The organism is Pseudomonas sp. NPDC090755 (genome assembly GCF_044769005.1).
In the GTDB taxonomy this organism is placed as follows: Bacteria; Pseudomonadota; Gammaproteobacteria; order Pseudomonadales; family Pseudomonadaceae; genus Aquipseudomonas.
The window spans coordinates 125,781-181,562 of record NZ_JBIVXC010000007.1 but is presented as its reverse complement, the minus strand read 5'-3'; the positions used below and the strand labels follow the sequence as shown (position 1 = coordinate 181,562).

The 55,782-nt window shown below is 63.2% G+C and carries 54 protein-coding genes and 1 pseudogene (2 of these 55 running past the window's edge); 25 read left to right on the top strand and 30 right to left on the bottom strand.

Annotation, left to right across the window (positions count from 1 at the left end):
• Positions 1–978 carry the 5' portion of a helicase HerA-like domain-containing protein gene (locus ACIQUS_RS13410; RefSeq protein ID WP_403047657.1) on the bottom strand. Its footprint begins 501 nt before the window's first position, so the window shows 978 of its 1,479 coding nt (coding positions 1–978); its start codon is at positions 976–978; the stop codon falls past the left edge of the window.
• On the opposite strand from ACIQUS_RS13410, the pseudogene ACIQUS_RS13405 reads away from it, so the two are divergent.
• The 5 genes and pseudogenes from ACIQUS_RS13405 to ACIQUS_RS13385 all read left to right on the top strand — a co-directional run.
• Positions 914–2,170: pseudogene (locus tag ACIQUS_RS13405) on the top strand (cache domain-containing protein); the annotation flags it as partial. The gene ACIQUS_RS13410 and the pseudogene ACIQUS_RS13405 overlap by 65 nt on opposite strands.
• A gap of 93 nt (positions 2,171–2,263) precedes the next feature.
• Positions 2,264–3,028, top strand: a complete 765-nt coding sequence (locus tag ACIQUS_RS13400) for a methyl-accepting chemotaxis protein (protein ID WP_403047771.1) — start codon at positions 2,264–2,266, stop codon at positions 3,026–3,028.
• A gap of 141 nt (positions 3,029–3,169) precedes the next feature.
• Entirely contained in the window at positions 3,170–4,291 is a 1,122-nt protein-coding gene (locus tag ACIQUS_RS13395; protein ID WP_403047769.1) for a glycosyltransferase family 4 protein, read from the top strand.
• The gene (locus ACIQUS_RS13390; RefSeq protein ID WP_403047655.1) at positions 4,284–5,045 is read left to right on the top strand and encodes a DUF2334 domain-containing protein; all 762 of its coding nucleotides are present in this window, start codon (positions 4,284–4,286) and stop codon (positions 5,043–5,045) included. The genes ACIQUS_RS13395 and ACIQUS_RS13390 overlap by 8 nt, the downstream gene beginning before the upstream one ends.
• Positions 5,042–6,046, top strand: coding sequence for a lysylphosphatidylglycerol synthase transmembrane domain-containing protein (locus ACIQUS_RS13385; RefSeq protein WP_403047654.1), 1,005 nt, complete (start codon positions 5,042–5,044; stop codon positions 6,044–6,046). The genes ACIQUS_RS13390 and ACIQUS_RS13385 overlap by 4 nt, the downstream gene beginning before the upstream one ends.
• On the opposite strand, the gene ACIQUS_RS13380 is transcribed toward ACIQUS_RS13385, so the two are convergent.
• Together ACIQUS_RS13380 and purU are read right to left on the bottom strand one after the other, a co-directional pair.
• Positions 6,021–6,194 carry a hypothetical protein gene (locus ACIQUS_RS13380; RefSeq protein WP_403047652.1) on the bottom strand — a complete coding sequence of 58 codons (174 nt, stop codon included), beginning with the start codon at positions 6,192–6,194 and terminating at the stop codon, positions 6,021–6,023. The genes ACIQUS_RS13385 and ACIQUS_RS13380 overlap by 26 nt on opposite strands.
• 23 nt (positions 6,195–6,217) lie before the next feature.
• Positions 6,218–7,069 carry a formyltetrahydrofolate deformylase gene (gene purU / locus ACIQUS_RS13375; protein WP_285862713.1) on the bottom strand — a complete coding sequence of 284 codons (852 nt, stop codon included), beginning with the start codon at positions 7,067–7,069 and terminating at the stop codon, positions 6,218–6,220.
• Positions 7,070–7,382: 313 nt separating this feature from the next.
• On the opposite strand from purU, the gene mvaT reads away from it, so the two are divergent.
• A complete protein-coding gene (gene mvaT, locus ACIQUS_RS13370; RefSeq protein WP_403047649.1) occupies positions 7,383–7,760 on the top strand; it encodes a histone-like nucleoid-structuring protein MvaT in 378 nt (125 codons plus the stop codon).
• Between the two features lie 76 nt (positions 7,761–7,836).
• Here the strand turns inward: mvaT and sbcB are convergent, their stop codons facing one another.
• The 3 genes from sbcB to ACIQUS_RS13355 form a co-directional block, all read right to left on the bottom strand.
• The gene (sbcB, locus tag ACIQUS_RS13365; protein WP_403047648.1) at positions 7,837–9,267 is read right to left on the bottom strand and encodes an exodeoxyribonuclease I; all 1,431 of its coding nucleotides are present in this window, start codon (positions 9,265–9,267) and stop codon (positions 7,837–7,839) included.
• A gap of 64 nt (positions 9,268–9,331) precedes the next feature.
• On the bottom strand, positions 9,332–9,691 hold the full coding sequence (locus ACIQUS_RS13360; RefSeq protein WP_403047646.1) for a PilZ domain-containing protein: 360 nt from the start codon (positions 9,689–9,691) through the stop codon (positions 9,332–9,334).
• Positions 9,692–9,816: 125 nt separating this feature from the next.
• Positions 9,817–10,203 carry a tol-pal system YbgF family protein gene (locus tag ACIQUS_RS13355; RefSeq protein WP_403047645.1) on the bottom strand — a complete coding sequence of 129 codons (387 nt, stop codon included), beginning with the start codon at positions 10,201–10,203 and terminating at the stop codon, positions 9,817–9,819.
• 246 nt (positions 10,204–10,449) lie between these two features.
• On the opposite strand from ACIQUS_RS13355, the gene pyk reads away from it, so the two are divergent.
• Complete coding sequence (gene pyk, locus ACIQUS_RS13350; RefSeq protein ID WP_403047643.1) at positions 10,450–11,901, top strand: pyruvate kinase; 1,452 nt, start codon at positions 10,450–10,452, stop codon at positions 11,899–11,901.
• Between the two features lie 44 nt (positions 11,902–11,945).
• Here pyk and ACIQUS_RS13345 read toward each other — a convergent pair whose 3' ends face one another.
• Positions 11,946–12,884 (bottom strand): iron-sulfur-binding ferredoxin reductase, encoded by a 939-nt coding sequence (locus ACIQUS_RS13345; RefSeq protein ID WP_403047642.1) that lies wholly within the window; start codon positions 12,882–12,884, stop codon positions 11,946–11,948.
• 250 nt (positions 12,885–13,134) lie between these two features.
• Between ACIQUS_RS13345 and ACIQUS_RS13340 the strand changes: the two genes are divergently transcribed.
• On the top strand, positions 13,135–14,658 hold the full coding sequence (locus ACIQUS_RS13340) for a fumarate hydratase (RefSeq protein ID WP_403047641.1): 1,524 nt from the start codon (positions 13,135–13,137) through the stop codon (positions 14,656–14,658).
• A gap of 85 nt (positions 14,659–14,743) precedes the next feature.
• On the opposite strand, the gene ACIQUS_RS13335 is transcribed toward ACIQUS_RS13340, so the two are convergent.
• The 6 genes from ACIQUS_RS13335 to ACIQUS_RS13310 form a co-directional block, all read right to left on the bottom strand.
• A complete protein-coding gene (locus ACIQUS_RS13335; protein WP_403047640.1) occupies positions 14,744–15,325 on the bottom strand; it encodes a DJ-1/PfpI family protein in 582 nt (193 codons plus the stop codon).
• A gap of 143 nt (positions 15,326–15,468) precedes the next feature.
• Positions 15,469–16,626, bottom strand: a complete 1,158-nt coding sequence (locus ACIQUS_RS13330) for a phosphatidylserine/phosphatidylglycerophosphate/cardiolipin synthase family protein (RefSeq protein ID WP_403047638.1) — start codon at positions 16,624–16,626, stop codon at positions 15,469–15,471.
• A gap of 1 nt (position 16,627) precedes the next feature.
• Positions 16,628–17,209 (bottom strand): YceI family protein, encoded by a 582-nt coding sequence (locus ACIQUS_RS13325; protein ID WP_403047637.1) that lies wholly within the window; start codon positions 17,207–17,209, stop codon positions 16,628–16,630.
• 45 nt (positions 17,210–17,254) lie between these two features.
• On the bottom strand, positions 17,255–17,551 hold the full coding sequence (locus ACIQUS_RS13320; protein ID WP_403047635.1) for an amidase: 297 nt from the start codon (positions 17,549–17,551) through the stop codon (positions 17,255–17,257).
• Positions 17,548–18,633 (bottom strand): serine hydrolase domain-containing protein, encoded by a 1,086-nt coding sequence (locus tag ACIQUS_RS13315; RefSeq protein ID WP_403047767.1) that lies wholly within the window; start codon positions 18,631–18,633, stop codon positions 17,548–17,550. The genes ACIQUS_RS13320 and ACIQUS_RS13315 overlap by 4 nt, the downstream gene beginning before the upstream one ends.
• Positions 18,634–18,690: 57 nt before the next feature.
• Entirely contained in the window at positions 18,691–19,578 is an 888-nt protein-coding gene (locus ACIQUS_RS13310) for an acyl-CoA dehydrogenase (protein ID WP_403047633.1), read from the bottom strand.
• A gap of 133 nt (positions 19,579–19,711) precedes the next feature.
• On the opposite strand from ACIQUS_RS13310, the gene olsB reads away from it, so the two are divergent.
• Together olsB and ACIQUS_RS13300 are read left to right on the top strand one after the other, a co-directional pair.
• Positions 19,712–20,467 carry an L-ornithine N(alpha)-acyltransferase gene (gene olsB / locus ACIQUS_RS13305; protein ID WP_403047631.1) on the top strand — a complete coding sequence of 252 codons (756 nt, stop codon included), beginning with the start codon at positions 19,712–19,714 and terminating at the stop codon, positions 20,465–20,467.
• Positions 20,467–21,255 (top strand): lysophospholipid acyltransferase family protein, encoded by a 789-nt coding sequence (locus ACIQUS_RS13300; protein WP_403047629.1) that lies wholly within the window; start codon positions 20,467–20,469, stop codon positions 21,253–21,255. Before olsB ends, ACIQUS_RS13300 begins: the two co-directional genes overlap by 1 nt.
• A gap of 1 nt (position 21,256) precedes the next feature.
• Here the strand turns inward: ACIQUS_RS13300 and ACIQUS_RS13295 are convergent, their stop codons facing one another.
• The gene (locus ACIQUS_RS13295; protein WP_403047628.1) at positions 21,257–21,838 is read right to left on the bottom strand and encodes an ACP phosphodiesterase; all 582 of its coding nucleotides are present in this window, start codon (positions 21,836–21,838) and stop codon (positions 21,257–21,259) included.
• A gap of 154 nt (positions 21,839–21,992) precedes the next feature.
• Between ACIQUS_RS13295 and ACIQUS_RS13290 the strand changes: the two genes are divergently transcribed.
• From ACIQUS_RS13290 to ACIQUS_RS13280, 3 genes are read left to right on the top strand one after another with little or no spacing between them, the layout of a single operon-like run.
• On the top strand, positions 21,993–22,295 hold the full coding sequence (locus ACIQUS_RS13290; RefSeq protein WP_038607345.1) for a helix-turn-helix transcriptional regulator: 303 nt from the start codon (positions 21,993–21,995) through the stop codon (positions 22,293–22,295).
• A gap of 13 nt (positions 22,296–22,308) precedes the next feature.
• A complete protein-coding gene (locus ACIQUS_RS13285; protein WP_403047627.1) occupies positions 22,309–23,478 on the top strand; it encodes an MFS transporter in 1,170 nt (389 codons plus the stop codon).
• Between the two features lie 15 nt (positions 23,479–23,493).
• Entirely contained in the window at positions 23,494–24,543 is a 1,050-nt protein-coding gene (locus ACIQUS_RS13280) for an alkene reductase (protein ID WP_403047625.1), read from the top strand.
• Between the two features lie 12 nt (positions 24,544–24,555).
• Here the strand turns inward: ACIQUS_RS13280 and ACIQUS_RS13275 are convergent, their stop codons facing one another.
• From ACIQUS_RS13275 to ACIQUS_RS13265, 3 genes are all read right to left on the bottom strand, one after another.
• Positions 24,556–25,398 (bottom strand): ATPase, encoded by an 843-nt coding sequence (locus ACIQUS_RS13275; protein ID WP_403047623.1) that lies wholly within the window; start codon positions 25,396–25,398, stop codon positions 24,556–24,558.
• 88 nt (positions 25,399–25,486) lie between these two features.
• Entirely contained in the window at positions 25,487–26,482 is a 996-nt protein-coding gene (locus tag ACIQUS_RS13270) for an NAD-dependent epimerase/dehydratase family protein (RefSeq protein ID WP_403047621.1), read from the bottom strand.
• Between the two features lie 49 nt (positions 26,483–26,531).
• Positions 26,532–27,422 carry a LysR family transcriptional regulator ArgP gene (locus ACIQUS_RS13265; protein WP_403047619.1) on the bottom strand — a complete coding sequence of 297 codons (891 nt, stop codon included), beginning with the start codon at positions 27,420–27,422 and terminating at the stop codon, positions 26,532–26,534.
• A gap of 119 nt (positions 27,423–27,541) precedes the next feature.
• On the opposite strand from ACIQUS_RS13265, the gene ACIQUS_RS13260 reads away from it, so the two are divergent.
• The 9 genes from ACIQUS_RS13260 (at position 27,542) to ACIQUS_RS13220 (ending at position 41,676) form a co-directional block, all read left to right on the top strand.
• The gene (locus tag ACIQUS_RS13260; protein WP_403047617.1) at positions 27,542–28,141 is read left to right on the top strand and encodes a LysE/ArgO family amino acid transporter; all 600 of its coding nucleotides are present in this window, start codon (positions 27,542–27,544) and stop codon (positions 28,139–28,141) included.
• A gap of 186 nt (positions 28,142–28,327) precedes the next feature.
• Positions 28,328–28,924, top strand: a complete 597-nt coding sequence (locus ACIQUS_RS13255; protein ID WP_403047615.1) for a superoxide dismutase — start codon at positions 28,328–28,330, stop codon at positions 28,922–28,924.
• 1,094 nt (positions 28,925–30,018) lie between these two features.
• A complete protein-coding gene (locus tag ACIQUS_RS13250) occupies positions 30,019–32,070 on the top strand; it encodes a putative bifunctional diguanylate cyclase/phosphodiesterase (protein ID WP_403047613.1) in 2,052 nt (683 codons plus the stop codon).
• Between the two features lie 147 nt (positions 32,071–32,217).
• Positions 32,218–33,552: an imelysin family protein gene (locus tag ACIQUS_RS13245; RefSeq protein WP_403047611.1), complete on the top strand. Its 1,335-nt coding sequence runs from the start codon at positions 32,218–32,220 to the stop codon at positions 33,550–33,552.
• A gap of 177 nt (positions 33,553–33,729) precedes the next feature.
• Positions 33,730–35,157: a di-heme oxidoredictase family protein gene (locus tag ACIQUS_RS13240; RefSeq protein ID WP_403047609.1), complete on the top strand. Its 1,428-nt coding sequence runs from the start codon at positions 33,730–33,732 to the stop codon at positions 35,155–35,157.
• A 16-nt stretch (positions 35,158–35,173) separates the two neighbouring features.
• A complete protein-coding gene (locus ACIQUS_RS13235; protein ID WP_403047607.1) occupies positions 35,174–36,238 on the top strand; it encodes an imelysin family protein in 1,065 nt (354 codons plus the stop codon).
• A 2-nt stretch (positions 36,239–36,240) separates the two neighbouring features.
• A complete protein-coding gene (locus ACIQUS_RS13230) occupies positions 36,241–37,338 on the top strand; it encodes a DUF1513 domain-containing protein (RefSeq protein ID WP_403047605.1) in 1,098 nt (365 codons plus the stop codon).
• A 125-nt stretch (positions 37,339–37,463) separates the two neighbouring features.
• Positions 37,464–38,615, top strand: a complete 1,152-nt coding sequence (locus tag ACIQUS_RS13225) for an efflux RND transporter periplasmic adaptor subunit (RefSeq protein ID WP_403047604.1) — start codon at positions 37,464–37,466, stop codon at positions 38,613–38,615.
• A 13-nt stretch (positions 38,616–38,628) separates the two neighbouring features.
• Entirely contained in the window at positions 38,629–41,676 is a 3,048-nt protein-coding gene (locus tag ACIQUS_RS13220; RefSeq protein WP_403047602.1) for a multidrug efflux RND transporter permease subunit, read from the top strand.
• Between the two features lie 55 nt (positions 41,677–41,731).
• Here the strand turns inward: ACIQUS_RS13220 and ACIQUS_RS13215 are convergent, their stop codons facing one another.
• From ACIQUS_RS13215 to colR, 5 genes are all read right to left on the bottom strand, one after another.
• A complete protein-coding gene (locus ACIQUS_RS13215; RefSeq protein ID WP_403047601.1) occupies positions 41,732–41,959 on the bottom strand; it encodes a hypothetical protein in 228 nt (75 codons plus the stop codon).
• Positions 41,959–42,669, bottom strand: coding sequence for a lipopolysaccharide kinase InaA family protein (locus ACIQUS_RS13210; protein WP_403047600.1), 711 nt, complete (start codon positions 42,667–42,669; stop codon positions 41,959–41,961). The genes ACIQUS_RS13215 and ACIQUS_RS13210 overlap by 1 nt, the downstream gene beginning before the upstream one ends.
• A 6-nt stretch (positions 42,670–42,675) precedes the next feature.
• A complete protein-coding gene (locus ACIQUS_RS13205; protein WP_403047599.1) occupies positions 42,676–43,356 on the bottom strand; it encodes a class I SAM-dependent methyltransferase in 681 nt (226 codons plus the stop codon).
• Positions 43,357–43,491: 135 nt separating this feature from the next.
• Complete coding sequence (locus tag ACIQUS_RS13200) at positions 43,492–44,790, bottom strand: sensor histidine kinase (protein WP_403047598.1); 1,299 nt, start codon at positions 44,788–44,790, stop codon at positions 43,492–43,494.
• On the bottom strand, positions 44,780–45,463 hold the full coding sequence (gene colR, locus ACIQUS_RS13195; RefSeq protein ID WP_403047597.1) for a two-component system response regulator ColR: 684 nt from the start codon (positions 45,461–45,463) through the stop codon (positions 44,780–44,782). Before colR ends, ACIQUS_RS13200 begins: the two co-directional genes overlap by 11 nt.
• 186 nt (positions 45,464–45,649) lie before the next feature.
• On the opposite strand from colR, the gene ACIQUS_RS13190 reads away from it, so the two are divergent.
• Positions 45,650–46,402: a phosphatase PAP2 family protein gene (locus tag ACIQUS_RS13190; RefSeq protein ID WP_403047596.1), complete on the top strand. Its 753-nt coding sequence runs from the start codon at positions 45,650–45,652 to the stop codon at positions 46,400–46,402.
• A 128-nt stretch (positions 46,403–46,530) separates the two neighbouring features.
• Here the strand turns inward: ACIQUS_RS13190 and groL are convergent, their stop codons facing one another.
• The 5 genes from groL to ACIQUS_RS13165 form a co-directional block, all read right to left on the bottom strand.
• On the bottom strand, positions 46,531–48,174 hold the full coding sequence (gene groL / locus ACIQUS_RS13185; RefSeq protein WP_403047595.1) for a chaperonin GroEL: 1,644 nt from the start codon (positions 48,172–48,174) through the stop codon (positions 46,531–46,533).
• 47 nt (positions 48,175–48,221) lie between these two features.
• A complete protein-coding gene (locus tag ACIQUS_RS13180) occupies positions 48,222–48,515 on the bottom strand; it encodes a co-chaperone GroES (RefSeq protein ID WP_009050540.1) in 294 nt (97 codons plus the stop codon).
• Between the two features lie 258 nt (positions 48,516–48,773).
• A complete protein-coding gene (locus ACIQUS_RS13175) occupies positions 48,774–49,271 on the bottom strand; it encodes an FxsA family protein (RefSeq protein ID WP_403047594.1) in 498 nt (165 codons plus the stop codon).
• A gap of 64 nt (positions 49,272–49,335) precedes the next feature.
• The gene (locus ACIQUS_RS13170) at positions 49,336–50,067 is read right to left on the bottom strand and encodes a HugZ family protein (protein WP_403047593.1); all 732 of its coding nucleotides are present in this window, start codon (positions 50,065–50,067) and stop codon (positions 49,336–49,338) included.
• A gap of 104 nt (positions 50,068–50,171) precedes the next feature.
• The gene (locus ACIQUS_RS13165; RefSeq protein WP_403047592.1) at positions 50,172–51,179 is read right to left on the bottom strand and encodes a DUF481 domain-containing protein; all 1,008 of its coding nucleotides are present in this window, start codon (positions 51,177–51,179) and stop codon (positions 50,172–50,174) included.
• 152 nt (positions 51,180–51,331) lie between these two features.
• Here ACIQUS_RS13165 and ACIQUS_RS13160 point away from each other — a divergent pair, with 152 nt between their 5' ends.
• Both ACIQUS_RS13160 and ACIQUS_RS13155 read left to right on the top strand, forming a co-directional pair.
• Positions 51,332–51,685 carry an MGMT family protein gene (locus tag ACIQUS_RS13160; protein WP_403047590.1) on the top strand — a complete coding sequence of 118 codons (354 nt, stop codon included), beginning with the start codon at positions 51,332–51,334 and terminating at the stop codon, positions 51,683–51,685.
• 43 nt (positions 51,686–51,728) lie between these two features.
• Positions 51,729–53,279 carry an AmpG family muropeptide MFS transporter gene (locus tag ACIQUS_RS13155; RefSeq protein WP_403047589.1) on the top strand — a complete coding sequence of 517 codons (1,551 nt, stop codon included), beginning with the start codon at positions 51,729–51,731 and terminating at the stop codon, positions 53,277–53,279.
• A gap of 24 nt (positions 53,280–53,303) precedes the next feature.
• Here the strand turns inward: ACIQUS_RS13155 and ACIQUS_RS13150 are convergent, their stop codons facing one another.
• From ACIQUS_RS13150 to ACIQUS_RS13140, 3 genes are all read right to left on the bottom strand, one after another.
• The gene (locus ACIQUS_RS13150; protein WP_403047587.1) at positions 53,304–54,554 is read right to left on the bottom strand and encodes an MFS transporter; all 1,251 of its coding nucleotides are present in this window, start codon (positions 54,552–54,554) and stop codon (positions 53,304–53,306) included.
• 160 nt (positions 54,555–54,714) lie between these two features.
• Positions 54,715–55,557 (bottom strand): mechanosensitive ion channel family protein, encoded by an 843-nt coding sequence (locus tag ACIQUS_RS13145; protein ID WP_403047586.1) that lies wholly within the window; start codon positions 55,555–55,557, stop codon positions 54,715–54,717.
• Between the two features lie 114 nt (positions 55,558–55,671).
• A protein-coding gene (locus tag ACIQUS_RS13140; protein ID WP_285862757.1) for a YajQ family cyclic di-GMP-binding protein crosses the window boundary here: on the bottom strand, positions 55,672–55,782 show its 3' portion. The gene runs 375 nt beyond the window's last position; the window shows 111 of its 486 coding nt (coding positions 376–486); its start codon lies beyond the right edge, outside the window — the gene reads right to left on this strand; it ends in the stop codon at positions 55,672–55,674.

Here is a 55,782-nt window from a genome sequence, read left to right as displayed (position 1 = left end):
GCCATGCTGGATACGCAGGCCCAGTTGTGCCAGGACATCGTCGGGCAGGTCGCCGGGCGACTGGGTGACGAAGTACACCCCCACCCCTTTGGAACGGATCAGCCGGACCACCTGCTCCAGCCGGTCCTGCAATGCCTTGGGCGTACCGTTGAACAGCAGGTGCGCTTCATCGAAGAACAACGCCAGCAGCGGCTTGTCGGCATCGCCTCGCTCGGGCAGTTGCTCGAACAGCTCGGCCAGCAGCCAGAGCAGGAAGGTGGCGTAGACCTTGGGCGCCTCATGTACCAGGCGGCTGGCATCGAGCAGGTGAATGCGACCACGGCCATCGACGTCAGGGCGCAGGATATCTTCCAGCTGCAGGGCCGGCTCACCGAACAACGCCTCGGCGCCTTGCTGCTCCAGGGTCGCCAGGCGTCGCAACAGGGCCTGGCTGGAGCCGCTGGTCATCAGCGCACTGTCTTCGCCGAGCAGTTGCGGGTTGTCCTTGAGGTGCGCAAGCAGGGCCTTGAGGTCCTTGATATCGAGCAATAGCAGGCCTTCACGGTCGGCCACCTTGAACGCGGCATAGAGCGCGGCCTGTTGACTGTCGGTCAGTTCCAGCAGGTTGCCCAGCAACAGTGGGCCCATTTCGCTCAAGGTGGTACGCAATGGATGACCGGACTGCCCGTTTACATCCCACAAGCTGACCGGATACGCCTTTGGCCGGTGCCCAAGCCAGGGCATGCCGGCAATACGTTCGGCCACCTTGCCCTGAGGGTTGCCCTGCGCGCCCAGGCCACAGAGGTCGCCCTTGACGTCGGCGGCGAACACCGCCACACCGGCATCGCTGAAGGCTTCGGCCATGTGCTGCAGGGTCACGGTCTTGCCGGTGCCGGTGGCGCCAGCGACCAGGCCATGACGGTTGGCCAGGCGCATGGCCTGGCCGACCGGCTGTCCACTGAGGTCCGCACCGAGCATGAACTGCAAAGAATCAGGCATGTTTTTTCACCCTCTGTTTAAGCTTTGGCTCGAATCGGCCGATATCACATTAGCGATAGACCACCAGAAAGACAGGAAAAGCCCGACAAGGACAGGGGACCTGCACTGCTTTCAAACTGCTCTTTGTGCGAAAGACCCGGATAATAAGACCTTAGCGGACCGACACGTTATGAACAAAAGCCTCCGATTCAGCCACAAGATCCTGCTGGCCGCTTCCCTGATCGTCATGATCGCATTCACCCTTTTCACTTTGTACAACGACTTCCTGCAACGCAATGCAATTCGCGAAGACCTGGAAAGTTACCTTGCACAAATGGGTGATACCACGTCGACCAACATCAAGAACCTGTTTGATGGCCGCATCATGCTGGTGCAGAACGTGGCCCAGAACATTGCCGCATTCCCGGACAAAGAACAGATCGGCACGCTGCTGGGACAACAAGCCCTGGTGTCGAGTTTTCTGACTATTTACCTGGGTGATGTCGACGGTGGCTTCACCATTCGTCCACAAACCAAGATGCCCGATGGCTACGACCCGCGCGTACGCCCCTGGTACAAGGACGGAATGGCCGCCAACGGCCCGATCCTGACCGAGCCGTATGTCGACGTCAGCACCGGCAAGATGGTGATATCGGTGGTGGCCACCGCGGCCCGCAACGTCGGCGTGGTCGGCGGCGACCTGGCGCTGGACGGCCTGGCCGAGATCATCAATTCGTTGAACTTCGGCGGCATGGGCTATGCCTTCCTGGTCAACGACCAGGGCAAGATCCTGGTGCACCCGGACAAGAACCTGGTGATGAAGTCGCTGTCGGACCTGTTCCCGCAGAACACCCCGCGCCTGAGCAAGGACCTGAGCGAGGTTGAACTCAATGGTGAAACCCGCCTGCTGACCTTCGCCCCGGTCAAGGGCCTGCCTTCGGCCAACTGGTACATCGGCCTGTCCGTGGACAAGGACAAGGCCTACGCGATGCTCAGCACCTTCCGCACCTCGGCAGTGATCGCCACCCTGGTCGCCGTGGTCATCATCATCGCCCTGCTCGGCCTGCTGATCCGCGTCCTGCTGCAGCCGCTGCATACCATGACCCGGGCCATGGAAGACATCGCCGAAGGCGAAGGCGACCTGACCAAGCGCCTGACCCTGCACAGCCAGGACGAATTCGGCATCCTCGGCACGGCGTTCAACCGCTTCGTCGAGCGTATCCACGGCTCGATCCGCGAAGTGTCCTCGGCCACCGAACAGGTCAACGAAGTCGCCCTGCGGGTGGTCAGCGCCTCCAACTCGTCGATGGTCAACTCCGACGAGCAGGCCAACCGCACCAACAGCGTCGCCGCCGCCATCAACCAGCTCGGCGCCGCCGCCCAGGAGATCGCCCACAACGCCGCCCTGGCCTCGCAACAGGCAAGCTCGGCGCGCCACCTGGCCGAAGAAGGCCAGCAGGTGGTCGATCGCAGCATCCAGGCCATGAACCGTCTGTCGGACCTGATCTGCACTTCCAGCTCGCACATCGAGACCCTCAACAGCAAGACCGTGAACATCGGCCAGATCCTTGAGGTGATCACCAGCATTTCCCAGCAGACCAACCTTCTGGCCCTCAACGCGGCCATCGAGGCGGCGCGGGCCGGTGAGGCAGGTCGTGGTTTTGCCGTGGTTGCCGATGAAGTACGCAACCTGGCGCACCGCACCCAGGAGTCGGCGCAGCAAGTGCAGAACATGATCGAAGAGCTGCAGGTCGGCGCCCGCGAGTCGGTCGACACCATGAGCCAGAGCCAGCGCCACAGCCAGGACAGCGTGGAAATCGCCAACCAGGCCGGTGAGCGCCTGGGCAGCGTGACCCTGCGCATCGGCGAGATCGACGGCATGAACCAGTCGGTGGCCACTGCCACCGAAGAGCAGACCGCCGTGGTCGACTCGATCAACATGGATATCAACGAAATCAACATGCTCAACCAGGAAGGGGTCGAGAACCTGCAGTCGACCCTGCGCGCCTGCGCCGACCTTGAGCAGCAGGCCAGCCGCCTGAAACACCTGGTCGGCAGCTTCCGCATCTGAGCCCTCGGGCAGCGGCGCCCGCCGCTGCCCCTCCCCTGCATCGCGATCGAACAAACTATCCTTAATAGAGGTCAACCTTAGGGCGCGTCATTCCGTGCACGGCTGTGACGGATGACGCACCCTGAAGACGATCTCGGAGGGATGCTGATCGTGCACATCGCTGACATCACCATGTTCTACGCCCCTGCCAGTGGCGGTGTGCGTACCTATCTTGATGCCAAACATCGCCGCCTGGGACAGACGCCCGGTGTGCGCCACAGCCTGTTGATCCCCGGCGCCAGCGCCCGCCACGCCAATGGCATCTACCAGGTGCCGGCCCCGGCCCTGCCGTTCGGCAACGGCTATCGCTTTCCGCTGCGCCTGGCGCCCTGGCGCAATGTCCTGCATGACCTGCAACCGGACCTTATCGAAGTCGGCGATCCCTACCTGACTGCCTGGGCCGCCTTGGATGCACGGCGCCAGCTCGACGTGCCGGTGATCGGTTTCTACCATTCCGACTTGCCGCTGTTGGTCAGCAACCGCATGGGCAACTGGTTCACACCCAATGTCGAGGCTTACGTCAGCAAACTGTATGGCAATTTCGACCGTGTCCTGGCCCCAAGCCAGGTCATGGCCAGCAAGCTTCGCAGGTTGGGCATCGGCAATGTGCATGTGCAACGCCTGGGGGTGGACCTGGCCACTTTTCATCCTCAGCATCGCGACGATGCCTTGCGCCAGCAGTTGAAACTTGCCGACAACACCCACCTGCTGGTGTTTGCCGGCCGCGGCTCGCGGGAGAAGAACCTACCGGTCCTGCTCGACTGCATGAAGCACCTGGGCAAGCACTATCACTTGCTGCTGGTCGGTTCGCACATGCCGACCAGCGTCCCGGCCAATGTCACCGTCATCGACCACTTCTGCCCGGCCCGCGAGGTCGCCCGGCTGCTGGCCAGCGCAGACGCCCTGGTGCATGCGGGCGACCAGGAAACCTTCGGCCTGGTCATCCTCGAAGCCATGGCCAGCGCGATTCCAGTGATTGCCGTCGCCGCCGGCGCGTTCGAAGAGATTATCGACCCGCGTTTCGGTCGCCTGTGCCAGCCCAACAACGGCCAGGCCATGGCCTGCGCTGTACGCGATGTGTTCGATCAGGGCGCCGCGCAGCTCGGACTGCAGGCGCGTCATCACGCCGAACAGCACTACGCCTGGGACACTGTGGTCAACGGCCTGCTTGCCCATTACCGGGCCGTGCTCGGCCACGGTCTGCCGGTACGTGTCCATGCCTGACCCGGCCGCTGGGCGCAGCCTGTTGCTGGTGCTGCATGACGTGGCGCCGCAGACCTGGCCGGACTACCAGCCCTTTGTCGAGACGCTCGATACCCTGGGCGATATACCCATGACCTGGCTGGTGGTGCCGGACTTTCACCGGCATGACCCGCTGGCGCTGGCGGCAGGCTTTCGGCAGATGCTCGACCGACGCCTGCAACGCGGTGACGAACTGGTCCTGCATGGCTACCACCATGCCGACGACAGCCCGCCGCCGCGCTCGCCGCGCGACTATTTCATGCGCCGCGTCTATACCCACGAAGGCGAGTTCTACAGCCTCGACCGCGCTATCGCCCTGGAGCGCCTGCAGGCCGGAATGGACCTGTTCCAGCGCTTTGGCTGGCCGCTGGCCGGCTTCGTCGCCCCGGCCTGGCTGATGAGCGAAGGCACCCGCCAGGCCCTGCGGACCTTGCCCTTGCAGTACACCAGCGATCCGGGCCATCTCTACCGACTGCCGGATTTCACCCCGATCACCGCCCCCGGACTGGTCTGGAGCGCCCGCAGTGCCTGGCGCCGGGGTATGTCACGGATGGTCTGCGACTGGCAGCTGGCCCGCTTCGACCTGGCGCCGGTGATACGCCTGGGCCTGCACCCGGTGGACATGCGCCATGAATACTCCCGCCGCTACTGGATGCGCACCTTGCAGCACTTGATGCAGCAGGGCCGCACACCCCTGACCAAGTCCGCCTGGTTGGCCAGCAGGCAGGCGGGATGAGGCGTTCGCTCTGGCTGCTGCTGGCGTTGTTGATGGCGCTGCTGGTGCCTGCCTTGCTCGGCGGCACGGATCTACTGACACGCTTGCGCGCCTTCGCCCCCGGTCTGCTGTTGGGGCTGCTGGGCATGATCCTGCTGTGCTGGATCATCAATGCCATTCGCCTGCGCCTGCTGTTGGGCAGCCAGGGCAGCAACCTGGGCCGAATCAGAAGCCTGGGGGTGATCATGGCCACCGAGTTCGCCATCTGCACCACGCCCGCAGGCAGTGGTGGGCCACTGACCCTGATGGCCTTGCTGGCCCGCGACCGCATCGCCCCGGCACGCAGTAGCGCGGTGTTCGCCGCCGACCAGATCAACGACTTGCTGTTCTTCCTCTGTGCCCTGCTGGGGATTGCCGGCTACGCACTGTTCCACACCCTCAACCACAGCCTGCAAGCCTTGCTGGCAGGCAGTGCCCTGCTGATGGCCGGCGTACTGGCGGGTACCGTGGCGCTGGTGGGTTATCGACGGCCAATGCTGCGCCTCAATGGCCGATTGCTGCGCAAACTGAAGGTATCGCCAGCCCGACGTCGCCGCTGGACACGAAAAGTGCTGCATTTTTTCCGTGCCCTGGCCGACACCTGGCGCTTGCCCAAGCGCACACTGGCCCTGGTGTTCGCCCTCACCTGCGTGCACTGGGGGTTGCGTTACAGCGTGCTGTACCTGGCCCTTCGCGGGCTGGGCGTGGACCTGCAGTGGATCGTGAGCTTCCTGGTGCAGATGCTCGCCCTCAGCGCCGGACAGTTCAGCCTGTTACCCGGCGGTGCAGGCGCCGCCGAACTCACCTCTGCCAGCCTGCTGACGCCACTGGTGGGCAAGTCGACGGCCGCCGCGGCCATCGTGATCTGGCGGGCGGTGACCTACTATTTCTATCTGTTTGCCGGGGGTCCGGTTTTTCTCTGCCTGCTGGGCCGCCCCGTGCTGGAACGCCTGGGTATCACTCAGGCACGGACGCGTCGCTAGTACCCTGCAACTGCTCCCACAGCTCGGCGGCCCCGGGAAAATCAGTGCCGTCGTCATGACCCAGCGCAGCCGGGTCGTAACGGCTCAGGCAGCCCTCGCCGAGGGTCGGCGGGGCCTTGGAGGCTGCCCTGTCGAAGGGATCGGCCATGCTGCAACCTCCTGCCACGGCGCTTAGTTGAAAACCACCGTCTTGTTGCCGTGAACCAGCACGCGGTCTTCCAGGTGGTAGCGCAGGCCACGGGCCAGGACCATCTTCTCGACATCGCGGCCGAAACGGACCATGTCCTCGATGCTGTCGCTGTGGCTGACGCGTACCACGTCCTGCTCGATGATGGGACCGGCGTCCAGCTCTTCGGTTACGTAGTGGCAGGTAGCACCGATCAGCTTGACCCCACGCAGGGAGGCCTGGTGATACGGCTTGGCGCCGACGAAGGACGGCAGGAAGCTGTGGTGGATATTGATCACCTGCTGGGCGTACTCCTGGCACAGCTGCGGCGGCAGGATCTGCATGTAACGGGCCAGCACCACGACATCGGCTCCGTGCTCCTTGACCAGGCGCGAGACCTCGGCGAAGGCCGGTTGTTTGTCCTGTGGGTCGACCGGAACATGGAAGAACGGAATACCATGCCACTCGACCATGCTGCGCAGGTCATTGTGGTTGGAGATCACGCATGGGATGTCGCACTCCAGTTCCTTGGCGTGCCAGCGGTGCAAGAGGTCGGCCAGGCAGTGGGATTCACGGCTGGCCATCAGCACCACGCGTTTTTTCTGGTCGGTATCGGTAATGCGCCAGACCATGGAAAACTCTTCGGCAATCGGCGCGAACGCCTCGCGAAACGCCTCGATACCGAAGGGCAGACTCTCGGCGCGAATCTCGTGGCGCATGAAGAACCAACCGCTCTGCTCATCGGAGTGATGGCTCGCTTCGTTGATCCAGCCGTTATAGGACGCCAGAAAATTACTGACTTTGGCGACGATGCCAACGCGGTCGGGGCAAGCAATCACCAGCCGGTAGGTGCGCATGAAAGAGACTCCAGAAACTTCGCAAAGGCGCACATTCTAGCGAGTGCCCGGAAAAACTGCAGTAGGCAATGCAGGCGTCCTGTCGCCCTCGCCTGCAGCGCGTGATTGACAGGCCAAGGCCACGGACCGTACCGCGTGGCGGCCAAGTTGGGTGTTATCGGATCGCGTTAGTTTGTAAATTTTTCTTAATGTTTTCTATCGAAGCGATTAACTCACGACCGGTTAATTGCCAAGTTTGATGTTTACTTGGCACTACGCCCTGACTATTATTGCCCCACTGTCTACCTGACACCTCATTCCCAAGGAATAGCCAATGTCCCTGATCAACGAATATCGCGCTACAGAAGAAGCCATCAAAGAACTGCAAGCCCGCCTGGCCAACCTGTCGAATGACGACAAGCTGAAGAAAGAGCTGGAGTTCGAAGGCAAACTGCGCAACCTGATGGGCGAATATCAGAAGTCGCTGCGCGATATCATTGCTCTGCTCGACCCAGAAGCCAAATCGGTGAAAGCACCGCGTGGCGCTGTTAAAACTGCCGGCACCAAGCGTGCACGCAAGGTCAAACAGTACAAGAACCCGCACAACGGTGAAGTCATCGAGACCAAAGGTGGCAACCACAAAACCCTGAAAGAGTGGAAAGCCAAGTGGGGTGGCGATGTGGTTGAAGGCTGGGCAACCCTGCTGGGTTAATCACCTGCCAGCGCAACCTGATGTTGCACTGATAAAAACGCCAGCTTGCTGGCGTTTTTTTATTGTCACTTGTCGCTCACAGTCCAAACTGCGATTTCAGCCCCTGGACATGAGCCCGCCATTGTCCGAGCAATTCCCGCTGCGCGGCATCGGCGCTGTCCCAGCAGCCTTGCAGGGCCTGCTCGAAATCCCCCACGGTGTTCGGCGCGCCCATCTGCGGGTCGCAGAGGCGCTGCTGGCAGAACAGCTGCCAGCGTTGCAGCTCCTGTTCATTCAAGGTCTCGATGAAATTGCGCGCACGGTAGCGAAACAGCAGCTCGGGCAATCGTTCATCATCGAACATCCAGTGCCCCTGGCCCAATTGATGCGGATCTACACTGCGCACTTGTTCGCACAGGCGTCTGTCGCGATCACCGATAAAACCGTCATACAACTGCTGCTCAGGATCCTCACTCGGGGAAAACTCTTCCTCGCGATAGATCGCCTGCAGTTTGTCCTGCCAGATGGATTGAGCCGCACTCAGGCTCAATGCCCGCGCTTGCAGCAAGGACATGTCCAGCCCCAGGCGTTGCTGATCTTGTTCACGCAATACGGACAAAGGCGCAACCACCGGGCAGCGATTGATATGCACCAACTTCAAGGGTACCGGTAATTGCCCCTCGAGCATTTCATCACGTCGGCTGTATAAACGCTGACGCAACGTATCGCCGTCTTCCTGCAACAATGGCTGCGGGTCCAGGTGCAGGTCACAGACAATCAGGGCATTACGGTTACGCGGATGCCAGGCCAATGGCAAAACGACACCAAGGTAATTGCGCTCAGCAGAGAAACGGCCGGAGATATGCACCAGCGGCTGAAGCAGACGAATCTGATCCAGAACTTTCTGTTTACTGCGTAATTGAAACAACCAGTCATAGAGTTTCGGCTGTTTCTGTCGGATCAAACGTGCAAGCGCAATGGTAGCCCGCACATCACTGAGGGCTTCGTGAGCCTGGCCATGGTCGATGCCGTTGGCGGCCGTCAGCAACTCCAGGCGCAGGCTGGTCCGCCCTTCCTGTTGCGGCCAGACGATGCCATCGGGGCGCAGGGCATAGGCTGCGCGCACCACATCGATCAGATCCCAGCGGCTGTTGCCGCCTTGCCATTCGCGGGCATAAGGATCGAAGAAGTTGCGGTACAGGCTGTAGCGGGTGACCTCGTCGTCGAAGCGCAGGCTGTTGTAGCCTGCCCCACAGGTGCCAGGGCGGGCCAGTTCGGCATGCACCCGGGTCATGAATTCGGCTTCACGCAAGCCGCGACTGGCCAATTGCGCCGGCGTGATACCGGTGACCAGGCAGGCGGCCGGATGCGGCAGGATGTCATCGCTGGGTTGGCAATACAGATTGACCGGGGCCTCGATCTCGTTGAGGTCGAGGTCGGTGCGCACGCCGGCCACCTGCAGTGGCCGGTCATTGCGAGGGTTGATGCCGGTGGTTTCGTAGTCGTGCCAGAAGATGCTGGAGCTCACGGGGTCGTCCTGAACAGAAGATCGACCAGAGTCTAGGGCCAGTCGCCTGTCACGGCCAGCCTGATCAGGCCGAGGCGTTCAACGGATGGAAGCTGAAATAGCCGCGCAGGGCGCGCACCAGCTGCTCGTACTCGCGGGGGGCCTGCAGCAGCATGAAGCCGGAATCGTAATGGCCCGGGGTCTGGTCTTCGTGACACCACAGGCAACTGGCAGTGAGGTTGATCAGGTGCACGCCACCCCGGCGGACCGGCACTTTGAGTTGCAACTCGAAATCCGGGCCGACCAGCATGGGTAGCTGGCTGATCAGCATCAGGCCGTCTTCGGACACGTTACCCAGGTAGCCGATGGGCTGATCGGTATAGCGGTTGAAGACTTTGAGGAAGTAAGGGAGCTGATGACGCTCGATGTGGCGCTCGTCAAACATGGTTGGTATCGCTGTCGGAGACCCTTTAGCAGGGTCGCGCTAGTGCTGCTGTTTTACCTGTTCTTCAGCAACAAGATTAGCGCAACCTGTACCCCGCGTCACAATGTGACTCATGCTCTTTAGTATTAACGCCAAGGCGTTGTGGTTGCCGGCCGGGCTATGGCCGCTTCGCCACTACGCAGATGGCCCAGTTGTTCCAGGGTCTGCAGGCGGGCGCGGGCGCGGTAGGCGTATTCGTTCTGCGGATAGCGGGCGATGATGTACTGGTAGGTCTGGGCAGCGTCGACGTAGAGCTTCTGGCGCTCCAGGCACTGGCCGCGCAGCATCGAGACTTCCGGGTGGATGAACGGTCGTGCCTGGCTGGTGCGATCGACCTGCGACAGTTCGAGCATGACGCGCTCGCAGTTGCCGCGGTCGTAGGCGCGGTAGGCGTTGTTCAGATGATGGTCCATCGACCAGCGGGTGCAGCCGACGACACTGGTCGCCAGGGCTAGAACGATCAAGGCTCGCATGGGGGGATCTCCTTTAATGAGCAGTGTATCGGCGTTTGCTGGCAAATCTATAGGTGGGCCGAGTTCTGTGGTGGCGTTCAGCTCTGGGGCTTATCCACTGTTCATCTGCCAGCGCCCAACCCGCCCAATCAACCCGCACCCCGTTCAAACGCCCCACGCCCCCTCAAGCAGGTAGTGCAAAGGAACAATGACTACAGCGAAATTCCAGAGTAGCCTTTCGCAGCGTGTCACTATAGGAGTCTGTGCATGACCATCCGCCGTACCAAAATCGTCGCCACCCTTGGCCCCGCCAGCAACTCGCCGCAAGTCATCGAACAACTGATCCTTGCCGGCCTGGATGTCGCTCGCCTGAACTTCTCCCACGGCACCCCCGATGAGCACAAGGCCCGCGCCCGCCTGATCCGTGACATCGCGGCAAAACTGGGTCGCCACGTAGCACTGCTCGGCGACCTGCAAGGCCCGAAGATTCGCATCGCCAAATTCGCCAACAAGCGCATCGAACTCAAAGTCGGTGACCGCTTCACCTTCTCCACCGCCCACCCCCTGACCGAAGGCACCCAGGAAATCGTCGGCATCGACTATCCGGACCTGGTCAAGGACTGCGGCGTCGGTGACGAGCTGCTGCTCGACGACGGCCGCGTGGTCATGCGCGTGGAATCCGCCACCCACGATTCCCTGCACTGCTCGGTGTTGATCGGCGGCCCGCTGTCCGACCACAAGGGCATCAACCGCAAAGGTGGCGGCCTGACCGCCCCGGCCCTGACCGAAAAAGACAAGGCCGACATCAAGCTGGCCGCCGAAATGGACCTGGACTACCTGGCCGTTTCGTTCCCGCGTGACGCCAGCGACATGCAATATGCCCGTCGCCTGCGCGACGAAGCCGGCGGCAGCGCCTGGCTGGTAGCCAAGATCGAACGCGCCGAAGCCGTGGCCGACGACGAGACCCTCGACGGTCTGATCGCCGCCAGTGATGCAGTGATGGTTGCCCGTGGCGACCTGGGCGTGGAAATCGGCGACGCCGAGCTGATCGCGATCCAGAAAAAGATCATCCAGCACGCTCGCCGCAACAACAAGGCCGTGATCGTCGCCACGCAGATGATGGAATCGATGATCCAGAATCCGATGCCGACCCGCGCCGAAGTGTCCGACGTGGCCAACGCCGTGCTGGATAACACCGATGCGGTCATGCTCTCGGCCGAAAGTGCCGCCGGCGCCTACCCGATCGAGGCGGTCCAGGCCATGGCACGCATCTGCCAGGGCGCTGAAAAGCACCCGACCAGCCAGAAGTCCAGCCACCGCCTGCACACCACCTTCGAGCGCTGCGACGAAAGCATCGCCCTGGCGGCCATGTACACCGCCAACCACTTCCCGGGCGTCAAGGCGATCATCGCCCTCACCGAAAGTGGTTACACCCCGCTGATCATGTCGCGCCTGCGCTCTTCGGTGCCGATCTTCGCCCTGTCGCCGCACCGCGCCACCCAGGCACGCGCCTCGATGTTCCGCGGTGTCTACCCGATTGCCTTCGACCCGGCTGCCTTGCCGCCGGAGAAAGTCAGCCAGGCCGCCGTCGACGAGTTGCTCAAGCGCGGCATGGTCGAGCCCGGTGACTGGGTGATCCTGACCAAAGGCGACAGCTACCACACCATCGGTGGCACCAACGGCATGAAGATCCTGCATGTCGGTGATTCGCTGGTCTGATCCGCTGATGCAATGAAAAAACCGCAGCCTGTGCTGCGGTTTTTTTATGCGTGTTCGGTGAAGACATCGGCGTACAGCTGGTTTCGCGGCAACCCGGCCAGGAACAGCCGACGGGAAAACTGCTCGACACTGGCCGGTGAGCCACAGGCCAATGCAACCGTCTGCCGTGACGACAAACGCAGGGCCGCCAGGGCCTGAGGCAGTTCCTGCGGGGTCAAGCATTCGACCTGCAAGTGCGGGTGACGCTCAGCCAGTGCGCTCAGCGCTTGGGCCTGATAGTGCTCACGGGCGTCGTGGGCCAGGTGAATCAAGCGAATATCCCCCCGATGCTGCTGGCGCAGGGCTTCACGCAGAATACCCCACAACGGCGCCAGCCCCGTTCCCGCCGCCAGTAGCCAGAGCGGACGCTCCTGCCACTCGGCGTCGTAGTGCAAGGCGCCGCCGCGCAACTCGCCCAGACGCAGGGTATCGCCTACTTGCAGCTGGCGCGCCGCATCGCAGAATGCCCCGGGCCGACGGCAGTCGAGGTGAAACTCCAGAAAACGCTCATCGCCAGGCAAGCTTGCCAGCGAATAAGGCCGCGCCACGCCAGTGGCGCTCCACAGCACCAGGTGCTGGCCGGCCTGATAGCGCAGTGCACGCGCAGGCTCCAGGCGCAGGCGCAATACCGTCGGGCTCAGCCAGTCGAGGCCGACCACGCTGGCGCCGATACCGTCCTGCACGGGATCGAACAGGGCAACCTGCAGATCCTCCTCGACCCGGCACTGGCAGGACAATCGCCAGCCAGACTGGCGCTGCGCCGCCCCCAGGGCATCGGGCCGTGCATCTTGCGGCTGACCTTGCAGGCAGCGCACCAGGCAGGCATGGCAACTGCCGGCGCGACAGCTGTAGGGCACGCTCAGCCCCGCCTCGTTCAAGGCATCGAGCAGATTGCAGCCCGGCGACACCGTCCACTGCCGCTCACCTACCCGCAATTCAGGCATCAACGTTCTCCCCGGTATTCAGACAGCCATAGTTGCATAAACAGCCCTACGCAAAAACAGTGCCGACCCGCTGCCGACCTTCGTTAGACCACTGACGCGTGTACCCGGGGCCGATGCACGCTATACTGCCGCGCCTTTTTTGCGCCGCCGGCCCGTCCGCGGTGCGCCGTGAAAGGTCGTTTCGACACCTCGGCCTGTCCGCGTCGGAATACCTTATTGAATGTTCCCGTCTTTAAGAGGAGCGCGCTGCATGACCGTGATCAAGCAAGACGACCTGATTCAGAGCGTTGCCGACGCCCTGCAGTTCATTTCGTACTACCACCCCGTGGATTTCATCCAGGCCATGCACGAGGCCTACCTGCGTGAAGAGTCGCCTGCTGCCCGCGACTCCATCGCCCAGATCCTGATCAACTCGCGCATGTGCGCCACCGGCCACCGCCCGATCTGCCAGGACACCGGTATCGTCACCGTGTTCGTACGCGTCGGTATGGACGTGCGCTGGGATGGCGCGACCATGAGCCTGGACGACATGATCAACGAAGGCGTGCGCCGCGCCTACAACCTGCCGGAAAACGTCCTGCGTGCATCCATCCTTGCCGACCCGGCAGGCGCGCGCAAGAACACCAAGGACAACACCCCTGCGGTCATCCACTACTCCATCGTCCCGGGCAACACCGTGGAAGTGGACGTGGCAGCCAAAGGCGGCGGCTCCGAGAACAAGTCGAAAATGGCCATGCTCAACCCGTCCGACTCGATCGTCGACTGGGTTCTGAAGACCGTTCCGACCATGGGTGCCGGCTGGTGCCCACCAGGCATGCTCGGCATCGGCATCGGCGGTACCGCCGAGAAAGCCGCCGTCATGGCCAAGGAAGTGTTGATGGAATCCATCGACATCCATGAGCTCAAGGCCCGTGGCCCGCAGAACCGCATCGAAGAGATCCGCCTGGAGCTGTTCGAGAAGGTCAACCAGCTGGGCATCGGTGCCCAGGGCCTGGGCGGCCTGACCACCGTGCTCGACGTCAAGATCATGGACTACCCGACCCATGCCGCGTCCTTGCCGGTGTGCATGATCCCCAACTGCGCCGCCACCCGTCACGCCCACTTCGTGCTCGACGGTTCGGGCCCGGCCGACCTGGAAGCGCCATCGCTGGACGCCTACCCGGAAATCGTCTGGGAAGCCGGTCCGTCGGCCCGCCGCGTCGACCTCGACACCCTGACCCCGGAAGACGTACAGAGCTGGAAGCCGGGCGAAACCATCCTGCTCAACGGCAAGATGCTGACCGGCCGCGACGCCGCGCACAAGCGCATGGTCGAGATGCTCAACAAGGGCGAAGAACTGCCGGTCGACCTCAAGGGTCGCTTCATCTACTACGTCGGCCCGGTTGATCCGGTAGGCGACGAAGTCGTGGGCCCTGCCGGTCCGACCACCGCCACGCGGATGGACAAGTTCACCCGCCAGATCCTCGAGCAGACCGGCCTGCTGGGCATGATCGGCAAGTCCGAGCGCGGCCCGACCGCCATCGACGCGATCAAGGACAACAAGGCCGTGTACCTGATGGCCGTCGGCGGCGCCGCCTACCTGGTGGCCCAGGCGATCAAGAAGTCCAAGGTCCTGGCCTTTGCCGAACTTGGCATGGAAGCGATCTACGAGTTCGAGGTCAAGGACATGCCGGTTACCGTTGCGGTCGACAGCAACGGTGAGTCGGTACACATCACAGGTCCCGCGATCTGGCAAAGCAAGATCGCCGAGAGCCTGGCGGTGGAAGTGAAGTAAGCCTTCGGGATTTACTAGCACTGAAAAAAGCGGCAGGGTCATCCCCTGCCGCTTTTTTGTTGCCCCGCGAAGAGGCCAGCTGTTCCTACAAAGTAATACGGGTACCCAGCAACTGCAGGAAACCCGCCAGCCACGCCGGATGTGCCGGCCACGCAGGGGCCGAGGCCAGGTTGCCCTGCACATGCGCCTGATCGACGCCAATCTCGACGAACTGCCCACCGGCCAGGCGTACTTCCGGTGCACAGGCCGGATACGCACTGCACTCCCGCCCTTCCAGCACACCTGCCGCCGCCAGCAACTGGGCGCCGTGGCACACTGCGGCAATGGGCTTGCCCGCCTTGTCGATGGCCTTCACCAAGGCCAGCACCTGCTCGTTCAGGCGCAAGTATTCCGGTGCCCGCCCACCGGGGATCAGCAGTGCGTCGTAGCCTTCGGCCTTGACCTGGTCGAAGTCGAAGTTCAAGGCGAAGTTGTGCCCGGGCTTTTCACTGTAGGTCTGATCACCTTCAAAATCGTGGATGGCCGTGCGCACCGTCTGCCCCGCGCGCTTGCCTGGACACACCGCATGCACGGTGTGCCCGACCATCTGCAAGGCCTGGAACGGCACCATCACTTCATAGTCTTCAACGTAGTCGCCCACCAGCATCAGAATTTTCTTCGCGGCCATGCCATCAACTCCTTCAGGTGTTTGGAAAGACAAAGGACACAATAGACCGCCCAGGCTGTAGGAGCGGGCTTGCCCCGCGATGCGATGTGACCGACAGCACGCAATCGCGGGGCAAGCCCGCTCCTACATGCAGTCCAGCAGCATTAGTCGCGGCGATCGATCAGGTTGACCACCAGGCGGTCCAGCCAGCCCCACAAACGCTGTTGCACCCGTTTCCACAACGGCCGGGCATGCCAGCGCTCAAGATCGATGCTCAGGCTCTGGGCGAAATCACGCTCGAAACTGGCAACCACCGCAGCAGTAAGCGGCGGGTCCAGCGCTTCAAGGTTGGCTTCGAGGTTGAAGCGCAGGTTCCAGTGGTCGAAGTTGCACGAGCCGATGCTCACCCAGTCATCGACCAGCACCATCTTCAGGTGCAGGAAGCACGGCTGGTACTCGTAGATCTTCACCCCGGCGCGCAGCAGCCGCGGGTAATAGCGATGGCCGGCGTAACGCACCGAAGGATGGTCGGTACGCGGCCCGGTCAACAGCAGGCGCACGTCGATACCGTGGTGGGCGGCCCGTCGCAGGGAGCGGCGGACTTTCCAGGTCGGCAGGAAATATGGCGTCGCCAGCCAGATCCGGCGCTGGCCGCTGTTCATCGCCCGCACCAGCGATTGCAGGATATCCCGGTGCTGGCGGGCGTCGGCATAGGCCACCCGGCCCATGCCCTGGCCGCTGACGGGCACATGGGGCAAGCGTGGCAGGCCAAAGTGCGTGGGCGGGCGCCAGGCCGTGCGACGCAGGTTGGCACGCCACTGGCGATCGAACAGCATCTGCCAGTCGGCCACCAGCGGCCCCTGCATCTGCACCATCACCTCGTGCCAGTCGCTGACATCCTTGTTCGGTTCCCAGAACTGGTCGGTGACCCCGGTGCCGCCGACCACCGCCCAGGATTGATCGACCAGCAACAACTTGCGGTGATCGCGGTACAGGTTGCGAAAGCCCCGGCGCCAGCGCAGGCGGTTGTACCAGCGCAGCTCGACCCCGGCCGCGGTCAGTCGTTGACGCAGGCCCAGGGTAAACGCCAGCGCGCCATAGTCATCGAACAGGCAACGCACCTGCACGCCACGCCCAGCCGCCTGGACCAGGGCCTGGACCATGGCCTCGGCGCACGCCCCCGCCTCCACCAGGTACAGCTCCAGGTCGACCTGCTGCTCGGCCCGCACGATGGCAGTCAGCATGCGCGGGAAAAACTCGGGGCCGTCGATCAATAATTCGAACCGGTTGCCATCACGCCAAGGGAAAACCGGTCCGGCCATGTCAACGCGCCGTGAAGATCAGCACCGCGTTCACCGGCACCGAAGGGCTGATGGATTTGAGCCCGGCCATCTTGCGCAAGGTCGACAAGCCCGGTACCAGATCGAAGTGCTCGGCACGCAGTACCAGCGGCTCCAGGGTCACCACCTGGAAGCGTCGCTCATCCAGGCGGGTCGCCAGCAACAAGGCGTCATAGCTGTGCTCCTTGCCATGCAGGCTGACGGTCAGCGGCAGGCGCAACTCCACCTGGGCGCCGTTGGCCAGGTCGTTGATCGGCCGCAGGTCGATCAGGGCGTTGACCTTGGCTTCCGGGAACTTGGCAAACTCGAACAGCTCCTTGCGCATGCGTTCATCACGCAGCGGCACGCCGCTGCTGTTGGAATCCATCTCGATCTGCAGCTCGGCAGCGCCCTTGCGGTCGACCTTGCCATGCAGCACCAGGAAACGATGGACTTCGGCGGTGTCGCCGTTTTTGCTGGAGATGAACGACAGGCGCGACGATTCGCCATCCAGATGCCAGTTGGCCTGGGCGGAGAAGCTCACGAACGCGAGCACGGCGAGTAGCAATCGGGGCAGAGAAAACATGTCAAATCCTGAAACACAGAAGCCCACAACCTTACCCGGCTGCCCTCACGGCAGCAAGCCACAGCCCTCCCGCACACCGCGCCAGGCGGCACGACGCTCCACCCCAAGCCCCACGGCGCTGACCTGGCGCGCCGGAGTGTCCTCCTCCAGGCGGCTCAGGGGCAGATACAAACGCACGTAGCCCTGGCAATACGGCCTGTCGAAGCCCATGACGAACCGGCAGGAACAGTACTCTTTGGCCGAATAGGCACTGAGGATGCCGGGAAAATCCGCCAGGGCCTGTCGCTCATGCCAACCCCAGGCCCCACCCAGCAGCGCCAGCACTACGAGCAGGCGCTTCATGGCCGCCCCCCGGCCTGGGCCAGCAGCACCCGCTTGAGCAACTCGTTGTGCTGGAAACGCCCATCGCGGTCATCGGCATAACGCACGATCACCAGCTGCTGCCCGGGCACTACGTACAAGGCCTGGCCCCAATGCCCAAGCGCGGCGAAGGTATCGGCCGGGGCATCCGGCCAGGGGCTTCCTGCCCCGGGTAGCGGCTGATTGAGCCACCAGTGCCCGCCAGGATTGGGCTCGCCGGGCTGGGCGATGGCCTGGGTGAACAGCGCGCGATTGAACGCCACCCAATCACTGGGCACTACCTGTTGCGCTTGCCAGCGCCCGTCACGCAACATCAACAGGCCGATGCGCGCCAGATCGCGGGCACTCATGTACAGATAGGACGAGCCGACCAGGGTACCGCTCACATCGCGCTCCCAGACGGCCGACTCGATACCCAACGGTGTGAACAGTGCTTGCCAGGGATAGTCCGCATACCCCGCGCCGACCATGCCGCGCAAGGCTGCCGCCAACAGGTTGCTGTCGCCACTGGAGTAGAGAAAGCGCTGGCCGGGCTTTGCCGCCGCAGCCCGGGCAGCGGTGTACGCGGCCATGTCGCCGCGCCCACGGGTATAGAGCATGGCCACCACCGAGGAGTTCAGTGGTGCGTACTCATAGTCCTCCTGCCAGTCCAGGCCACTGGCCCAGTGCAGCAGGTCCTCGATACGCACCTGCGGATGGTTGTGCATCGCAGGATAGAAACGCGCCACCGGATCACCCGGCACGAAGCGCCCTTCCCTCCGGGCCACGCCCAGCACCGTGGCCAGCACACTCTTGCTGATCGACCAGGTCAAGTGTGGTGTCAACGCCGTGGTGGGTGCAGCGTAGTGCTCATAGACAATACGCCCGTCCTTGATCACCAGCAGCGCATCGGTGCGCACGCCTTCACGCGTCTGCTCGTCGCGCGGGGCAAAGGCGTAGGCCTGCACCTTGCGCCAGGCGTCACTGTTGTTGCCTGGCGCCGGCTGCCAGTCCGGAACCGGCCAGTGTTCCTGGCCCAGGGCACAGGCACTGATGAACGCCAGGCCAAGCAACAGGGCCGACAGCAGGTTGCTCATGGGGGGCAAGACTCAGGACGAAGGTAGCCCCAGTCTAGCGGCGCTTCATGACAATCCGGCGTGAGCCCAGGCCTTGGCCAGGCGCTTGGCCCGCGCCGCACTGGCGATCTCCAGCAAGCCCTGGTCGCGCTGCCAGAGCGCCGCCCACTCGCCGGGGCTGTTGCACAATGCCTGGTTGATCTGCTCCTTGAGCGCGGCGAACTGGGCGAACAACCCACCAAGCAGCAGGTGACAGGCCGTGCTGTCGGCACATTGCCGGCTGCCCTCGGCACAACCGCCGAGCAGGCCGAGCAGGCGCAATTGCAGGTTCTGCGGCCAGCCGTTGTCCTGGCCGACGCCATAGAGCCAGGCGCTCAGGGCACTCAGTACATAAAGGTCTTCCAGCGAGCGAAAGGGTTTGACGTAGGCGTCCCAGCCGTCGCCCGCCAGTAGTTCGCACAAGGCCTGGTCCAGGTGCAGGCGGGCATGACCGACCTCCGGCATCAGTGGCAAGGCCGGCAACGACTCCAGGCGCACCCCGGGCTCACCGGGATAGACCACCGCCAGGCTCAGTTGCGGTGCCTCGCCAGCCGCTTCGCTACGGGCGGCCACCAGCAACCAGTCGGCATCCAGCCCGGCGGTGACGAAATCCTTGTTGCCGGTCAGGCGCAGGTCATCCAGGCGCACCTGCATATCGGCCGGGCGCACGCTGCGGCGCTCACTGGCACACAGGGCACCCAGGCTGGCCGGGGCACTGGGCCAGAGCATGCGCAGCGCCGCCTGGTAGCCAACCAGAAAGGCCAGCCCCGGGGTCGGCATGGCCCGTGCGCCGAGCACCGCCAGCTCGAACGGACTGACCGTGCCCAGGCGCGCCAGCAAGCTGGCATAGGTATCGGCCAGGGTGTCGGCCAGGGGATGTCGCTGGGGATCGTTGAGTCGTTGCAGCCAGGCCATTTCAGCACTCCTCGGGGGCTGTCATACAAGCATCACCAAAGGTTCATGGGGGTGACACCGCATCTTCCTAGGCTGAGCTTGCACAACAAAGTCGACCGGCCGCAACCCCATGGCTGGCTTATGGAGACTCGCAATGACTCAGATCGCTCGCTCTGGCGACAACAGCACTGAACGCCGTCTGCAAGCCGAACGCCTGGTCGGGCCCGCCGCCCTGCAGGAGGCACAGGCCCTGCGCTTCAGCGTATTCAGCGGTGAATTCAAGGCCAAGCTCAAGGGTGCCGAACAGGGCCTGGACATGGATGACTACGACATCCATTGTCGGCATATCGGTGTGCGCGACCGGAGCACCGGACAACTGGTCGCCACCACCCGCCTGCTCGACCACCAGGCCGCCAGCAGCCTGGGACGTTTCTATAGCGAAGAGGAATTCAGCCTGCATGGCCTGGGCCACTTGCAAGGCCCGATCCTGGAGCTGGGCCGCACCTGCGTCGACCCGGCCTACCGCAACGGCGGCACCATCGCCGTGCTCTGGGCGGAACTGGCCGAGGTGCTCAACGAAGGCGGCTACAGCTACCTGATGGGCTGCGCCAGCATCCCCATGCAGGATGGTGGTGTGCAGGCCCACGCCATCATGCAGCGCCTGCGCGAACGCTACCTGTGCACCGAACACCTGCGCGCCGAACCGAAGAAGCCGCTGCCCAGCCTGGCCCTGCCCGGCAATGTCATCGCCGAGATGCCACCGCTACTCAAGGCCTACATGCGCCTGGGCGCGAAGATCTGCGGCGAGCCCTGCTGGGATGAAGACTTCCAGGTCGCCGACGTGTTCATCCTGCTCAAGCGCGACGAGCTCTGCCCACGCTACGCCCGTCACTTCAAGGCGGCCGTGTGATGCGGCGCCTGCGCGTCTTCGCACGCATACTGCGGGTGCTGCTGGTGGTGCTGTTCGGCCTGGGCATGGCCGCACTGTTCAGTCTCTACGAGCGCCTGCGTATTCCCGCTTCGACCGAGCGCCGCCAGCGCTGGTCGCAGCTGTTCATGGTCAAGCTGAGCAATGCACTGCCCTTCAACGTCCGGGTGGTCGGCTCCGTGCCGACGCATCCCATGCTCTGGGTCAGCAACCATGTGTCCTGGACCGACATCCCCCTTTTGGGCATGCTCGCGCCGCTGTCGTTCCTGTCCAAGGCCGAGGTGCGCAGCTGGCCGGTGGCCGGCTGGCTGGCGCTCAAGGCCGGCACTCTGTTCATTCGCCGCGGCGGCAACGACAGCCAGTTGCTGCGCGCGCAGATCAGCCAGCACCTGCAACAGGCCTGCGCCTTGCTGATCTTCCCCGAAGGCACCACCACCGACGGCCGCAGCCTGCGCACCTTCCACGGTCGCCTGCTGGCCAGTGCCATCGACACCGAGGTGCCGTTGCAACCGGTGGCCCTGCGTTACTTGCGCAACGGCCAGGCCGATCCGGTGGCGCCCTTCATCGGCGACGACGACCTGCTTTCGCACCTGATGCGCCTGTTCGCCCATGACTGCGGTGAAGTGCAAATCCAGCTGCTGGCACCGATTCCGAGCGCCGGTGAAGAACGCGCCGCCCTGGCCTTCAAGGCCCGCCAGGCCATCCAGCTCGCGCTGTTCGGCGCTGACGAGACGGCAACCCAGCCCGTTCGCCGGGCCAAGGCTGCCTGATTCAGGCCTGACCCAGGGCTTTCCCGGCGAAGGCCTGCAACTGCGGGTAGAAGACGCGAAAGTCATCCATCAAGGGCTGGTACAAGGCATCGACCACTTCCAGCGCGCCGTCCATGCCTTCGGGTCGTGACAGGCGCCGGGCGATGCCGCGAAACACCTGCTCCAGCACCGCGAACTCGCGGTACGAGCCCAGCCAGTCATCCGCCGCCATATACGGCGCGATCTGCGCCAACCGCCCGGGCAGGTCGGGCTGGGCGCCGAGCACCTGGTAGACCCGCCCGGTGAACTGCGCCAGGGGCTGGTCGGCATAATCCTGCCAGTGCAGCGCCAGGCAGTGATCGAAGAACACATCGAGGATGATCCCGGCATAGCGCCGCCGCTCGCGGGGAAAGCGCGCCAGCGAGGCGAGCACCAGCGGATGGCTGTCGGTGAAGACGTCGATCTGCCGGTGCAGGCGGATCGACGCTTCCAGCGGCAGGGAAAAGCGACCGGCCAGCGGCCCTTTGACGAAATCACCGTACAGGCTGCCGAGCAGTTGCTCGGGTTGCTGGCCGCCCAGGTGAAGGTGTGCGAGGTAGTTCATGGTCGCAGTCTAGCACCTGCCCTGCTCATATCGTTATAACCCGATATAGCGATTCATGCTGAGCTCAGTCCATCTTCATATTTGTATATCGCGAAATATCGATTTATATTTCGCCACATCGCGATATACCGTTACACCACTCATGAGCCCAACCATGCCTCTCGATCTCGACGAAATAATAAAAGCCCTGGCCCACCCAGTACGGCGAGAAATCCTCAACTGGCTGAAAGACCCGGACGTGCAGTTCCCCGACCAGCATCACAGCACCGAACACGGTGTCTGCGCCGGGCAGATCGACCAACGCTGCGGCCTGTCGCAGTCGACGGTCTCGGCGCACCTGGCGACCCTGCAACGGGCGGGACTGATCAGCAGCCAGAAGATCGGCCAGTGGCATTTTTTCAAGCGCAACGAGGAAACCATCCAGGCCTTCCTCAAGCAGATGAGCCAAGAGCTCTGACAAGGACTTTGCAATGCCCCTCTCGCTATTGATCCTGGCGCTCAGCGCCTTCGCCATCGGCACCACCGAGTTCGTCATCATGGGCCTGCTGCCCGATGTGGCGGCGGACCTGGGCGTGTCGATTCCCGGCGCCGGCTGGCTGGTCACAGGTTACGCCCTGGGCGTGGCCATCGGTGCGCCGTTCATGGCCCTGGCCACTTCGCGCCTGCCACGCAAGGCGGCCTTGATCGCGTTGATGGGCGTGTTCATTGTCGGCAACCTGCTGTGTGCGGTGGCCAGTGACTACAACCTGCTGATGTTCGCCCGGGTGGTCACCGCCCTGTGCCATGGCGCCTTCTTCGGCATCGGCTCGGTGGTCGCCGCCAGCCTGGTGCCGGCCAACCGCCGCGCCTCGGCCGTGGCCCTGATGTTCACCGGCCTGACCCTGGCCAACGTGCTGGGCGTGCCGCTGGGCACCGCCCTGGGCCAGGTCTACGGCTGGCGTTCGACCTTCTGGGCGGTGACCGTGATCGGTGTGATCGCCCTGATCGGCCTGATCCGCTTCCTGCCGTTTCGCCATGACGAGGAAAAACTCGACATGCGCGCAGAACTGGCCGCGCTCAAGGGCGCAGGGATCTGGCTGTCATTGTCGATGACCGTGCTGTTCTCGGCCTCGATGTTTGCCCTGTTCACCTATGTCGCGCCGCTGCTGGGCGATGTCACCGGCGTATCGCCCCGGGGCGTGACCTGGACCCTGTTGCTGATCGGCCTGGGCCTGACCCTGGGCAACATCGTTGGCGGCAAGCTCGCCGACCGCCGCCTGAGCGCCACCCTGATCGGTGTGTTCATCAGCATGGCCGTGGTCTCCACCGCCCTGAGCTGGACCAGCGTTGCCCTGATTCCCGCTGAGATCACCCTGTTCCTCTGGGCCACCGCTGCGTTCGCCGCGGTACCGGCCCTGCAGGTCAACGTGGTGACCTTCGGCAAGGCGGCACCGAACCTGGTGTCGACCCTGAACATCGGCGCCTTCAACCTGGGCAACGCCCTGGGCGCCTGGGTCGGTGGCACGGCCATCGCCCAGGGCCTGGGCCTGACCCGCGTGCCGCTGGCCGCCGCGGCCCTGGCCGTACTGGCGCTGATCGTCACCCTGATCACCTTCAGCCAGTCTGGCAACAAGCCGGCACTGGCCCCTGCAACTCACTAAAGCCTTGAGGTACCTATGACGACTATTTTCGATCCGATCACCCTCGGCGACCTGCAGTTGCCGAACCGCATCATCATGGCCCCGCTGACCCGCTGCCGTGCCGACGAAGGCCGGGTGCCCAATGCGTTGATGGCCGAGTACTACGTGCAGCGTGCCAGCGCCGGGCTGATCCTCAGCGAAGCCACCTCGGTGACGCCGATGGGTGTCGGTTACCCGGACACCCCGGGCATCTGGTCCAACGACCAGGTACGTGGCTGGACCAACGTCACCAAGGCCATCCATGGCGCCGGCGGGCGGATCTTTTTGCAGTTGTGGCATGTCGGGCGTATCTCCCACCCGATCTACCTCAACGGCGAAGCCCCGGTAGCGCCGAGCGCCATCCAGCCCAAGGGCCATGTCAGCCTGGTACGCCCACTGGCCGACTACCCGATGCCACGGGCCCTTGAAACAGCGGAAATCGCCGACATCGTCGAGGCCTACCGTACCGGTGCCGAGAACGCCAAGGCCGCCGGTTTCGACGGTGTGGAAGTGCATGCGGCCAACGGCTACCTGCTCGACCAGTTCCTGCAGAGCAGCACCAACCAGCGCAACGACCAGTACGGCGGTTCGCTGGAAAACCGTGCACGCCTGCTGCTGGAAGTGACCGATGCGGTGATCGAGGTCTGGGGTGCGCACCGCGTGGGCGTGCACCTGGCGCCGCGCGCCGACTCCCATGACATGGGCGACGCCAACCGCGCCGAAACCTTCACCTACGTTGCCCGCGAACTGGGCAAGCGTGGCATTGCCTTCATCTGCTCGCGGGAGAAGGAAGCCGACGACAGCATCGGCCCGTTGATCAAGGAAGCCTTCGGTGGCCCGTACATCGTCAACGAGCGTTTCACCAAGGCCAGCGCCAATGCCTCACTGGCCAGTGGCCGGGCCGATGCGGTGGCCTTCGGTGTTCCGTTCATCGCCAACCCGGACCTGCCGGCGCGCCTGGCGGCGGATGCACCGTTGAACGAGCCACACCCTGAGACCTTCTATGCCAAGGGCCCGGTCGGTTATATCGACTACCCACGGATGTAAAGGCAACTGCCCTCAAGGCCGGGCGTTGATCTGCCGCTGCAGGTTCTGCACCTGGCTTTGCAGGGTGTTGATGTTGCGGGTCATCTGAGCGCGAAAGGCATCGAACTCGGCCACCGAGGCACCGGACGCCACCGGTGTTGCCGGGCGATTTTCCTGCTCACTCTTGAGCACGATCAGGTCCTGCTCCAGGCGCTCGATGGCGGCACTGGGGTTGCCCTGCTTCTTCAAGGCGGCGACATCGGTACTCAGGCTGCTGATCTGGCTGTTGAGTTTGCCACCGTCGACCTGGGCGGCTTTCAACTCGGCCAGTTCGGTATTCACTGCCTTCAACTGCGTCTGCAATTCACTTTGCAGTCTGGCATTGGCCGCCTGCTGTTCACTGGCCTGGGCCAGCACCTGCTCCAGGCGCTTGCCCAGGTCCCCCGCCTGCCCGGCAACACCCTGCTGTTGCTTGCCCTGCTCGGCGAGGCTGGACTGCAACTGCTTGATCTGCAGCTTCAAGGCCTCACTACCGCTGTTGACGTTCGATTCGCTGGCAGCGACCTTGCCGCTGATGGCCTGCAGGCGACCGGCCGCCTCCTCACTGATGCGGGCGAAGCTTTCCTGGGTCGCCACCAGTTGCTGCTCCATCAACGACACCTGCTGGAAGCTCCACCAGCCAAGCCCGGCCAAGGCCACGAAGGACGCCCCCAGCAGCGCCCACAACGGTCCGGTGCTGGCTGCCCGCGGCGCTTTGCGACGGTCAGTGGCAGCAATGCCACCACGTCCTGGCAAGGGTTCAAAGTCATCGTCATCCCGCGTGCTGGCACGCAGGGTCGGCACATTGTCGAAATCGTCTTGGGCGTCGTTGCGCATGGGTGCTTTCAACCGCATTAATGGCAAATGGTCACTAGTATAAACCGCTTGCGCGGCGCTCTGATCGACCGCAAAGCCGCCCCAGGGTTCACGAAGGCCGATCCTGTGCCTTCCACCAGGCGCAGAACTCGTCCAGTGCCGTCCACAGGCTGACCGTCGGCCGGTAGTTCAATAAGTGCCGGGCACGGCTGATATCCAGCGTGAAATCCTTGCTCATGACCTGCATGCCAAGGCGTGACAGGGTCGGCTGCGGGCGGCCCGGCCAGAGCAGGCAGGCCCCTTCATTGAGCGCCGCCAGGCTGTAGGCCAGACCGTAGGAGCGGTAGCGGGTGACCTGTGGCAGCTGCATCTGGCGCATCACATAGTTGACCACGTCCCACACCGGCAATGGATGACCATTGCTGATGTTGTAGGCCTGGCCCAGGGCCTGTTCGTCGGCAAACAGGGCGCTGAGCAGGGCTTCGTTGAGGTTCTGCACGCTGGTGAAGTCGACCTTGTTCAGGCCGTTGCCGATAATCGCCAGGCGGCGTTTGCGTTGCATCTGCAGCAAGCGCGGGAAAATACTCACATCGCCTGCTCCCGTGACGAAGCGGGGGCGCAGGGCCAGCACTTCAAGGCCGAATTCCTGGGCGCCGAAGACCTTCTGCTCGGCCAGGTGCTTGGTGGCCCCGTAATGGTCATGGAAGCGCCGCGGCACCTGCTCTTCGCGGATGTCCCGTTGCGAGTGGCCATTGAAGTAGATCGACGGCGAGGACAGGTGCACCAGGCGCCGCACGTGCTCTTTGAGGCAGGCCTCGACCACGTTCTCGGTGACCACCACGTTGCCCTGGTAGAAATCCTGGTAGCGCCCCCAGTTGCCCACCGCCCCGGCACAGTGCACCACGGCATCGACGCCCTGGCACAGCCGCCGGGCCAGTTCCGCATCGCCCAGGTCGCCGGGGATGAATTGAGCCCCCCGCCGTACCAGATGCTCGACACCCTCGGCACGCCGGCCGTTGACCCGGACATCAAGGCCCTGCTCCAGGGCAAAGCGCGCAAAACGCCCGCCGATGAAGCCGCTAGCGCCGGTGACCAGAATTCGCATGTACCACTCCGCCTTACCAATATTCAGATGCTGCTGACGCCATCCACGCCTACAAGGGCACCAGCCAATGCCGGGCGGTGTGGCGCAAGTGTTCGGTCAGCTGTGCGAGCAATTGCCCGCCGTTACGCCAATGATGCCAGTACAACGGCACGTCGATGGGTTTATCCGCGGAAATTTCGACCAGACGCCCGCTGGCCAGCTGTTCGCGTACCTGAAGTTCCGGCACCAGCCCCCAGCCCAGCCCCGCTTCGGTCATGCGCAGGAAACCTTCAGAAGAAGGACACAGGTGATGCAGGAAACCCTCCTGGATACCCAGGGAGGCAAGATAGCGATGCTGCAGGAAGTCATCGGGACCGAACACCAGCGCCGGCGTTCGGGGCAGACGCGCCGCATCGAAGCCCTCCGGAAAATAACGGCCCATGAAACCGGGACTGGCCAGGGCCCGATAACGCATGGCCCCCAAGGGCAGGCTGCGCGCCCCAGCCACCGGACGTTCACTGCCACACAGACAGGCCGCCACCTCGCCGGCACGCATGCGCTTGAGCCCTACCTCCTGGTCTTCCACCACCAGGTCGAGCAAGACCTGCTGTCCGGCACAGAACTCCCCCACCGCCGCCGCCCACCAGGTGGCCAGGCTGTCGGCATTGAGGGCGATGCGCAGACGCTCGGGCATGCCCTCCTCGTCCAGCGCCGGCACCTGGCTTTGCAGGTCGCGCTCCAGCAGCCGCACCTGCTGCACATGGTTGAGCAGACGACGGCCGACATCCGTCGGACTGGGCGGGTTGGCCCGCACCAGCACCGGCTGCCCGACCCTTGCCTCGAGCAGCTTGATGCGCTGGGAGATCGCCGACTGCGACAGCCCCAGCACCTGGGCGGCGCGCTCGAAACCGGCCTGCTCGATGACCGCGGCGAGCGCGGACAGCAGTTTGTAATCGAACATTATTTTTCCTAATGCCAGATCAGGTTTATTTGTTTTTCTTATACAGGTGCAAACCGCAGAATGGCCAGCATCTTCTTGGTTTTATCCGCCACATCCTGGCGTCTGTGGAGTATCCCCCTATGTGGCAAAGCTACCTGAACGGCCTGCTGGTCGCCTTCGGCCTGATCATGGCGATCGGCACCCAGAACGCATTCGTCCTGGCCCAGAGCCTGCGCCGCGAACACCACCTGCCGGTGGCCGCCCTGTGCGTGCTGTGCGATGCCATCCTGGTCGCGGCCGGTGTGTTCGGCCTGGCCACGGTGCTGGCGCAGAACCCGACCCTGCTGGCCGTTGCGCGCTGGGGTGGCGCGGTCTTCCTGATCTGGTACGGCGGCAAGGCGCTGCTGCGCGCCTGCTCGCAACAAAGCCTGCAACAGGGCGAAGGCCAGGGTCTGCGCTCGCGCCGGGCGGTGCTGCTCAGCGCCCTGGCGGTGACCCTGCTCAACCCGCATGTATACCTGGATACCGTGCTGCTGATCGGCTCGCTGGGTGCCCAGCAGACCGTGCCCGGTGCCTATGTGGCCGGCGCGGCCAGCGCTTCGCTGCTGTGGTTCTTCACCCTGGCGCTGGGCGCAGCCTGGCTGGCCCCCTGGCTGGCACGCCCCGGCACCTGGCGCCTGCTCGACCTGATGGTCGCGGTGATGATGTTCGCGGTGGCGGCGCAGCTGATCTTCGGTTGAGCCACCCGTCCGCTGGCGGCGAAGGCTCTGGAACCTCTTTCCCGTACACTTGTTGCGTGGTTAAGCACAGGGCCCGGTGCTATGATCCAGCCCTTGCGTCGAAAAGAGTACAAACTCCCCGACGCACACCGGCCGCCCGTGATCGGCCTTGCGCTCACCGCAACAGACCTGATTAGGAGAATCACCATGGCTTTTGAATTGCCGCCGCTGCCTTATGCACACGACGCCCTGCAGCCGCACATTTCCAAGGAAACCCTGGAATACCACCACGACAAGCACCACAACACCTACGTCGTGAACCTGAACAACCTGGTGCCAGGCACCGAGTTCGAAGGCAAGACCCTGGAAGAGATCGTCAAGTCCTCCTCGGGCGGCATCTTCAACAACGCCGCTCAGGTCTGGAACCACAGCTTCTACTGGAACTGCATGGCGCCAAACGGCGGCGGCCAACCAACCGGCGCCCTGGCTGATGCCATCAACGCTGCGTTCGGCTCCTTCGACAAGTTCAAGGAAGAATTCTCCAAGACCTCCATCGGCACCTTCGGCTCCGGCTGGGGCTGGCTGGTGAAAAAGGCTGATGGCTCCCTGGCCCTGGCCAGCACCATTGGCGCCGGCTGCCCGCTGACCAGCGGCGACACCCCGCTGCTGACCTGCGACGTCTGGGAACACGCGTACTACATCGACTACCGTAACCTGCGTCCAAAATACGTCGAGGCGTTCTGGAACCTGGTCAACTGGAAGTTCGTCGCCGAGCAGTTCGAAGGCAAGACTTTCACCGCCTAAGCGAACACAGTGACGAAAAAAACCCGGCTTGCCCGGGTTTTTTTTGGTTCTTCACGACGTATCGGGGGTGTGATCTTGGGGCTTGGGCTTGGGCTGTTAGTGGGTGGGCTTATCCATTTGATGCAGTGAGGCTGCTGGCCCCTTCCGCCCTTACGGCGGCCTACTTTTTTCTTGGAAAAAGTAGGCAAAACCGCTCGCTCCTGCATACGGCCCTACGCTGCGCTTCGGGTGCCCTCCCTGCGGCACCTTCCGGGGCCACGCGGCACTACGACTTGCTGCGCAAGTCTACGGCTCGCGTTCTTCGGCTACGCCGAAGGTGCTACGCACCAGCCCCTACAGGTGCCTCCACTCGGCCTTCTGAAGTCGCAGATTGCAGCGTCTGTACCTGCGTGTATGAAGAGCAAAAGCAAAAGCCAGAGCAAAAGCGACTGCAAGTCGTTGTGGTCGCTTCGCGTGCGAAGCTTGTCTTGCGGTGGCGATTATCCGCTGCACAATCGGTTTTCGAAGATAAAGCCAGCCCAGGCGCCGCCCGTAACTTTGCGACTTCAGGAGGCTGAGTGGAGGTGTCTGTAGGGGCCGGTGCGTAGCACCTTCGGCGTAGCCGAAGAGCGCGAGCCGTAGACTTGGCGAAGCAAGTCGTAGGCCGCGTGGCCCCGGAAGACACCGGAGCGAAGGGACCCGAAGCGCAGCGTAGGGCCGTATGTAGGAGCAGGCGGTTTTGCCTACTTTTTCCAAGAAAAAAGTAGGCCGCCGTAAAGGCGGAAGGGGCCGGCAGCGTCGCTGCATCAAATGGATAAGCCTGCAGCCTCCACAACCCAACCCAACCCAACCCTGGCCCTCTCCCCCCGACAATCCGTGAATAACCTTTTTTTCGCCTGCCGCACGCCCCCAGGCTCTTGCTCCAAACTGATACCGCGCTAACATCAAACCTTGGGAAACATACTCCCGGGATTAAAGTCGCAAGGCCGGCCGACCGATACAGGGGTAGCAGGCTCGTCAACCCTTGCCAGGGGGCGGGATCTGCCAATGGCCGATAGTGGATTGCCGAGTTTGATGGCAAAATGATGCCATGCGCATGGATTAAGGAAACCCCATTGAAGCTGGAACTCAAGAACAGCTTATCGGTCAAGTTGCTGAGGGTCGTCTTGCTCTCGGCACTGGTGGTCGGTGTCGTTCTCAGTTGTGCGCAGATCGTCTTCGATGCCTACAAGACACGTCAGGCAGTGGCCAGCGACGCCCAGCGAATTCTCGACATGTTCCGCGATCCCTCCACCCAGGCGGTCTACAGCCTGGACAAGGAAATGGGCATGCAGGTCATGGAGGGGTTGTTCCAGGACGAGTCGGTGCGCCTGGCTTCCATCGGCCATCCCAACGAAACCATGCTGGCGCAAAAGAACCGCCCGTTGCAGGAATCATCGACACGCTGGCTGACCGACCTGATCCTGGGCCAGGAGCGCACCTTCACCACGCAGCTGGTCGGGCGTGGCCCCTACAGCGAATACTACGGCGACCTGAGCATCACCCTGGACACCGCCAGCTATGGCCAGGGCTTTTTGGTCAGTTCGGTGATCATCTTCATTTCCGGTGTGCTGCGTGCCCTGGCCATGGGCCTGGTGCTGTACCTGGTCTATCACTGGATGCTGACCAAGCCACTGTCGAAGATCATCGAGCACCTCACTCAGATCAACCCCGACCGTCCCAGTCAGCACCAGCTGCCGCTGATCAAGGGCCACGAACGCAATGAGCTGGGGGTGTGGGTCAATACCGCCAACCAGCTGCTGGCCTCCATCGAACGCAACACCCACCTGCGCCACGAGGCCGAGAACAGCCTGCTGCGCATGGCCCAGTACGACTTCCTCACCGGCTTGCCCAATCGCCAGCAGTTGCAGCAGCAACTGGACAAGATCCTGGTCGACGCCGGGCGCCTGCAGCGCCGAGTCGCCGTGCTGTGCGTGGGCCTGGACGACTTCAAGGGCATCAACGAACAGTTCAGCTACCAGGCCGGCGACCAGTTGCTGCTGGCCCTGGCCGACCGCCTGCGGGCCCACAGTGGCCGCCTGGGCGCCCTGGCGCGGCTGGGCGGCGACCAGTTCGCCCTGGTCCAGGCCGATATCGAGCAACCCTACGAAGCGGCCGAACTGGCCCAGAGCATTCTCGACGACCTGGAAGCGCCGTTCGCCCTGGGCGATCAGGAAATCCGCCTGCGCGCGACCATCGGCATTACCCTGTTCCCGGAAGACGGCGACAGCACCGAGAAGCTGTTGCAGAAGGCCGAACAGACCATGACCCTGGCCAAGACCCGTTCGCGCAACCGCTACCAGTTCTACATCGCCAGCGTCGACAGTGAAATGCGCCGGCGCCGCGAGCTGGAAAAAGACCTGCGCGAAGCCCTGCCGCGCAATCAGCTGTACCTGGTGTACCAGCCGCAAATCAGCTACCGCGACCACCGCGTGGTCGGCGTCGAGGCGCTGCTGCGCTGGCAGCATCCGGAGCTGGGCATGGTGCCGCCCGACCAGTTCATTCCGCTGGCTGAGCAGAACGGCAACATCATCGCCATCGGCGAATGGGTGCTCGACCAGGCCTGCCGGCAGTTGCGTGACTGGCACGACCAGGGCTTCAGCGAACTGCGCATGGCGGTCAACCTGTCGACGGTACAACTGCACCACAACGAGTTGCCGCGGGTGGTCAACAACCTGCTGCAGATCTACCGCCTGCCGCCGCGTAGCCTGGAGCTGGAGGTCACCGAGACCGGCCTGATGGAAGACATCAGCACTGCCGCCCAGCACCTGCTGAGCCTGCGTCGCTCCGGTGCGCTGATCGCCATCGACGACTTCGGTACCGGCTACTCCTCGCTCAGTTACCTGAAGTCGCTGCCGCTGGACAAGATCAAGATCGACAAGAGCTTCGTCCAGGACCTGCTCGATGACGACGATGACGCCACCATCGTTCGCGCCATCATCCAGCTGGGCAAGAGCCTGGGCATGCAGGTGATCGCCGAAGGCGTGGAAACCGCGGAGCAGGAAGCCTACATCATTGCCCAGGGCTGCCATGAAGGTCAGGGCTACCACTACAGCAAACCGCTACCTTCCCGGGAGCTGACCGCCTTCCTCAAACAGGCGCAACGCAACCAGGTGTCCATTCTGTAACCCCTGTCGGCATTGAGTGAAAGGCGAAAACACGCAATTGAATATTTACGTGGCTGCCCCTTTACACAAAATGCAAATCTTTCGCATTATGTTGCAGTTTTGCGTACCCCGGTACGCCTGTCCAACCTCTCGACGCAGGAATTCGCCATGATTCGTATGCCTCTGGCCACCGCCAGTCTGTTGGCCATTGCCATCTCTCTCGCCGGTTGCGGCGACGACAAGGACAAGGCTGCCGCACCGCAAGCCCAGGCGCCAGCCACCAGCGCAGCAGCCCCGGCTGCAGCCGGCACCGTCGACGAGGCCGCCGCCAAGGCCGTGGTCAAGCACTACGCCGACATGGTCCATGCCGTCTACAGCGACTCGCTGAGCACCGCCAAGACCCTGCAGACCGCCATCGACGCCTTCCTCGCCAAGCCCAACGATGAAACCCTCAAAGCCGCCAAGGCTGCCTGGGTAGCCGCCCGCGTGCCTTACCTGCAGAGCGAAGTGTTCCGCTTCGGCAACACCATCATCGACGACTGGGAAGGTCAGGTGAACGCCTGGCCGCTGGACGAAGGCCTGATCGACTACGTCGACGCCAGCTACGAACATGCCCTGGGCAACCCGGGCGCCGCCGCCAACATCATCGCCAACACCCAGATCCAGGTGGGCGAAGACAAGGTCGACGTCAAGGAAATCACCCCTGAGAAACTCGCCAGCCTCAACGAGCTGGGCGGTTCCGAAGCCAACGTCGCCACCGGCTACCACGCCATCGAATTCCTGCTCTGGGGCCAGGACCTCAACGGTACCGGCCCTGGCGCCGGTGCACGTCCTGCTTCCGACTACCTGGAAGGCAAAGGCGCCACGGGCGGCCACAACGAGCGTCGCCGCGCCTACCTCAAGGCTGTGACCCAGTTGCTGATCAACGACCTGGAGGAAATGGTCGGCAACTGGGCGCCGAACGTCGCCACCAACTACCGCGCCACCCTCGAAGCCGAGCCTGTCACCGACGGCCTGCGCAAGATGCTGTTCGGCATGGGCAGCCTGTCGCTGGGCGAACTGGCCGGCGAGCGCATGAAGGTTTCCCTGGAAGCCAACTCGCCTGAAGACGAGCAGGACTGCTTCAGCGACAACACCCACTTCTCGCACTTCTACGACGCCAAGGGCATCCGCAACGTCTACCTGGGCGAGTACACCCGTGCCGACGGCAGCAAGCTGACCGGCCCGAGCCTGTCGTCGTTGGTAGCCAAGGTTGATCCGGCCGCCGACGCCACCCTCAAGGCCGACCTGGCAGCCACCGAAGCGAAGATCCAGGTCATGGTCGACCACGCCGCCAAGGGTGAGCACTACGACCAGCTGATCGCCGCCGACAACGCCGCCGGCAACCAGATCGTGCGCGACGCCATCGCCGCCCTGGTCAAGCAGACCGGTGCCATCGAGCAGGCCGCCGGCAAGCTGGGTATCGCCAACCTGAACCCGGATACCGCCGATCACGAGTTCTGATCCGCGACACCGTGTCACACAACGCCCGGCTCCTGTGCCGGGCGTTGTGCATTCAGGGCCCGACCCGGCATGAGGAAGCGCAACGATTTCATCAAGCAAACGCAAATTGCTCTTATTCAATGATCCTGAGCCTGCTAAGCTTGCACGCCGATTTTTTGCTCACGCTCAGGATCCTTGATGCTTTCGTCGCTGCTCCGTATCAGCCCATTGCTCATGGCCGTGACCCTGGTCGCCTGTGACGATGCGCCCCGCTTCACCCAGGCAGAACCGGGAGAGGCGCTGGGCGGTGGCAAGGCGACAGTGAACAAGCGCGACCAGAACGCCTACTCCATGCCGTCGGCGAACCTTGCCCCCAGCCGGCGCCTGGACTTCAGCGTCGGCAACAGTTTCTTCCGCAACCCCTGGGTGATCGCGCCCTCGACCACCACCGCCCGCGACGGCCTGGGGCCGCTGTTCAACAGCAATGCCTGCCAGAACTGCCACATCAAGGACGGTCGCGGCCATCCGCCCGGCCCCAGCGCCAGCAACGCCGTGTCGATGCTGGTGCGCCTGTCGATTCCCGACCAACCCCATTACGCCACGGTCATCGAGCAACTGGGCGTGGTTCCCGAGCCGGTCTACGGCGGTCAGTTCCAGGACATGGCGGTACCCGGCGTCGCCCCCGAGGGCAAGGTCCGGGTCGAGTACACCCCGCTGCCGGTGACGTTCAAGGACGGCACCCAGGTCGAACTGCGCCAGCCGACCCTGAAGATCAGTCAGCTCGGCTACGGCCCGATGCACCCCGACACCCGCTTCTCTGCCCGGGTGGCGCCGCCGATGATCGGCCTGGGCCTGCTCGAAGCCATCCCCGAAGCCGCCCTGCTGGCCAACGCCGACCCCGATGATCGCAATGGCGATGGCATCCGCGGCCGCGCCAACCAGGTATGGGACGATGCCCTGGGCAAGACCGTCATGGGTCGTTTCGGCTGGAAGGCTGGGCAACCGAACCTCAATCAGCAGAACGTGCACGCCTTCTCCGGCGACATGGGCCTGACCACCCGCCTGCGGCCCATGGATGACTGCACCGCGGCGCAGGTCGATTGCCTGAACGCCCCCAACGGCAACGGCGCCAACGGCGAGCAGGAGGTCAGCGACAACATCCTGCGCCTGATCCAGTTCTACACCCGCAATCTGGCGGTGCCGATCCGCGAGGACGTCGATTCACCCCAGGTGCTGGCCGGCAAGAACCTGTTCCACCAGGCGGGCTGCCAGAGCTGCCACACCCCAAGTTTCACCACCGCGGCCGATGCCGCCGAGCCGGAGCTGGCCAACCAGCTGATCCGCCCCTACAGCGACCTGCTGCTGCATGACATGGGCCCGGGCCTGGCCGACAACCGCACCGAATTCGCCGCCAGCGGCCAGGATTGGCGCACGCCCCCTCTTTGGGGCATCGGCCTGACCCAGACCGTCAGCGGCCACACCCAGTTTCTTCACGATGGTCGCGCCCGCAACCTGCTCGAAGCCGTGCTCTGGCATGGCGGCGAGGCCGAAGCGGGCAAGCAGCACGTGCTGACCTTCAATGCCGAGCAGCGCGCCGCGTTGCTCGCGTTCCTGAATTCACTTTAAGACAAAGGAGCCGGGCATGTTCCGTCCCAAACTGTTGTTCACCAGCCTCGCCGCCCTCGCCCTGGGCGCCTGCTCGCCGCAGGACCCGCAAGCGGTGACCTCGGCCGCCATCGCCAAGCAGGTGATCCTGCCGACCTACAGCCGCTGGGTCGAAGCCGACCGCCAGCTGGCCGTCAGCGCCCTGGCCTTCTGCGAAGGCAAGGCGGACCTGGCCACCGCCCGTGCCGATTTCCTCCACGCGCAAAAAGCCTGGGCTGAGCTGCAGCCGCTGCTGATCGGCCCGCTGGCCGAAGGCAATCGCGCCTGGCAGGTACAGTTCTGGCCGGACAAGAAGAACCTGGTCGGCCGTCAGGTCGAGCAACTGGTCAACGGCGACAAGCCGATCGATGCCGCGAGCCTGGCCAAATCCAGTGTCGTGGTACGCGGCCTGTCCGCTTATGAGTACATCCTGTTCGACAGCAAGCCGGACACCGCCAATGCCGAACAGAAAGCCCGCTACTGCCCGCTGTTGGTGGCCATCGGCGAACACCAGAAGGCCCTGGCCGAGGACATCCTCAAAGGCTGGAACAGCACCGACGGCATGCTGGCGCAATTGACCAAGTTCCCCAACCAGCGCTACGCCGATTCCCACGAAGCGATCGCCGACCTGTTGCGTGCCCAGGTCACCGCCCTGGACACCCTGAAGAAGAAACTCGGCGCGCCCATGGGTCGCTTGAGCAAGGGCATCCCACAACCGCTGCAGGCCGAAGCCTGGCGCAGCCACTCCTCGCTGAAAAGCCTGGAAGCCAGCCTGACCGCCGCGCAAACCGTCTGGGTCGGTGTCGACAACCAGGGCCTGCGCGGCCTGCTGGGCAAAGACCAGAAAGCCCTGGCCGACAAGATCGACGCAGCCTACGCCAACGCCCTGAAGCTGCTATCGGCCAACCAGAAGCCGCTGGGCGAATTGCTCGACGACGAAGCCGGTCGCCAGCAACTGAACGAGCTCTACGACAGCCTCAACGCCGTCCACCGCCTGCACGAAGGCGAGCTGGCCAAGGCCTTGGGCATCCAGCTGGGCTTCAATGCCAACGACGGTGACTGATCATGTTGCGACGCCAGGCTCTCAAACTCGGTAGCGTTCTGCTCAGCGCCCTCACCCTGGGCGGCTGGACCCTGTTTCGCGGCAAGGACAGCAGCCCGCTGCTGCTCTCGGCGCGCGACGATGGCGACGGCAAGCACTACGCGGTCGGCTATCGCCTGGACGGCACCCAGGTGTTCGCCACCCAGGTGGCCCAGCGTTGCCATGACATCATCAATCACCCCGAGCAGCCGATTGCCCTGTTCGTCGCCCGCCGTCCCGGCACCGAGAGCTACCTGATCGACCTGCGCGATGGCCGTCTGCTGCAGACCATCGCCTCGCAGCCGAACCGGCATTTCTACGGCCACGCGGTCATACACAAAAGCGGTGAATGGCTGTACGCCACCGAGAACGACACCACCGATCCCGGTCGTGGCGTGCTCGGCGTCTACCGCTTCGACGGCCAGCGCCTGCAGCACAGTGGCGAGATTTCCACCCACGGCATCGGCCCGCACCAGGTGTCGTGGATGCCCGACGGCGAGACCCTGGTGGTGGCCAACGGCGGCATTCGCACCGAGGCCGAAAGCCGCGTGGACATGAACCTCGACGCCATGCAGCCGAGCCTGGTGCTGATGCAGCGCGACGGCACCCTGCTGAGCAAGGAAACGCTGCCCCAACAGATGAACAGCGTGCGCCACCTGGCGATTGCCAGCGACGGCACCATTGTCGCCGGCCAGCAGTTCATGGGCAGCGGCGATGAAACCGCCGAGCTGATTGCCATCAAGCGACCGGGCCAACCCTTCGTGGCCCTCCCGGTGCCCGAACAGCAGTTGCAGTCGATGGCCAACTACACGGCCAGCGTGGCCATTCACAGCGAGTTGCGCCTGGTCGCCCTGACCGCCCCGCGGGCCAACCGCCTGTTCATCTGGGACCTGGACACGGCTCAGGTAAAGCTCGATGCGCCGATGCCCGATTGCGCTGGCGTGGGTGCGGTGGCCGACGGCTTCGTGGTCACGTCGGGCCAGGGCCGCTGCCGACTCTATGACTGCCGCAAGACCGATCTGATCGGCCAGCCCCTGCAACTGCCTTCCGGGCTTTGGGACAACCACCTGCACCTGGCGTGAAAATAACCCCGGAACACAGGTTCGCGCAGCAGGTCAAACGAGTAATATTCGGCTACTGAGCACGTGGGCAGGATCGCCCGTCGTCGTGCCAATCGAACAAGAATTCGACTCCAAGGAACTGGACTATGCTGCGCCGCCGCATGCTCATCATGTTGGGTGTTGTTCTGCTGCTTGTGCTGATGCTGGGGGGCTACAAGGCGTTCTCCATTTATCAGCAGGTTCAGATGTTCTCGGCCCCCAAGCCACCGATCAGCGTGGCGGCGACCGAGTCCAGCGAGCGCGTCTGGGAGAATCGCCTGCCTGCGGTCGGTAGCCTCACGGCCCTGCAAGGGGTCGACCTGAGCCTGGAGAGCGCCGGTACGGTCAAGCGCCTGCAGTTCGAGTCCGGGCAGAAGGTCAGCAAGGGCCAACCCTTGCTGCAACTGGACAGTGATGTGGAAACCGCCTTGCTCGGCACCGCCCAGGCCGATCTGGGCCTGGCCCGGGTGGACTACAACCGGGGCAGCCAACTGGTCGGCAGCCAGGCAATCTCCCGCGGCGAATACGATCGCCTCAGCGCCCAGTACAAACGCAGCCAGGCCGTGGTCGACCAGCTCAAGGCGGCCCTTGCCAAGAAAAGCATCGAGGCTCCGTTCAGCGGCACCATCGGCATCCGCCAGGTGGACGTTGGCGACTACCTGGCCAGCGGCACGGTGATCGCCACCCTGCAGGACCTGAGCAGCCTGTACGTGGACTTCTATGTCGCCGAGCAGCAGATACCCAGGCTGAGCATTGGCCAGAAGGTCCTGGCGACTGTCGCGGCCTATCCCCAACAGACCTTTCCCGGCACCATCAGCGCCATCAACCCCAAGGTCGACGACAGCACTCGCAACGTCTTGATCCGCGCGACCTTGGGCAACCCTGACGGCAAGTTGCTGCCCGGTATGTTCAGCAGCCTGCAGGTGGTGCTGCCCGATCCACAACCGCAGGTCGTGGTGCCGGAAAGCGCCGTGACCTACACCCTGTATGGCAACTCGGTGTACGTGGCCGTGGCAAAGAAGAACGAAGACGGACAGCCGCAACTCAATGCCCAGGGCCAGCCGGAACTGATCGCCGAACGCCGCTTCGTCGAGACCGGCGAGCGTCGCGAGGGCTTGGTGGTCATCAGCAAGGGCCTCAAGGCCGGTGAACAGGTGGTGACCGCAGGCCAGCTCAAGCTGACCCAGGGCGCATCCGTCACCCTCACCCCGGACAAGACCCTGCAACCCCAAGCCAGTCACCCGTCGCGCGCCAACTGATCGAGGACACGTCATGGCTTTTACCGATCCGTTCATCCGCCGGCCGGTGCTGGCCACCGTGGTCAGCCTGCTGATCGTGCTGCTGGGCTTCCAGGCCTGGAGCAAATTGCCCATCCGCCAGTACCCGCAGATGGAAAACGCCCTGATCACGGTGACCACCGCCTACCCCGGGGCCAACGCCGAAACCATCCAGGGCTATATCACCCAGCCCATGCAGCAAAGCCTGGCCAGCGCCGAAGGCATCGACTACATGACCTCGGTGAGCCGGCAGAATTTTTCGGTGATTTCCGTCTATGCCCGGATCGGTGCCGACAGCGACCGGCTGTTCACCGAACTGCTGGCCAAGGCCAACGAGGTCAAGAACAAGCTGCCCCAGGACGCCGAAGACCCGGTGTTGAGCAAGGAGGCCGCTGATGCCTCGGCGCTGATGTACATCAGCTTCTACAGCGATGCGTTGAGCAATCCGCAGATCACCGACTACCTGTCCCGGGTCATCCAGCCCAAGCTCGCCACCCTGCCCGGCATGGCCGAGGCACAAATTCTCGGCAACCAGCTGTTCGCCATGCGCCTGTGGATCGATCCGGTGAAACTCGCAGGCTACGGCCTGAGCGCCAATGAGGTGACCGAGGCCGTAAGGCGCTACAACTTCCTCTCGGCGGCAGGCGAGGTCAAGGGCGAGTACATCGTCACCAGTATCAATGCCACCACGGAGCTGAAAAACGCCGAAGCCTTCGCCAACATCCCGCTCAAGACCCGAGGCGACAGCCGGGTGCTGCTCGGTGACGTGGCCCGGGTCGAGATGGGCGCGGAAAACTACGACACAGTCAGCTCGTTCGACGGCATTCCCTCGGTCTACATCGGCATCAAGGCCACCCCCGGGGCCAACCCGCTGGATGTGATCAAGGAAGTGCGCAAGCTGATGCCGGAGCTGGAAAGCCAGCTGCCGCCCAACCTCAAGGCTTCCATCGCCTACGACGCCACCCTGTTCATCCAGGCCTCCATCGACGAAGTGGTCAAGACCCTCGCCGAGGCGGTGTTGATCGTCATCGTCGTGGTGTTCCTGTTCCTCGGCGCCCTGCGCTCGGTGCTGATCCCGGTGATCACCATTCCCCTGTCGATGATCGGCGTGCTGTTTTTCATGCAGTTGATGGGCTACTCGCTCAACCTCCTGACCCTGCTGGCGATGGTGCTGGCCATCGGCCTGGTGGTGGACGATGCGATCGTGGTGGTGGAGAACATCCACCGTCATATCGAGGAAGGCAAGACCCCCTTCGAGGCGGCCCTGGAGGGTGCCAGGGAAATCGCCATGCCGGTGGTGTCGATGACCATTACCCTGGCGGCGGTCTACGCCCCCATCGGCTTCCTGGAGGGGCTGACCGGGGCCTTGTTCAAGGAGTTCGCCCTGACCCTGGCCGGGGCGGTGATCATTTCCGGCATCGTCGCCCTGACCCTGTCGCCGATGATGTGCGCCCTGCTCTTGCGACACGACCCGAACCCCACGGGCCTCGCCCACCGCCTGGATGTGCTGTTCGATGGCCTGAAGGTGCGCTACCAGAAGCTGTTGCATGCCACCCTCAACACCCGCCCGGTGGTGCTGGTGTTCGCGGTCATCGTGCTGTGCCTGATTCCGGTGTTCCTGATGTTCACCCACAACGAGCTGGCGCCGGATGAAGACCAGGGGGTCATCTTCATGATGGCGACCGCGCCACAGCCGACCAACCTCGACTACCTGAGCACCTACACCGACGAATTCATCGACATCTTCAAGGCGTTCCCCGAGTACTACTCCTCGTTCCAGATCAACGGATTCAACGGCGTGCAATCCGGCATCGGCGGCTTCTTGCTCAAGCCCTGGGGCGAACGCGAGCGCACCCAGATGGAGTTGCTACCGCTGGTACAGCACCGCCTCGAAAGTGTCAGCGGCCTGCAGATCTTCGGTTTCAACCTGCCGTCGCTGCCGGGCACCGGCGAGGGTCTGCCGTTCCAGTTCGTGATCAACACACCGAACGACTATGAGTCGCTGCTGCAGGTGGCCGAACGGGTCAAGGAGCGCGCCCAGGCCTCGGGCAAGTTCGCCTTCCTCGACATTGACCTGGCCTTCGACAAGCCGGAGGTGGTGGTCGATATCGACCGGGCCAAGGCGGCGCAGATGGGGGTGTCCATGGATGCCCTGGGCGGCACCCTGGCCACCCTGCTCGGCGAGGCGGAAATCAACCGCTTCACCATCGATGGCCGCAGTTACAAGGTCATCGCCCAGGTCGAGCGCTTGTACCGGGACAATCCCGACTGGTTGAGCAACTACTACGTGAAGAACCAGCAGGGCCAGATGCTGCCGCTGTCGACCCTGATCACCCTCCACGACCGCGCCCGGCCCCGCCAGCTCAATCAGTTCCAGCAACTGAACTCGGCGATCATCCAGGGCGTGCCCATGGTCAGCATGGGCGAGGCACTGGACACCGTGCGCAGCATTGCCCGGGAGGAAGCGCCGGAAGGCTACGCCTTCGACTATGCCGGTACCGCACGACAGTTCGTCCAGGAAGGCAGTGCGCTGTGGGTGACCTTCGGCCTGGCCCTGGCAATCATCTTTCTGGTGCTGGCGGCGCAGTTCGAAAGCTTCCGCGATCCGTTGGTCATCCTCGTCACCGTGCCGCTGTCGATCTGCGGGGCGTTGATTCCGTTGTTCCTGGGCATTTCGAGCATGAACATCTACACCCAGGTGGGCCTGGTGACCCTGATCGGCCTGATCACCAAGCACGGCATCCTGGTCGTCGAGTTCGCCAACCAGTTGCGTCTGCAAAAGGGCCTGAGCGCCCGCGAGGCGGTGGAGGAAGCAGCGGCGATCCGCCTGCGCCCGGTGTTGATGACCACGGCGGCGATGGTCTTCGGCATGGTGCCGCTGATTCTGGCCACCGGTGCGGGAGCCGTCAGCCGCTTCGACATCGGTACAGTGATCGCCACCGGTATGTCGGTGGGCACCCTGTTTACCCTGTTCGTCCTGCCTTGTGTCTATACCCTGCTGGCACACGCCGAACTGCCCCGGCCCCAGACTCAGGAAGCCTGAAATGCAAAAGGCCTCGTTTTCAACGAGGCCTTCAGGCAACACCAACGCTTGAATATCAACTCTGAGGGCGCAGACCCTGGCTCATGCCGAACAGGAACAGCAACAAGTCATGATCGGGGCTGGCCGTTGTCTGGCTCTTCACCACCCGCGGTGGCGGGCACTGGGCGGCAGGATCGACCTTGCTCAGTACCTGCGGGCGTGGTTCTTCCCAGGCAGCCGCCGCCGCAGTAGCGACTGCCAGTGCCAGAATCAGAAACAGACCTCGAGCGATTTCTAGTTTCATTACTCTAAACCTTTGACAGCGCTGCCAAACGCCACTTTGTAAAAATAGAGCAGCTTTTGCCACTCTGCGTCAGTGAATGACGAATGGCGGCGCAATTGCTTCAGGTCGTTGGCGGCCGCACGCTGGCAGCTGATTCGCCGCCGGCACTTTTCCAGGTCCAGCAGGGCCACTTCAGCCCGGGCATCATCCCCTTCACCGGTCACCTTGATGAACACATGCTTGCCGTACAGGCAGCCATGTTGCCAGTGACCACGGTGCATGCGCGCAAGGTTCTGGGCCAGGTCTTCCAGCATGCGCTCGTGCAGCGCTGCGCTGTAGCGCTCCCGTGCGCCATCGGCATACCAGCTGTCACAGTCCACGAAACCGTCCAGTGCCTTGCTGACCAGCAGAGCGCGCCACTGGTGGTCGGCATCGCGCTCGACCCCGCAGTAAACGATGTGGGGCACCCGCACCCCGAGCTGTTCGAAGCTGTTGAGTGCATCGAACTCGCGCAGCACGGTCGGGCGTCCGAACGGATGCAGGAAGCTGCGGTAGATATGGCCGATCTGTCGCTTGGAGTACAACAACTGACCGCTTTCGTCGTTCAGCCGCTGTACACCGCTTTCCCCGCCTCGACGCTGGTTGGGCTCTTCAACCCACTCACCCTGCTGTCGCCAGAAATGATCGAACCGGCTGTTTCCCGTAGCTGATCCTTCGCGCTCTACCGCCATGCCCTACTACCCCTTACGCAATACGTATACTCGCCACATGGCGTAGAACGGCAAAAAGTCCAATCGTTCCTGAATCCGGAAACCGGCGGCCTGGAATTCTTCCTCGACCGTTGCAGCCGGTAACACAAAACGGTTCTGGTAACTGACCTCTCCGGTTTTTTCATAACGGCGTTGTTCGAGCTTCTTGCGCCGCCATGCCTTGAAGTTGCCATCCACCCACAGCGACAGGATAACGCTGTCGCGCGTAACTCGTTGAAACTCCGAGAGAAGTGTCTTGCGATGCGCAGCGTCGCCAATGTGGTGCATCAGGCGCATGCAGAAAATGCTGTCAACCGAGTTGTCTGGCAGATCGATGGCAAACGCAGAGGTTTGCAAGGTCCGTACCCGCTCGACGATGTGCGCCGGCTGGGACTTGGTCGCGGTTTCCAGCATGGCTTCGGAATTATCCGCGCCGATGATCACCCGGTTGGGCTTTTCAGCCAGCAAGGGCCAGAAGCGACCGGCACCACAAGGCAGGTCCAGCACCAATCCTGGCTCGCCGACCAACGCCAGGGCGCGGCGGGCAAGTTGCTCGTCGCGCTGGTGGGACAGGCGACGGGCCATCCCGTCCTGGTGCTTGAGGAAGTACTCCTGGGCGTGCTGCTGGTCGTACTTCTCGGAAAATTCGAGTTTGATGGGGCTACGCATGGTGCATCTCCTGACTCCAATCCCCCCACCTTAAGGAGGCAATCGTTGGCGCCAGGTCATACAAATGTGAAAAATTTGTTAGAGCGGGATTTAACGTTACAAGACGTTACAAGGGCAGAAGGCCACCCTCCGCCTTCACTCAGGTGAAGGCAGGCATTCCGGGCCATGGGTGAGGTCGACGTGGAAGCGGCACCCATGGGGCACCATGGCCGTCAGGCTGACCGTCCAGCCCTGGTCGTCGCAGATGCGCTGCACCAGTGACAAACCAAGGCCGAGGCCTTCACCACGGCGTTCATCGCCGCGCACGAACGGACGGAACATGGCTTCGCGCTGTTCTTCAGGGATGCCCACGCCACTGTCCTCGACCAGGAACCCTGTCGATTCCAGGGTCAGGCGGATGAATCCGAAGTCGGTGTAGTGCGCAGCGTTTCGCAGCAAGTTGCCCATCACCGCCTGCAGGAAGGTGGCGTTGTAAAGTGTCCTTGAGCCCGCCCCCGGCTGGTAGATCAGGTTCAGGCCCTTCTGCTCGATGGTGTCACGCCAGACCCCGATCAGGTCGTCGGCCACTTCCTTCATGGTTGCCCGCGATGCCACTGCGCCCTCGTCGCGCTGGGCACGGGCCAGCATCAGGAAGGTCTTGACCAGCTCCTGCATTTCTTCGGTGGCCCTGGCGATGCGTTCGACCTGGGCACGGGCGCGGATATCGATGTTCGGGTTGACCAGCAACAGCTCGCAGGAACTGGCCAGCACCATCAAGGGTGTGCGCAACTCATGGCTGACATCGCTGGTGAACAGGCGTTCGCGGGTCAGGGCATCGCGCAGGCGCCCAAGGGTATCGTCGAAAGCCACGGCCAGCTGGCCGACTTCGTCAGCGGCATAGTCCGGTGCCAGGGGCGGCGCCAGGCCCAGTAACTGGTCGCGATGACGTACCTGGCGTGCCAGGCGGATCACCGGCGCCATTACCCGGCGCGCCAGCACCCAGCCGAGGAACACCGCCAGGGCGAGGCTGAGGACGAAGCCCACCACCACGATCGCAAACAGCACCCGCTCACGCTCTTCAAAATCACTCTGGTCCTGCAGCAGGACATAACGCCGCCCATCCACCACCTCGACCATGGCGTGGTAGGAGAGCTGCTCGCGGAACACCTCGTGGAAACCGGGTGTCAGGTGACGCAAGTCCTTGGGCAACTCGAAATCGTCGCGCCCACCGCTGTAGTAGAACAACTGGTCCGGTCGCGGGCGATGGCTCCAGTCACTGACACTGTCCATGCGCAGCAGACGCTGCAGATCGCCGCCCAGTACCGCCGAGATCAGCCGTTCTTCGACCAGGTGCACGGTGGCCACGATGCCGAACGCGAAGGCACCGGCCACCAGTGCACTCATCAAGGCAAAGGCGATGATGATCCGCTGGGCAAGGCTCTGCTTAAACTCCATCGCGGCCCTCGGCCAGGCGGTAACCGACGCCGTGGACGGTATGCAGCAGGGGTTTGTCGAACGGCTTGTCGATCACCTGGCGCAACTGGTGCACGTGACTGCGCAGGCTGTCGCTATCGGGGCAGTCGTCACCCCAGAGCGCTTCTTCAAGCACCTCGCGGCGCAACACATGGGGGCTCTTCTGCATCAGGACTGCCAGCAGCTTCAAGCCGACCGGGTTGAGCTTGAGCATCTTGCCGTCGCGGGTCACTTCCAGGGTGTCGAGGTCGTAGTTCAGGTCGCTGACCTGCAAGGTGCGCCGTCCACCGCCCTGGGCACGACGCAGGACCGCCTCGATACGCGCCGCCAGTTCCGACAGGGCAAAGGGCTTGAGCAGGTAGTCATCGGCACCGGAGCGAAAGCCCTGCAGGCGGTCATCCAGTTGGTCACGGGCGGTGAGCATGATCACCGGCGTATCCCGCCGGGCGTCCTCACGCAGGCGCTTGCACAGGGTATAGCCGTCGATGCCCGGGAGCATGATGTCGAGCACGATGAGGTCGTAGTGCTCGGTGGCGGCCAGGTGCAATCCGGACAGACCGTCCTGGGCGCAATCCACCGTGTAGCCCTTAAGGCCCAGGTAATCGGCCAGGTTGGCGAGGATATCGCGGTTGTCTTCAACCAGTAGGATTCGCATGGAGTTCTCCTGTCCAGGGCTTTTGCCTGCTTGGCAGGCGCAGCTTACGGCCATCGACCGCGCACGGCTAGGCCAGCGCAGCTTTATTGCAGGTTAACGTTTTTTTCACCAGAGCTTCACGGACAAGCGATGGCACCTGGTTGAGAATCGCCGGTCGCAACCGCCACCGACCCGCCTGGACCTGCCATGCCCCTACCTGCCACCTCCCGCCCGCTCAACCTCTGGCTTGCCCTGGGCATCCCTGCAATGACCGCCCTGACCCTGATCCTGCTCGAACTCACCTCACTGGACATGGACCTGGCCAGGTTGATGTACGATCCGGTGGCAGGCCAGTTCATTGGCCGCCACAGCTATTTCCTCGAAGACATCCTGCATGACCGTGCCAAACAGGCAGTGATCGTCGTGGCTCTGGGTGCCATTGTCGCATTTGTCGCCAGTTTCTTCTGGCAGCGCCTGAAAAACTGGCGTCGGGAACTGGGTTGCCTGGTCATGGCCATGGCGCTTTCAACCAGCTTCGTCACGCCGCTCAAGGCGGTGACCGCCGTGCAGTGTCCCTGGAGCCTGCAGGAGTTCGGTGGCAAGGAAACCTACAGTGAACTGCTGAGCCCACGCCCAGCGACCGACAAGCCAGGACGTTGCTGGCCCGGTGGGCATGCGGCCACCGGCTTTACCTTGTTCGCCCTGTTCTTCGCCTTGCGTGATCGTCGTCCACGCCTGGCCCGTGCTGCGCTGCTGGTTGCGTTTGGACTGGGCACGCTGTTTTCGGTGGGACGCATGCTGCAAGGTGCGCATTTCTTTTCCCACAACGTGTGGACCGCGGTGTTCTGCTGGTTGATCAGCCTGGGCTGTTACTACGGCGTCTTGTACCGAAAACCGGTAACGGTGTCGGGTAGGAGCGGGCTTGCCCCGCGATACGATATGGCAGACAAATCACTGTAGTCGTAGGTTTGCGACCGCTGCGCGGCCGATCGCAGCCTGACGGCAGCGGCTACAGGCGCTGCGTAATCGTCGCAAACAAAAAAGCCCCGCACTAGGCGGGGCTTTTTTTTCAAGCGGGTACGGCTGGCTTACATCATGCCGCCCATGCCGCCCATACCACCCATGCCGCCCATGTCTGGCATGGCTGGCTTGTCTTCCGGCAGGTCAGCGACCATGGCTTCGGTGGTGATCATCAGACCACCGATCGAAGCGGCAGCTTGCAGTGCCGAACGGGTGACCTTGGCTGGGTCCAGGATGCCCATTTCGATCATGTCGCCGTACTCGCCGGTAGCAGCGTTGTAACCGAAGTTACCCGAACCTTGCTTGACCTTGTCAGCCACAACGCTTGGCTCGTCGCCGGCGTTGGCAACGATCTGACGCAGCGGTGCTTCAACGGCGCGACGCAGCAGGGCGATACCGACGTTCTGCTCTTCGTTGTCGCCTTTGAGGGCTTCGATGGCATTCAGTGCACGCACCAGGGCGACACCACCGCCAGGCACCACGCCTTCTTCGACGGCTGCGCGGGTAGCGTGCAGGGCGTCTTCAACGCGGGCTTTCTTCTCTTTCATTTCAACTTCGGTGCCAGCACCGACCTTGATCACGGCAACACCGCCAGCCAGCTTGGCCAGACGCTCTTGCAGCTTCTCACGGTCGTAGTCCGAGGAAGTCTCTTCGATCTGGGCGCGGATCTGCTTGACGCGCGCTTCGATGTCGGCTTCAACGCCAGCACCGTCGATGATGGTGGTGTTTTCCTTGGACAGGGTCACACGCTTGGCGTTACCCAGGTGATCCAGGGTAGCGGACTCCAGGCTCAGGCCGATTTCTTCGGAGATCACGGTACCGCCGGTCAGGACGGCGATGTCCTGCAGCATGGCCTTGCGGCGGTCGCCGAAGCCAGGTGCCTTGACTGCAGCAACCTTGACGATGCCGCGCATGTTGTTGACTACCAGGGTAGCCAGCGCTTCGCCTTCGACGTCTTCAGCCACGATCAGCAGCGGACGGCCGGCCTTGGCGACGGCTTCCAGAACTGGCAGCAGTTCGCGGATGTTGGAGATCTTCTTGTCAACCAGCAGCAGCAGCGGGCCATCCAGCTCGGCAACCATGGTGTCCGGCTTGTTGACGAAGTATGGCGACAGGTAGCCACGGTCGAACTGCATGCCTTCTACGACCGACAGTTCGTTTTCCAGGCCCGAGCCTTCTTCAACGGTGATCACGCCTTCTTTACCGACTTTTTCCATGGCTTCGGCGATGATGTCACCGATGGAGTTGTCGGAGTTGGCGGAGATGGTACCCACCTGGGCGATGGCCTTGGAGTCGGCGCATGGCTTGGACAGGTTCTTCAGCTCGGCGACGACGGCAGCAGTGGCCTTGTCGATGCCGCGCTTGAGGTCCATCGGGTTCATGCCGGCAGCGACGGCTTTCAGGCCTTCGTTGACGATGGCTTGAGCCAGGACGGTAGCGGTGGTGGTGCCGTCACCGGCAGCGTCGTTGGCCTTGGAAGCAACTTCCTTGACCAGCTGGGCGCCCATGTTTTCGAAGGCGTCTTTGAGTTCGATTTCCTTGGCAACCGAAACACCGTCTTTGGTGATGGTTGGCGCGCCGAAGCTCTTGGCCAGGACAACGTTACGGCCTTTCGGGCCCAGGGTCGCTTTTACCGCGTCAGCCAGAACGTTGACACCAACCAGCATTTTCTTACGGGCGGAATCGCCGAATTTTACGTCTTTAGCAGCCATGATCGTTTAATCCTTGAATACTTTGGAGTAACGGGAAACCAGCGGAATCAGCCTTCGATAACAGCGAGAATCTCGTTCTCAGCCATTACCAGCAGGTCTTCGCCGTCAACTTTCACAGTGTTGCTGCCCGAGTAAGGGCCGAAAACCACCTTGTCACCCACTTTCACGGCCAGCGCACGCACTTCACCGTTGTCCAGGATGCGACCGGTACCTACAGCGACGATTTCGCCACGGTTAGGTTTTTCAGCGGCCGAACCTGGCAGAACGATACCGCCAGCGGTTTTCGATTCTTCTTCGCTGCGACGGATGACGACGCGGTCATGCAGAGGACGAAGCTTCATTGTCGATCTCTCCTAATTGTGGTTTTCATCGGCCGGTATCGACACCGGCGGGTTGATGCTTGCGGCGTAGCCGCTCGTGGCCCGCGAAGGCGAACCACGCATGTAAAGTCTGGGGCAAGCCACCAGAAACCTTGCGGTGACCCATACATGAGGTCGCCAAGAGCAATTACAAGGCTTGGTCGTTAAATTTTTTAGCGATAGCAGCGGACAAAGAAAAACGGCCCCTTTCGGGGCCGTTTCGACAGGTACTGGCAACGCTTACGGAAGACGAGGATCGCGCGGCTCACGTGGTTCGTGGTGCTCGTACTCACCTTCGATCACATCGGGTTGGCGCGGCTGGCTACCCGCACTGCCCGGGCGGGCCATGAACGGCTCATCGGCAAAAGCGCGCTGGCGCATGGCCTGGGCTTGCGCACGCTCACGCAGCTTGCGCCCGAGCAGGCGGCGGGTGAACGGCAGCAGGCAGACCAGACCGATAACGTCACTGATGAAACCCGGCAACAGCAGCAGGCCACCACCGAGCGCCAGCATCAGGCCCTGGAACATGTCTTCGGCGGGCAGTTCGCCGCGTTGCAGGCTTTCACGCGCGCGCAAGGCGGTGGCCAGGCCGGCCACCCGCACCACCAGCACACCCAGGGCGGAGCCGGCAATGATCAGCAGCAACGCCGGAAAGAAGCCGATCGCGGTGCTGACCTTGAAGAACACATACAGCTCCAGCACCGGGAAAATCAGAAACAACAGTAGAAAGGCACGCATCAATGGATCCTCTGCGCAAGATGTCCTTGCAGTAGACCTTTAATGGTTGCGGCCCTTCACTATTTCAAGCCTCGGCAGCCGAACGATCCGGCCATTGATCGGCGTGGGCCAGAAATACCAGGGCTTCGCGCACTTGTTTCGGCGTGTTGCAAGGTGCGGCAAACGGCAACCAGTGCACGCCCTGGCCAATGCGCAGGTGCATGCCTTCGCTGTCGATGCCGACCATTTGCGCTGCCGCGCTGCGTGGCAGGCCGCTGAGCTCGACGTAGTGTCCGATGGCATTGGCGTGATCGCTGTTCATGTGTTCGATCATGCTCGCCTCGGCCTGGCCGGCAAAGGGGTTGGCCAGGTTCAGGTGGTCGATCCAGTGGATCGCGCCAAAACCGCCGATATAGCGGTGACGCACCGGCTTGAGCACCCAGAAGTCGAAGTCATGGGCCTTGTGGTAATTGCTCGATTCGGGGAAGTAGCGGTAATAGCGCTCGGCTGCGGCCGCCACGGCCTCGGGCGCCTCGAGCCGCTGTGCCTCGGCCAGCACGGTGAGGCGACCGACGGCCTGCACATCCTCGGCATCGCGCTCGCCGACCAACAGCGAGCACTTGGGGTCTTTCTGCAGGTTATGGGTGTGCTGGGCAATGCGGCTGATCAGAATCAGCGGGTTACCCTCGGCATCCAGGCAATAGGGCACCACCGAGCCGAAAGGGTAGCCCGGCATCGACTTGGAATGGGTCGACAGGACCCCACGGTATTCCTTGAGCAATAGCTCGCGGGCTTGCTGTGCGGTTTTGGTGCTCACGTGTGACTCCCGACTCGACGATAGCGGAGGACTGGCTGCAGGGATCAGATGGCCAGCTACTTATCCGACAAAATAATCAGTATCGCCCCGGGTTGCCAGCGCGCTTACCAGGTCACACCGAAGCCTGCGGTATAACGCGTCTTGTCCAGGTCGCTCTCGCGGGTGCCGCGGATGATGTCCTTCTCGGCCTTGAGATTGAGCGAGGCCCACTCGGTGACTTTGTAGCGCAGGCCCATCTCGGCATCCAGGGCATAGTCGGCTACCCCGCCCAGCGGCTTGCCGACTTCACCATTGGTGAAGAACTGCACACGTTTGCCCATCAGGTAGCGGTTGTAGTCCCACTTCATACCCAAGGAATAGAAGTTGTCCTTGCCGCCGTCGGCGTATTCATAGTCGGTGCGGTTGAGCAGCGAACCCAGGGAGAAGGCGCCCAGCTCGTCATCCCAGAACTGGTAACCGGGGCCGGTACCCACGGTGCGCTGGCGGGAGAGGTCCTCGATATGGTCGCGCTTGAACTCCATACGACCCTGCCAGAACCACTTCTCGGTCAGGAAGCGGTCCAGCGCGTACTCCGCGCTCCAGTTGTTGGTGGTGGTGACGTCGTCCTTGCTTTCGCGGTTGTACTCACCTTCGGCCTGGTGCCGCCAGCGGCCATGGCGTGCCGAGGTCTTGAAGTCGACGTCATAGTCATCGCTGTCGGTATCGGCGCGCTTGTAGTCCATGGCCAGGTCGACATTGCCCTTCCAGGACAGGTCCTCGACCACAGGCTTGGGCTTCATGATCTGCTGGATACTGGCCAGTTCCACGGTTTTGGGCGCCTCGTCGTTGGCCAGGGTCACCTTGCCATCGTCGGCGGCATGCAGTGACTTGGCTTTCTCGCCGGTGTAGGCATCCTGCTTGACCAGCAGCTCCTGGTCGCTTTCCAGGGTCTTGACCTGTTTCCAGTCCAGGGCAATGGCGCCACCGTAGGTGGTCTGCAGCAGCAGCTTGCCGCCATCGAACACCGAGATCTTGCCACTGAGCCGGTCGCCATTCTTCATCCAGACGGTATCAGCGACGGCCGGGGCACAGGCAACAACGGCAGCAAGGAACAGCAAGAATCTGGAAAACATAAGCAACAACGGACTCTGGTTCGCGAAAAAAGTCGGGCATTATCCAGATACCCGCCCGTGGAGCAAGGACTGACCTACCCTATGCCAATGAGTTCAATTCCTGTTTCGCCGGTGAACACGCCTGTTTACCTGCCCCTGCGCGGGGAGCCGCGATGAAGCCTGCACCCGGCGATCCGACGGAAGACCCACAAGCCCGACGAATGGCGCTCTACCTGGTGCTCGACCAGGTGCCGCCCGGTAAGGTGGTCAGCTATGGCCAGTTGGCCGAACTGGCCGGCCTGGGCCGCGCAGCGCGCTGGGTCGGGCGCACCCTGAGCCAGCTGCCGGCTGACACCCGATTGCCCTGGCATCGGGTACTGGCTGCCGGTGGTCGCCTGAGCCTGGCCCTGGGCACCCCGTCAGGCGACGAGCAGCGTGCACGACTGCGGGCAGAAGGGGTCACACTGCACAATAATCGTGTGGATATGTTGCGCCATGGCTGGCGCCCAACGGAGCACAGCGGTTAGAGTGCGCGCTTTGTTTTCGTAAACTTGAGGCAGATGTTGGCCCATGCCCCGTAAAACCTGGCGCGCTGCGCTCGCTGCCTATGCCAGCCCGTCCACCCTGGTGCTGTTGCTGCTCGGCTTTGCCGCCGGCCTGCCCTATATGCTGGTGTTCTCGACCCTGTCGGTGTGGTTGCGCGAAGCCGGGGTCGCTCGCGAAACCATCGGCTATGCCAGCCTGATCGGCCTGGCCTATGCCTTCAAGTGGGTCTGGTCGCCACTGCTCGACCAATGGCGCCTGCCGCTGCTCGGCAAGCTCGGTCGCCGCCGCTCCTGGCTTGCCCTGTCGCAACTGCTGGTGGTGGTGGGCCTGATCGGCATGGGCTTCTGCGACCCGCAAAAACACCTGTCCTGGCTGATTGCCCTGGCGGTACTGGTGGCCTTTGCCTCGGCCACCCAGGACATCGCTGTCGATGCCTATCGCCTGGAAATCGCCGACGACCAGCGCCAGGCCGCCCTGGCCGCCAGCTACATGGCCGGCTACCGGGTCGCCGCCCTGCTGGCCACGGCCGGCGCGCTGTTTTTCGCCGAAGGCTTTGGCTCCACCGGCTTCAGCTACCTGCACAAGGCCTGGACCGGCACCTATGTGCTGTTCGGCATCATGATGCTGCCGGCGCTGATCACCACCTTCCTGATGCGTGAACCGCCCGTACCCCTGCGCACCCAGTTGTCGGCAGCCCGTTACGGCCTGGCCCATCAGCTGGTGTCGGTATTCGTGCTGATCATCCTGCTGGTTTCGGTACCGGCCATGTTCACCCAGCTGTACAACACCGATTTCGCCAGCGTGCTGTTCGAAGGCGCAAGCCTGCTCGACCTGCTGCTCGAAGACCGCGCCTTCCTGCGGGCAATCCTGTACATCACCCTGACCGTGCTGTGCCTGTCGTCCCTGGGACGCCGCGGCCTGGCGCCGGTACTGACGCCGGTCAACGACTTCATTCACCGCTACCGCTGGCAAGCCCTGCTGTTGCTGGGCCTGATCGCCACCTACCGGATGTCCGATACGGTCATGGGTGTGATGGCCAACGTGTTCTACATCGACCAGGGCTTCACCAAGGACCAGATCGCCAGCGTCAGCAAGATCTTCGGTCTGATCATGACCCTGGTCGGCGCCGGCATGGGCGGCCTGCTGATCGTGCGCTTCGGCATCCTGCCGATCCTGTTCATCGGCGGCGCCGCGTCGGCGGCGACCAACATCCTGTTCCTGATGCTGGCCGACATGGGCCCCAACCTGCAGATGCTGGTGCTGACCATTTCCCTGGACAACTTCAGCTCGGGCCTTGCCACCTCGGCGTTCGTGGCGTACCTGTCGAGCCTGACCAACCTGAAGTTCTCCGCCACCCAGTACGCCCTGCTCAGTTCGATCATGCTGCTGTTGCCGCGCCTGATCGGCGGCTACTCGGGCGTGATGGTGGAGAAGTTCGGCTACCACGACTTCTTCCTGATTACCGCCCTGCTCGGTGTGCCGACCCTGATCCTGATCGCCCTGCACTGGCGCCAGGAACAGGACAAGGGCAAACAGCTACCGGTCGACAACCCGGTTGCCGAACAGCGCCCCTGAGCCCGCCTGAGGCGCTTGCCGGGGTTATCCCGGCATCGCCTCGGCCTGCTCGTCGGAAACGCCCAGAACAACTCTCAGCGGCCACAGCGCCAGGATGCCAGCAACACCCGCCGCCAGGGCGAAGCTCAGCAGGCTGGCGCCGGCGCCGAGCATCGCCAGCAACACCCCGCCCAGGCCCAGCAAGGCAATGGTGATCATGCCCAGCATCGCCGAGACCAAGCCCTTGCTCTGCTCGCTGGAAAACAGCGTCATGCGGTACAGCACGGCGTTGGCAATCCCCAGGCCCAGGGCATAGACCGACAGCCCCGCCACCAGGCTCGGCACACCGGGCACCAGCCAGGTCGCCAGCATCATGCCCAGCAAACCCGCCAGGTACGGCCACAGTGCCCGCCGCACCAGGCTCTTGAGCGGGTAGCGATCGGCAATGCGGTTGATGACCAGGTTGCCCAGGATCAGTCCGCCGAACACCGGCAGTTGCCACAGCGCGTACTCCAGGGTGCTCAGGCCTTCATCGTGGATCAGCAGCACCGGCGACAGACCGATCCAGCCGATCAACGGCAAGCCGACCAGGCCCAGGGCCGCGCTACCGGCGACAAAGCGGCGGTTGGCGAGCAACTGGCCGTAGCCGGCCAGCAACGGCAGCAGATGGATGGGCTGGAAGGCCAGGCGCGAACCGTCACGACGCTCCACCCCCAGGGTTTCCGGCATGAAGCGGTACAACGCCACCCAGGCCAGCACGGCACAGACGCCGAAAATCACGAACAACCAGCGCCACGACACCCATTCCAGCAACAAGGTGCCCACCAGCGGCCCCAGCAGCGGCGACAGCAGCGCGATATTGGCCAGCAGGGCCATCATGCGTACCGCGTCGGCCTCGCTGAACGCTTCGTTCAAGGCCGGGTAGCTGACGGTCACCACAAAGCCCAGGCCGATGCCCTGCAGCAGGCGCAAAAGGTTGAACAGTTCGATGCTCTGGACCCAGAAGGCCGCCAGGCAAGCGATGCAGAAAAACGCGCAACCGCCCAGCAGCAACGGCCTGCGGCCATAGCGGTCGGCCAGCGGCCCGATCAGCCATTGCAGCAGTACACCGCCGAGCAGGTACAGGTTCAGGGCGTGGGGGATGAATTCGGGGCTGGCATCCAGGTCACCGACCACTACCGGCATGGCGGGCATCACCGCATCGCTGGCAAGGTAGGTCAGCAGTTCGAACAGTGCCAGGCACATGGCGAAGCAGAAGGCACGCAGTGGCGTGATGTAGATCAGCGGGGTGAGCATGGCAAGACCGGACAAACAAAGGTAAGCCAGCCTATATGCCAGAAAGGTCGCGGTGCAGGTAGCGTGAAGACGTGAACAAGTGTAATGACCGTAGAAGCATCGCGGGCGATGCCCGCTCCCACAGGTGGGAGCGGGCATCGCCCCGCGATGGGACCGGTACTTACTGCACCGCCCCTTCCTGCACCATGCGGATCACCCGCTGCGGGAAGGGAATATCGATGCCCTCTGCCTTGAGGCGGTCGCGGGCATGCTCGTTGAGCATGAACAGCACGTCCCAGTAGTCGGCCGTGTTTACCCAGATACGCAGCGATACGGTGATCGAGCTGTCGCCCAGGGTGGAAATCACCGCCTGCGGCGCCGGATCCTTGAGCACGCGTGGATCCTGGGCCAGTTCCAGCAGTACGCCACGGGCCTTCTGCAGGTCGGCGTCATAGTCGACACCGACATCGAACACCACCTTGCGGGTCGGCTGGCGGTTGGTGTTGGTGATGATGCCGTTGGACAGGCTGCCGTTGGGCATGATCACAGTCTTGTTGTCACCGGTGCGCAGCACGGTATGGAAGATCTGGATGCTGTCCACGGTGCCTGCGACACCCTGGGCTTCGATCCAGTCGCCGATGCGAAACGGACGGAACAGCAGGATCAGTACCCCGCCGGCGAAGTTCGCCAGGCTGCCCTGCAAGGCCAGGCCGATGGCCAGGCCCGCGGCACCGATGGCGGCGACGAACGAGGTGGTTTCGATACCGATCATCGAGGCGACGCTGACGATCAGCAGGATCTTCAGGACGATGTTCGCCAGGCTGCTGATAAAGCCTTGCAGCGCGAGGTCGGCGTTACGCAGGGCAAGCAGCTTGCCCAGGCGGTAGGTCACCTTGTTGATCAGCCACCAGCCGATGGCCAGGGTCACCAGCGCCAGTAACAGACGGCTGCTGTACTCCATGATCAATGGGAGCCAGGTTTGCGAAGTCTTGACCAGTTGGTCGACCTCAGCGTTGAAATCCATAGTGTTCTCCTGATGCCGAGCGGCAATGAAGCTGAAAATCCCTGCCGCAATCGTTTCAGCGGCCCTAAGGACCTCGGACGCCGATTCGGCGCCAAGGTTCCGTATACGGTGGGCTTAGTCGCGGAAATTGTTGAACTGCAGCGGCATGCCGAACTCGCGGGCGCGCAGGGCGGCGATGGCTTCCTGCAGATCGTCGCGCTTCTTGCCGGTGACACGTACCTGCTC

Excerpts from the sequence above, each read along its gene's own strand:
- ACIQUS_RS13155 (WP_403047589.1), top strand. The coding sequence starts at position 51,729 with ATGCCCCGTAAAACCTGGCGCGCTGCGCTCGCTGCCTATGCCAGCCCG.
- ACIQUS_RS13335 (WP_403047640.1), bottom strand. The coding sequence starts at position 15,325 with ATGGCCGCGAAGAAAATTCTGATGCTGGTGGGCGACTACGTTGAAGAC.
- ACIQUS_RS13385 (WP_403047654.1), top strand. The coding sequence starts at position 5,042 with ATGAGGCGTTCGCTCTGGCTGCTGCTGGCGTTGTTGATGGCGCTGCTG.
- ACIQUS_RS13345 (WP_403047642.1), bottom strand. The coding sequence starts at position 12,884 with ATGCCTGAATTGCGGGTAGGTGAGCGGCAGTGGACGGTGTCGCCGGGC.
- ACIQUS_RS13225 (WP_403047604.1), top strand. The coding sequence starts at position 37,464 with ATGCTGCGCCGCCGCATGCTCATCATGTTGGGTGTTGTTCTGCTGCTT.
- ACIQUS_RS13160 (WP_403047590.1), top strand. The coding sequence starts at position 51,332 with ATGAAGCCTGCACCCGGCGATCCGACGGAAGACCCACAAGCCCGACGA.
- ACIQUS_RS13260 (WP_403047617.1), top strand. The coding sequence starts at position 27,542 with ATGTGGCAAAGCTACCTGAACGGCCTGCTGGTCGCCTTCGGCCTGATC.
- ACIQUS_RS13395 (WP_403047769.1), top strand. The coding sequence starts at position 3,170 with ATGCTGATCGTGCACATCGCTGACATCACCATGTTCTACGCCCCTGCC.
- ACIQUS_RS13165 (WP_403047592.1), bottom strand. The coding sequence starts at position 51,179 with ATGTTTTCCAGATTCTTGCTGTTCCTTGCTGCCGTTGTTGCCTGTGCC.
- ACIQUS_RS13290 (WP_038607345.1), top strand. The coding sequence starts at position 21,993 with ATGCCTCTCGATCTCGACGAAATAATAAAAGCCCTGGCCCACCCAGTA.
- ACIQUS_RS13310 (WP_403047633.1), bottom strand. The coding sequence starts at position 19,578 with ATGGCCTGGCTGCAACGACTCAACGATCCCCAGCGACATCCCCTGGCC.
- ACIQUS_RS13245 (WP_403047611.1), top strand. The coding sequence starts at position 32,218 with ATGATTCGTATGCCTCTGGCCACCGCCAGTCTGTTGGCCATTGCCATC.
- ACIQUS_RS13295 (WP_403047628.1), bottom strand. The coding sequence starts at position 21,838 with ATGAACTACCTCGCACACCTTCACCTGGGCGGCCAGCAACCCGAGCAA.
- ACIQUS_RS13330 (WP_403047638.1), bottom strand. The coding sequence starts at position 16,626 with ATGGCCGGACCGGTTTTCCCTTGGCGTGATGGCAACCGGTTCGAATTA.
- ACIQUS_RS13175 (WP_403047594.1), bottom strand. The coding sequence starts at position 49,271 with ATGCGTGCCTTTCTACTGTTGTTTCTGATTTTCCCGGTGCTGGAGCTG.
- ACIQUS_RS13320 (WP_403047635.1), bottom strand. The coding sequence starts at position 17,551 with ATGAAGCGCCTGCTCGTAGTGCTGGCGCTGCTGGGTGGGGCCTGGGGT.
- ACIQUS_RS13205 (WP_403047599.1), bottom strand. The coding sequence starts at position 43,356 with ATGCGTAGCCCCATCAAACTCGAATTTTCCGAGAAGTACGACCAGCAG.
- ACIQUS_RS13145 (WP_403047586.1), bottom strand. The coding sequence starts at position 55,557 with ATGGATTTCAACGCTGAGGTCGACCAACTGGTCAAGACTTCGCAAACC.
- groL (WP_403047595.1), bottom strand. The coding sequence starts at position 48,174 with ATGGCTGCTAAAGACGTAAAATTCGGCGATTCCGCCCGTAAGAAAATG.
- ACIQUS_RS13275 (WP_403047623.1), bottom strand. The coding sequence starts at position 25,398 with ATGCGCAACGACGCCCAAGACGATTTCGACAATGTGCCGACCCTGCGT.
- ACIQUS_RS13390 (WP_403047655.1), top strand. The coding sequence starts at position 4,284 with ATGCCTGACCCGGCCGCTGGGCGCAGCCTGTTGCTGGTGCTGCATGAC.
- purU (WP_285862713.1), bottom strand. The coding sequence starts at position 7,069 with ATGCGCACCTACCGGCTGGTGATTGCTTGCCCCGACCGCGTTGGCATC.
- mvaT (WP_403047649.1), top strand. The coding sequence starts at position 7,383 with ATGTCCCTGATCAACGAATATCGCGCTACAGAAGAAGCCATCAAAGAA.
- ACIQUS_RS13400 (WP_403047771.1), top strand. The coding sequence starts at position 2,264 with ATGGTCAACTCCGACGAGCAGGCCAACCGCACCAACAGCGTCGCCGCC.
- ACIQUS_RS13360 (WP_403047646.1), bottom strand. The coding sequence starts at position 9,691 with ATGTTTGACGAGCGCCACATCGAGCGTCATCAGCTCCCTTACTTCCTC.
- ACIQUS_RS13280 (WP_403047625.1), top strand. The coding sequence starts at position 23,494 with ATGACGACTATTTTCGATCCGATCACCCTCGGCGACCTGCAGTTGCCG.
- pyk (WP_403047643.1), top strand. The coding sequence starts at position 10,450 with ATGACCATCCGCCGTACCAAAATCGTCGCCACCCTTGGCCCCGCCAGC.
- ACIQUS_RS13200 (WP_403047598.1), bottom strand. The coding sequence starts at position 44,790 with ATGGAGTTTAAGCAGAGCCTTGCCCAGCGGATCATCATCGCCTTTGCC.
- ACIQUS_RS13180 (WP_009050540.1), bottom strand. The coding sequence starts at position 48,515 with ATGAAGCTTCGTCCTCTGCATGACCGCGTCGTCATCCGTCGCAGCGAA.
- ACIQUS_RS13270 (WP_403047621.1), bottom strand. The coding sequence starts at position 26,482 with ATGCGAATTCTGGTCACCGGCGCTAGCGGCTTCATCGGCGGGCGTTTT.
- ACIQUS_RS13190 (WP_403047596.1), top strand. The coding sequence starts at position 45,650 with ATGCCCCTACCTGCCACCTCCCGCCCGCTCAACCTCTGGCTTGCCCTG.
- ACIQUS_RS13325 (WP_403047637.1), bottom strand. The coding sequence starts at position 17,209 with ATGTTTTCTCTGCCCCGATTGCTACTCGCCGTGCTCGCGTTCGTGAGC.
- ACIQUS_RS13150 (WP_403047587.1), bottom strand. The coding sequence starts at position 54,554 with ATGCTCACCCCGCTGATCTACATCACGCCACTGCGTGCCTTCTGCTTC.
- ACIQUS_RS13285 (WP_403047627.1), top strand. The coding sequence starts at position 22,309 with ATGCCCCTCTCGCTATTGATCCTGGCGCTCAGCGCCTTCGCCATCGGC.
- ACIQUS_RS13240 (WP_403047609.1), top strand. The coding sequence starts at position 33,730 with ATGCTTTCGTCGCTGCTCCGTATCAGCCCATTGCTCATGGCCGTGACC.
- colR (WP_403047597.1), bottom strand. The coding sequence starts at position 45,463 with ATGCGAATCCTACTGGTTGAAGACAACCGCGATATCCTCGCCAACCTG.
- ACIQUS_RS13215 (WP_403047601.1), bottom strand. The coding sequence starts at position 41,959 with ATGAAACTAGAAATCGCTCGAGGTCTGTTTCTGATTCTGGCACTGGCA.
- ACIQUS_RS13355 (WP_403047645.1), bottom strand. The coding sequence starts at position 10,203 with ATGCGAGCCTTGATCGTTCTAGCCCTGGCGACCAGTGTCGTCGGCTGC.
- ACIQUS_RS13340 (WP_403047641.1), top strand. The coding sequence starts at position 13,135 with ATGACCGTGATCAAGCAAGACGACCTGATTCAGAGCGTTGCCGACGCC.
- ACIQUS_RS13210 (WP_403047600.1), bottom strand. The coding sequence starts at position 42,669 with ATGGCGGTAGAGCGCGAAGGATCAGCTACGGGAAACAGCCGGTTCGAT.
- ACIQUS_RS13380 (WP_403047652.1), bottom strand. The coding sequence starts at position 6,194 with ATGGCCGATCCCTTCGACAGGGCAGCCTCCAAGGCCCCGCCGACCCTC.
- ACIQUS_RS13235 (WP_403047607.1), top strand. The coding sequence starts at position 35,174 with ATGTTCCGTCCCAAACTGTTGTTCACCAGCCTCGCCGCCCTCGCCCTG.
- ACIQUS_RS13230 (WP_403047605.1), top strand. The coding sequence starts at position 36,241 with ATGTTGCGACGCCAGGCTCTCAAACTCGGTAGCGTTCTGCTCAGCGCC.
- ACIQUS_RS13265 (WP_403047619.1), bottom strand. The coding sequence starts at position 27,422 with ATGTTCGATTACAAACTGCTGTCCGCGCTCGCCGCGGTCATCGAGCAG.
- olsB (WP_403047631.1), top strand. The coding sequence starts at position 19,712 with ATGACTCAGATCGCTCGCTCTGGCGACAACAGCACTGAACGCCGTCTG.
- ACIQUS_RS13220 (WP_403047602.1), top strand. The coding sequence starts at position 38,629 with ATGGCTTTTACCGATCCGTTCATCCGCCGGCCGGTGCTGGCCACCGTG.
- ACIQUS_RS13300 (WP_403047629.1), top strand. The coding sequence starts at position 20,467 with ATGCGGCGCCTGCGCGTCTTCGCACGCATACTGCGGGTGCTGCTGGTG.
- ACIQUS_RS13255 (WP_403047615.1), top strand. The coding sequence starts at position 28,328 with ATGGCTTTTGAATTGCCGCCGCTGCCTTATGCACACGACGCCCTGCAG.